This window comes from Streptomyces sp. 4N509B (assembly GCF_052245655.1).
Lineage (GTDB): Bacteria > Actinomycetota > Actinomycetes > Streptomycetales > Streptomycetaceae > Streptomyces.
In genome coordinates this window covers 109,211-165,131 of the sequence record NZ_JBQQBZ010000003.1, presented here as the reverse complement: position 1 = coordinate 165,131, position 55,921 = coordinate 109,211, and the positions used below count along the sequence as shown (strand labels likewise).

Here is a 55,921-nt window from a genome sequence, read left to right as displayed (position 1 = left end):
ACTGCGCGCCGGAATCCCGTACGTGGACGTGGCGGCGGAGATCGAGGCCAACGTCGACACGTTCGCCCACTTCGCCGACCGCGCCCGCGCCGCCGGAGCGGTGATCGTCCCCGCGATGGCCTTCTACGGCGGCCTCGGCGACCTGCTGACCACCGCCGCCATGGGCGAGGACTGGACGACGGCCGACGAGGCGCACATCGCCTACGGGTTGACCAGCTGGCACCCCACGCCCGGGACGCGGGCGGCGGGCGCCGTCTCCCGGGAGCGGCGGGACGGCCGACGCGTCCGGTTCGCGAACGGGACGCTGGAGTACCGCGACGACGCCCCGCCGACCCTGCGGTGGCCCTTCCCCGAACCGATGGGCGCCCGGGAGGTCATCGGGGAGTTCTCGATGGCGGACGTCGTGACCGTGCCCAGCCACCTGCACATCCCCGAGGTGCGCACGTACATGACGACCGAGGCGGCCAGGGACCTCTCCGCCCCGGACACCCCGGCGCCGGCCGCCGTCGACGAACACGGACGGTCCGCGCAGACCTTCCTCGTCGACGTCCTCGTGCGCTCCGGCGGCGACGAACGCCGCGCCGTGGCCAGCGGCCGGGACATCTACGCCGTCACCGCGCCGCTCGCCGTGGAGGCGGTCGACCGGATCCTCACGGGACGGACCAGGGCGGTCGGCGTCGCCTCGGCCGGCGAGATCTTCGACGCCCCCGACTTCCTCCGCGCGCTGTCCCCCCACCTCTCCGTCTCCCTCCCCTCCGGCTCCACCTCCCCGGAGCCGCGCCCGTAACGGATGACGGCACCACCCCCCCACGGTCGGGTGGCCCGCCCCCGCGTCGACACGGGGGCGGGCCGGTTGTCCCTCACCGCTGTGCGGCACCCCAGCGAAGGGGCGGACCGGGGCGGGAGCGTCCGCTGAACCGCTCGGGGCTTGTCCGGTCGGGGGACTTGCCCGGCCACCTCGGGGGTGGCCGGGATTCTGTGGGGACTCCTGCCGTGACGGGGCCGGGCCGGCTACGGCCCCTCCCTCCCCTCAGCGCTGTCACCCACGGTGTGGTGACCGCGCCCGCCGGCCGCCGCGGCTCCGAGGAGAACGAGCACCACGAGGAGCAGAGCCGACAGGAGCAACGGGCCCAGCCGGCGCCCCGCGTGCGTCAGCCCGCCGCCCTCGTGCCCGCGCCCACGCCCACGCCCGCGCCCGTGCCCGTGCCGCCGGGCGTGGGTTCTCCAACAGCGCGGCGCGTCGCCGGCCAGAGTGGCCGGGACCGCCGGGCCACCGGTCCGGCCGGCCGGCGGCCAGGGCGCCGCGCCCACCTGCGCGTGAACGGGGTACACCCGCCAGTACCGGTGGGCGGTGACACGGAACTGGCCGTGTTCCGGGCCGGCTTCCTCGGCGTGGCCGAGGGCCCAGAGCTGGGCCGGCCTCGGATCGTCCCGCACGAGTTCGGACTCGGCGGAACACGTCAGGCACGCCACCCGACACAGCGGGTCGGGCGCCTCCGCCGCGCGCTCCGCACACAGCTTCAACGCGGTACCCCGCAGGACCACGTAGGCGCTCACCGCACCCCCCGCCGCAGCCTGCCGCCCTTGCTGACCCGGTTCCTCCGGCTGACCTCGTTGGCCTCCCGCGCCAACGCGCGGAGCCTGCGCAGCGTGGTGCTGTCCTGGCCTCCCGCCTGCTGGCCCTGGCCCGACGCCGCGTCGGTGGGGGAGGGGGCCCCTCCGCGCGCACCGGCCGCCCGGTAGCTTTGAACACGTCGTCAACCCCTCACTGGTTGAAGGCCACGCCCCCGGGCCGTCCCTAGCGGCCGCGGGGGTCCTTGGCCTTCGGCGTCAGGGGCTCTGATCAACCATCAGCCTGCCCGCGCGAAACGGCTCCGGCCTTGCCTGGTTGGCATTGCCAGAGCCGTGGAATCGCTTGACGCACAGCGATCGACGTGTTACACACCGCTCCACCGGGCGAACCGCCTCAGCGGACCGGGGGCCTTCGCCCGCGCCCGTAGCAGCGTGCCGACCGTCTCGTGCACCCCCGGGTGGTAGCGCGTGAGCTGCGGCGCAACCCTTCTCGCCTGTTGGAGGGATTCCAACGCGTCGTCATGCCGGGCGGTCCACATCTCGGACCTTGCCTTCTCGATCCAGAACCCCGCCGCCCTGGTCGGCGGGTAACCGGCGGGAAGACGCACGGCGGCGGCGCTCTCCAGGGCCTTGGCGTGGTTGTTCTGGTTCGACGCCACAGCCATGTTGTTGAGCGCCACGTTCAGCGGCCCGAAGGCCATCGCGTAGTCGTTGGTCTCCCCGGTGAGGCGGGCGAGTTCTCCCGCCTGTCCGATCCAGTCCTCCGCGCCACTGGCGTCGTTCTGCATGGCGGCCATGATCGCGGCTCGCAACTGAAGAGTGCCGCGCACAGCCCGCGTGGCACGTGCCCTGTCGTCGTCCAGATCCCGCAGGGCGAGGCGCATCAACGCCACGGCGCGGTCGGGGCGTGAACTCTCGAAGTGCGTGATGTGCGCCCGCTCGTACCGTTCCACAGCGACATGGCGCGGGTCCCCCGACAGAGGCGCCGCCACCCGCATGTGAGAGAGCGCGAGCCGTGCGATATCGACGAATCCCAGTCGGTAGGCGATCACCGCCGCTGTGCGCGCCACCTCGGCCTGGACTGCGTATGCTCGCTCGCGATTCCGGCCAGAACGGTCGTACGTCTGTGCCAGGAGAGCGGACTCGACGATGAGACCCGGCAGTTCTTCGGCTACCGCCACGAATTCGGTCCTGACGCGGAGACTGACGACGCGCTCCACCTCGGCCTCCAGCACGTCCAGCGCGCGGGGCGGTGGTTCGCCGTCCGGCAGCAGATCCCAACTGTCCAGGGCGCTGCTGATGGGGGAGAGCATCGCGTCGAGCTTGTCCTTCTGGAGCATCTGGATGTAGGGCTGGCCGCGCAGCACCGACACGCCCACGCCCAGCGCCCGCGCGATCGACGCGACAACTCCTGGCGTCGCGTAGCGCTGGCCGCGCTCTATCCGGGACAGGTGTGGGGCGGAGACGTTGGCGCGACGCCCCAGTTCTGCCAGGGAGAAGCCGCGAATACTCCGCAACTCCTGAATTCTGGTCCCGATCGTTCGTGTGGAGACTTCGCCGTCGGGCATACCTACTCCTTAGGATCTTGCTCGTCCGGAACAGGGGTTCTGGGCCCCAGGGATGCCGGGCGTGGCTGATACTGGCTTGTTGGCTTGTGGCTCGACGGGAATGGCCACCCGGCTTCCCAGGGATCTCCGGCCGCTGATTGAGATCCGCGAATCGTCGCTGTCTAAGGACCTGCTGGCGGAGTGACCGTCGGGCGCCTGACCCCTCGCAGCGATGAGGAGGGGCTGAGTGCCCAAGTTCAAGCAGCCTGGGCTGCCGAAGTCGGGGCCTGTGTGGGTCGGAATCGACGCGGGCAAGGCGGCGCATCACATGGCCGCCGTGGACTCCGCGGGCGATGCGGTGTGGTCCCTGCGTGTCGAGAACGACCAGGCGGCGATCGAGGCCGCGATCGACACCGTGACGTCCTCCGGCGCGGAAGCGTCCTGGGCGGTCGACCTCACGTCCAGCGCGGCCAAGCTGCTGCTGGCTCTGCTCCTGGCCGCCGAGCAAGAGGTCGTCTACATCCCCGGCCGAACGGTGAACCGGATGGCCGGCGCCTTCCCCGGCGAGGCGAAGACCGACGCCAAGGACGCGGTGACCATCGCGCAAACCGCCCGGATGCGCCGCGACTTCCTGCCGGCTAGACCGCCGCGGGACCTGGTCTCCAAGCTCGCGATGCTCACCGCCCACCGGGCCGACCTCAACGCCGACTGGGTGCGCGGCATCAGCCGCCTCCGCGACTTGCTGACCGGCATTTTCCCGGCCTTGGAGCGGGAGTTCGACTATTCCAACCGCGCGCCACTCCTGCTCGTCGAGCGATACCAGACCCCGGGGGCGATCCGCCGCGCCGGCAGGACCAGGATCGCTGCCCACCTGGGAAAACAGGGGCGAGTCCGTGAGCCCCTCGACATTGCGGAGCGTGCTGTCGCCGCGGCGCGAGCTCAGACCGTGCAGCTGCCCGGCGAGGAGACGGCAGCCCGTCTCATCTCCGAGATAGCGCGCACCCTGCTGTCGCTGCACACCCGACTCAGGGAAGCGGACAGGGCGATCGCCGAAGCCTTCGACCAGCACCCGCAGTCCAAGGTGATCACGAGCATTCCCGGCTTCGGACCCCAGCTCGGCGCGGAGTTCATCATCGCCACCGGCGACCTGTCGACGTTCCGCGACTCCGGCCACCTCGCGTCCTACGCGGGCCTCGCACCCGTGCCTCGGGACTCCGGTCGGGTCACCGGGAACCTGCACAAGCCCAAGCGCTATCACCGCCGGCTGCGACGGGTGTTCTACCTCGCAGCGCTGTCGAGCCTGAGCGCCAACGGCCCCAGCAGGACCTACTACCAGAGGAAACGAACCGAAGGCCGCAAGCATCAGCAAGCCCTCCTGTCACTCTCTCGGCGCCTGGTCGACGTGCTCTGGGCACTCCTGCGCGACAACCGGCTGTTCACCGCGGACCCGCCTGCGCCGGCGCAGGTAGCCTGAGGACGGCCTACGCATTGACAAGGCCATTGAGATTCCCGTCGTTCTGATCGTGATGGTCAGAACGGTACTCCCGGCTTCGGTCGAGGGAACATCGAACAAATACACCGACCACCCCTCTGTCTGTGGGTTCCCGCCCCCGGCGACGACGGCGGTGCCCCCACGGGCCGGGACGGCTCGCAGGGGCACCGTTACACGCTTACGCGCTGGGGCGAACGCCGGAACGTCCGGCCGTCGTCCCGTTCCTAGTTGGCGGCCGTGAGGCAGGCACGGAGCGCCGTGGGGACCGGCACACCCGCGTCCTCGGTGAGGATGTGGAGGCACGAGTCGATGTTGCCGTCGGCGCCTTGTGCGCACGCCTCGTTGACGGCGTCGCCGCTGTAGTCCTGGGCGTTGAGGTAGTTGACGCAGCCCTCGGCGTCGGCGTGGGCCGGCGCCGCGGTGATCACGGGGAGGGTGGTCGCGGCGGCGAAGACGAGGGCCGTTGCGGCGAGGCGGATTCTGCGGGACATCGCGTCTCCTGTCGTCAGTGGACCTCAGAGGGATCGGTCCGCTGAGCTCCAGCCTGTGCGGCCGGTCCGGCACCCGTTCAGTTGGTACTCACCGGCGCCAGCAGCACGCGGCGCCGCCCGCCACGCTCCCCGCGCTCACGCCTTCCGGGTCGCACCGTTTCCGGCTTCCCCGGCGGTCCTGGTGCGCCGGCACGGGCCCGCTCGCCGGCCCGCCACCCTCCGGCTGCCCGGACACTTCCGTGAAGGCCGGGGGAGAGGCGCCGAGATGCCGAGGTGCCGAGGTGCCGTGGCGTGTGTCGCGGCCCCGGCGGGGAACGTCGGACGCGCCCCCGCGAGCCGTCCGGCGGGTGCCGGGCTCGAGGGGGCGCAGGGGGGCACCGCCGAGGAGACGAACTCTCCCGACGCGCGTCAGCGCGGGCGGTGGAGACTCACTGGGCGACGTCGTTCGTGCCGGGGCCGCCGGAGATGAAGTCGTCCCCGTCGCCGCCGCGAATGTAGTCGTCGCCGCTGTTGCCGTAGAGGGTGTCGGCGTCCGGACCACCCGAGATCCAGTCGTTGCCTATGCCGCCGTACACCTCGTCCTCGCCGCTGTTGCCGTAGATCACGTCGTCGCCGGGGCCGGCCTCGACGTAGTCGTGTCCCAGCCCGCCGACGATGTGCTGGACCCCGGTGTAGTCGGGGTTGGCGAGGATGGTGTCGTTGCCGGCCTCGCCGTGGGCCTCACGGGACGGGCGCAGCGTGTCGTCATCGTCGCCGCCCCACGCCACGCCGCCCCCGTTGAGGGAGTCCTCGCCCTCGTCTCCGTACAGGGTCGTGACGGTGCCGCCGGCCAGGGAGTCGTTCCCGGCTCCGCCGTGGATCTCGCTCACGTCACCCACGAGGAACAGCGCGCCCGAGTCGTCCCCGCCGCCGAGGTGCATGACCACGCTGGTCGTCTCGTCGGCGGACGCGGTGAACGTGCAGGTCACGCGCGTCGTGTCGGCCGGGTCCGGGTGGGTGCAGCCCTCGCCGGCCACGATGGGCACGACGTCGTCGATGTGGGCGGTCACGTCGTCGCTGCCGGGGGTGATCGTGACGTCGTTGCCCGTGCCGCCACCCACGTAACGGAGGGTCTGTGCCGCCTGGTCGATGGCGGCCGACGCCCCGGTGTCGGCCGCGGCCGACGGGGCCCCCAGGCCCACACCCGCCAGGGCGACGAGCCCCAGCCCCGCGGCGACGGCCGGCCAGCGGCCCGCGGTTCTCCGTGCGGCTCCGAGTGTCACTGCGCGCATGCTTCCCCTCCACAGTTCCTTCTCGTGCCCCCCCTTGGAGCACGTCGGTTTGTGTGACTCATGAAAGAGAGCGTCAGGTTGCCCAGCGGGACAGGCGTGTCGCAAAGACGACGCTGGGACAGGTGCAGCCCGCCGATGCTCACGGCGGCTGATGGTGGGAGCCGGCCGGCCTGTGTGCGGGCGGCGTGGACGCCGAGGACCCGCGGAATCCCGCCGCGGTGCCCTCCGGGTGGGCGCCGCGACGGCGCGGGCGATGCCCCTGACTGTCACACCCCGCCACTACCGTCGGTCCCATGACGATCCGACGTGTCACACCCGACATCCGCTGTGAGGACTTCGAGGCCAGCCGGGCGTTCTACGAGAGGCTCGGCTTCCGGGAGAGCTTCGGCATGGACTGGGTCATGGGGCTGAGCTCGCCGTCGAACCCCACGGCCCAGATCCTGCTCATGAGTCAGGACGCGTCAGCGCCCGTGGAGCCCGACATCAGCGTCGAGGTGGAGGACGTGGACGCGGTGCACGAGGCGGTCCTGGCGAGCGGCGCCGAGATCGTTCACCCCCTGACGGACGAGCCCTGGGGCGTCCGCCGCTTCTTCGTCCGCGACCCCGACGGCACGGTGGTCAACGTCCTGAGCCACCGATGAACGCACCGCGTCCCGCCGGCCGAAGCCCGAGGGTGCTCGGGTCAGCGCCGGGCGTGGACGCGGTTCACCGCGTCGACCAGCAGCCTCGCCGCCACCGTCGTTCCGTCGGCGCGGATGGTGTCGGCCACGGCGGTCGCCCGCTCCCGGGTCCCGGGGGACAGCGCCGTGCCCAGCGCGGCGGACAGGGACGCGACCGTCGGCGTCGGGCCGTCGTGCGCCACGCCGACGCCCAGCTCGGCGACCCGGCCGGCCCAGTACGGCTGGTCCGCGAGCTGCGGCACGACGACCTGCGGCGCGCCGGCCCGCGTCGCCGTCGTCGTGGTGCCCTGCCCGCCGTGGTGCACGACGGCGGCCACCCGGCCGAAGAGCGCCTGCTGGTTGACCTCGCCGACGACGAGGCAGTCCTCCCGCCCGTCGAGCACCGTCAGGTCGGCCCAGCCGCTGGCCACGACGGCGCGGCGGCCCCGCGCCCGGACCGCCTCGACGACCACCTCGGCGGCGTCGGGCGCCGCGTGCAGCGGCATGCTGCCGAAGCCCACGTAGACGGGCGGTTCGCCGGCCGCCAGGAAGGTCTCCAGCTCGTCGGGGAGCGGGCGCACGTCCGGCAGGATCCACGAGCCGGTCTGGACGACGTCGAGGCCCGGCGTCGCCCGCCACGGGTCGAGGACCGGGTCCGTCGCCAGCCAGGGACGCTTCCCGAGCACGTAGCCGCGGACGTCGTCCACCGGGGGCAGGCCGACCGACGCCCGGTTGACGTTCAGTGCCTCACCGAACAGCTCGTTCACGTTCTGGGCGTCCAGCTCCCACAGCACCCGGTTGTCGGTCACCTCCTGCGGCAGCGGCCGGCCCGCGTAGGCCAGCGGCGGCCGGTGAGGCGAGGGAAGCGTCAGCTGCTGGAACGTCACCGACACGGCGGGGACGCCCAGCTTCTCGGCCACCGACAGCCCGCCCGCCGCGGCCGGCAGCATGCCGGTCGCCACCAGCACCTCGCACCCCTCGGCCGCCGGGAGCACCACGTCCAACAGGGCGGCGACCACCTCGGCCGCACGCTGCGGCAGGGACGACGGCGGCGGTGCCGCCCTCGTCAGCGCGCGCGCCGACGGTCCGAAGGGCACCAGCGGCACGCCGACCTCGTCCAGCCGCCCCGCGAAGTCCTCGTCCGGGGGCGCGCACACCCGGGCCTCCATGCCCAGCTCCCGCAGCCGTACCGCGAGAGCCACCAGCGGCTCGACATCCCCGCGCGACCCGTACGTCGACAACAGCACACGCACGTCGCGACCCCCGTTTCTCGTCGTTCTGACTCAGGCCGGCGATTCTGCGGCATCACCCGGGGCTTGCCGCAAGCCCCCCGGCGCGCTATAGGGTGGGCACAGGCAGGGAGCCAACGGCTCCTTGCCCTTGTTTTTCCCGTCCGCCGCTTCGCGGTTTCCGTTGGTCATTCTTTCGGATCGTCGTTCCTTCATTTCCTTCATTCCTCATTCCGTCAGGATTTCTGACTTTCGCGCTTCGTCTCGCGGCCTTCTCGTGCCCGTTGGTACCGTCGGCGAGGCCGGCGGGAGAAACGACCGGCGAGGAAGGCGGCGGTCATGGAATGGACGACCCACGGCGAGCGGCGGGTCTACAGCAACCACTGGCTCAACCTGGACGTCGTCGACGTCCAGGTGCCCGACGGGCAGCGCTGGGAGCACCACGTGGTGCGGCTGCGCCACCTCGCCGTGGGCGCGGTGGTCAACGACCGGCGGGAGGTGCTGATGCTGTGGCGGCACCGCTTCATCACCGACGTGTGGGCCTGGGAGCTGCCCATGGGCCTGATCGAGGACGGCGAGACCCCCGAGGCCGCGGCGGCCCGTGAGGTCGAGGAGGAGACGGGCTGGCGGCCCGGCCCCATGAAGCCCCTCATCTACGCCGAGCCCGCCAACGGCATCACCGACTCCCAGCACCACGTCTTCCGCGCCGACACCGCCACCCACATCGGCCCGCCCACCGAGCAGAACGAGTCCGACCGCGTCGAGTGGGTGCCGCTCGCGAGCGTGCGGGGCATGATCGACCGCCGTGAGATCGTCAGCGGCGCGTCCCTCGTCGGCCTCCTCTACCTGCTGATGGACGAGCGGAACCGCTGAGGACCCGGGAAGGCTCCCGTCCCCGCCGGGCCCTCACCCCAGTCCCTCCCTCCAGTCCTCACCCCAGTCCCTCCACCCTGTCCCTCCGCCCGTAGCGGCTCCGTCGGGGCACGGTCTTGCACGAACGCGAACGGTTGCGACGGTCGGGCACCCGCCCGGAGCGGGGACTGTGAACGGCGTGAGAATCCCGTGGAGACGGCCGCGCGGAGGGCTGTGTTGTCCGTGGACCGACAGGTAGGCTCCCCGACGCATGGGAGCGCTCCCAATCCTGGAATGAGCCGGAAACGACCCGGAAACCCCCCACCTTTTCCGGAAGACGGAGGCAGCACAGTATGGACGCACACGCCACCACCCGCCGTTGGACGCTGCGGGTGATCGCACCGGTGCTGGCCGGCGTGGTCGGACTCCTCACCCTGTTCATGAGTCCGTGGACCGACTCCGCTGAGGCGCACGGCTCGATCGTCAACCCCGCCTCTCGCAGCTACAGCTGCTGGGAGCGCTGGGGCGACGACCACATGAACCCGGCCATGGAGCAGGAAGACCCCATGTGCTGGCAGGCGTTCCAGGCGAACCCGAACACCATGTGGAACTGGATGAGCCTGTTCCGCGAGAACCTCAACGGCCAGTTCCAGCAGAACATCCCGAGCGGGAAGCTGTGCAGCGCCGGTGACGCGCAGGGCGGCCTGGCCTCCTCGCTCGACAACCCGGGCGCGTGGACCACGACCAACGTCGGCAGCAACTTCACCGTCGAGCTGTACGACACGGCCAGCCACGGTGCCGACTACTTCCAGGTCTACGTGACCAAGCAGGGCTACAACGCGCAGACCGAGGCTCTGGGTTGGGACGACCTGGAGCTCGTCGAGGAGACCGGCAGCTACGCCCCGGCGCAGAACATCTCGTTCGACGTCAGCGCCCCGGGCCGCTCGGGTCACCACGTCGTGTACACGATCTGGCAGGCCTCGCACCTCGACCAGACGTACTTCATCTGCAGCGACGTCAACTTCGGCTGAGCCACCGCGTCGTCAGCCACGGCGCTGAGCCAGCACGCCGAGCCACCCACCGGGCCGACCGTCGGGTCGTCAGGGCGAACCGACCGGTCGGCGATCCCCCCACAGCCCACCGGGTCCCTCGCGGGACCCGGTGGGTTCGGCGTTTCCGGGGGCCCCACGCCCGGCCGGAGCCCGGCCGCCGCGCGGCCGCCGCCCGGCCGGCCCTGTTGGTCCGCAGAGCCGGGCCCGGGTGTGGGGCCGGCGGTTCGGGCGGCTGTCCTCCTGGTGTGACCTCGATCGATGACGCCCGAAGCGTGAGGGGCGCGGCCCACCCGCCGCGCCCCTCACGTGTGCGCGCCTCCCCGCCGCCGTCGCCGGTCCGATGGGCGGTCGTCGGCCCCGCGTCTCCTTCCCGGCAGAACGCGGAGCCTGGTCGGGTGAAGGGGGTGTGGCGCGTCGCGCCCCGGCGCCGGGCCCCGTTGATGATGCGAGGACACAGGCCCTGGCGACCGGCGACCGGCGACCGGCGGGCCGCCGCCACGGCCGCCCCCGCGTCACCGCGCCGCGCCGCACCACGCGGCACACCGCCCCCGACCCCGCCCCTCTCCCACCTCCACCCGGGGCATCAGCCCGGATCGAACGAGACGTCGCCCACCGAGCCCCATCGCCCGAAGGAGCACCGGACATGCTCGCCCGATCGACGACCGCCGCCGCACCGCGCCCAAGACCGAGACCGAGACCGGCACGCTCCCTGCGTCTGGCCGGAGGCGGCCTCGGGCTGCTGAGCGGGTTCGCGCTGCTGTCCACGGGGCTGGTCGCGCCCCTGCCCGCCGCCGCCCAGCCCCCGCCCGGCCCGACCGTCTACGTGGACGAGGACTTCACCGATGCCACCGCCCCCGACTTCCTCGGCTACGGCTCCGCCTGCCTGACGGGGGCGCCGGTCGCCGCCGACGATCCGGGGGACGGCGCCCACCCCCTGGGCGGCTGCCCCGCGCCGACGGAGGCCAGCGGGCCGGTGCCGCCACCCGGCGGCGAGGGCTACGGCTACCTCCAGCTCACCGACGCGAGGACCGACCAGGCCGGCGCCGCCCTGTACGACACGCCCATCCCCGCCGAGGAAGGGCTGGTGGTCAGCTTCGAGCAGTGGCAGTACGGCCCCACCGCCGTCTTCAACGGCGAGAGGCGCCCCGCCGACGGGATCTCGTTCTTCCTCGTCGACGGCGACGCCGAACTGGACGCCCCCGGCGCCTTCGGCGGCAGCCTGGGGTACGCGCAGAAGAACGACCCCGCCGAGGCGGTCGTGCCCGGCGTCGACCAGGGCTACGTCGGGATCGGCCTGGACGTGTTGGGCAACTTCTTCAACGACGGGGAGGGACGCGGCAGCGGCTGCCCCGCCGACCAGCGGTCGCCGGCCGGCACCGCCTTCCCGACGATCTCCAGCACGGGCCCCAACATGGTCACCGTCCGAGGCCCCGGCGACGGCCTGGAGGGCTACTGCTTCCTCGACGCCACCTACACGGGCGAGCACTCGGACGCCACCGGGTGGGAGTCCAGCCTGCCCGGCGAGCTCCACGGGCCGACCACCGAGGTCTCCGACGACCCCGCCCAGGCCGAGCAGGACCTGGAGGTGTCCAAGCGGACGGTGACGGTGCGGATCACTCCCGTTCCCGACCCGGTGCTGACCGTCTGGATCGACTTCAACGACGGCCAGGGCGCCCAGCAGGTCCTCACCACCCCGGCACCGGAGCCCGTACCGGAGACCTACGCGTTCGGCTTCGCCGGCTCCACCGGGGTCTGGTCCAACGTCCACCTCATCCGCAACGTCGTCGTCAGCGCCCTCACCCCGGCGCTCAGCATCGACAAGTCCGTGCCCGACGACATCAGCCTCCCCCTCCAGGCGGGCGACGCCGTCCCCTACACCTACACGGTGACCAACACCGGCAACACGGACCTCACCGACGTGTCCGTCACCGACGACCGGCTGGGCCCGATCACGTGCCCGGGGACCACGCTGGCCCCGGAAGAGAGCATGACGTGCGCGGCGACCGTCATCGTCACCGAGGACGACGTGGCACGCGGGGACCTCACCAACATCGCCACCGCCACCGCCGTCCACGACGGCCAACAGGTCGGACCGGAACAGGACCAGGTGTCCCTGCCGGTGGGCACGCCGGGCGGGGACATCACCGTCGACAAGGTGGACGCCGAGGAGGGCGAGCCGCTCGGCGGCGCCGTCATCGAACTGTGGCGGGAGACCAACGGCCGCCCCGGTCTCCAGCACTCGGGCGACGACGCCGACACCCTGGTCGACGAGTGCACGACCGGCACCGACGGTCGGTGCGTCTTCGAGGAACAGCCGCAGGGCACCTACTACCTCCGTGAATCCCGGGCCCCCGAGGGGTACGTCCCGTCCGAGACCGTCCACGGCCCCTTCGAACTCACCGCATCGGGATACACCGCCACCCTCACCAACCGCCCCGACAAGGAGCACCCGGGCAAGGACCCCGACCCGTGCCACTGCAAGGACAAGGACAAAGGGAAGGGCAAAGGCAAGGGCAAGGGGAACGGCGCGGGCAGGGAGGGAACGAGGGAGCACCACGAGTGGTGGCTCAGCCTCCCGGCCGCCGGGAACACCGAGGCGGACCACCAGGTCCCGCCGCGACCGTGACACCAGCCGTCGGGCGCGCCCGTGAAAAGCAGGGGACGCGAACGGGCCCGCCTGACAGGATCCGGCCATGGAGATCATCGAAGGCGCCGGGACGTGGTCGCCGCCCGCCGGAGGAGCCACCGACTGGGTGGAGCAGCTGCGGACGCCCGACCTGTCGGTGGGGACGTACTGCGTTCCGGCCGGCGGGCGCGACGACCAGAGCCCACACACCGAGGACGAGATCTACGTGGTGACGGCCGGACGCGCGAAGATCGCGACCCCGGACCGCACGGCCGAGGTGGGCCCCGGCGCGGTGATCTTCGTGCCGGCGGGCGAGGAACACCGCTTCGTCGACGTCACCGAGGACCTGACCCTGCTGGTGGTCTTCGGTCCGGCGTACGGCTCCCGTGCGTCGGAGGCGTAGGGACGCGCGCCACGGTCCTACGACGGGACGTCGACGGGCGGCCCCGCGCTGCGCGCGGCGTGCCCCCGCGGTGAGCGTGCTGGGGGTGCGCGACTCCCGTCAGACCTTGCCCCCGTGCTCCACGGTGCGGTGTCCCAGCTGCTGGCTGAACGTGGCGCAGAAGGCGTCGGAGAGCGGTGGCCAGTCCCAGAAGTCGAAGGCGAGGGCGCCCACGGCGAAGCTGCCGTCCCACCGCCACTGGGTGACCGGGACGGAGGCGCCGCAGGCGGGGCAGGGGGCGTTCCCCTCGCCCGTCTCCATCCAGGCGGCGATGCCGTCCCTGAACGGCTGCCAGACCTCGTCCTCCGCCTCGAACTGCTCCGGGTAGTTGATGATCACCGTCGTGCTCTGACACCGCGGGCAGACGGCGAGTTCCGGCGTGTCGACTCCCTGACCGCCGACGTGGTAGTCACGACCGACGACGACGGCCACCGGGCCGGGCAGCCAGTCCGGGTTCGAGGCGTCGGCGACGGCTCGCGCCCAGTTGGGGCCTCGCACGTAGCCCTCGGTCACGGGGTGGCTGAACACCCTGTCGCTGGACAGCTCACGCGTGATCAGGCCCTCGGAGACCATCCAGTCGACCATCCGCTCCGCGAGTGGCCCGGCCTCCTCGCCGGTCACCTCCACATCGACGATCCGCTCGAAGTAGTCACCCATCGTCTCCACCACCTGTCCGGTCACGTTCGGTCGGACAGTGTGCCATCCCCCTCTGACGCCGGGCGGGTTTCCCGTTGCCTCGGGTCGTTTCAGGTGCCGTGTGTCCTGACCGCGCCGCCCGGCGCCCTCCTCCCCCGATCGTTCCTCCAGGGGATAATGCTCGCGTGTCCGGACCTGGGGAATCCGAAGTGCGCCGCGTGGGCGGGTACGTGCTGGAGCGGCGGCTCGGGGCCGGCGCTATGGGCGTGGTGTACCTGGGGCGCAGCGCGACCGGGCGCCAGGTGGCGGTGAAGGTGGTCCGGCCCGAGTACGCGGAGGACCCGCTGTTCCTGGCGCGGTTCCGGCGGGAGGTGGCGGCGGCCCGCAAGGTCAGCGGGGCGTTCACCGTGCCGGTCGTCGACGCGGACCCGGAGGGCTCCCCGCCGTGGCTGGCCACCCAGTACGTGCCAGGGCAGACGCTGGCCGAACGGGTGCGCGACGGCGGCCCGCTCCCCGTGCCGGAGGCGGCGCGGGTGGCCGGGCAGTTGGCGGAGGCCCTGCGGGACATCCATCGGCAGGGCATCGTGCACCGCGACCTCAAGCCGGCCAACGTGCTGCTGGCCCGGGACGGCGCGCGGGTCATCGACTTCGGCATCTCCTGGTCGGCCACCGCGACCCGGGCGCTGACGCACACCGGCGTGATGGTCGGCACGCCGGCGTACATGGCGCCGGAGCAGTTGGAGGGCCCCCGGCGGGTGGGGCCCGCGACGGACGTGTTCGCGCTGGGGTCGGTGGTGGCGTTCGCCGTGACCGGCCACAGCCCGTTCGAGGACCCGGAGTCGGCCGGGCTCGAACCCTTCGCCACCGCCTACGCCATCGTCCACCGGGAGCCCTTGCTCGACGCGGTCCCCGGGGGGTTACGCGAGCTGGTGGCCCGCTGCCTGGTGAAGGACCCGGACGGCCGGCCCTCGGTGCCGGAGGTCCTGGAACTGGCGGCGGACGCCGACAGCCGCGCCGGCGCTCGGCCGCGGCAGCCAGGCCCGCAGGACCCGTCGGTCTCGCCGGTCCCGCAGGACCCGTCGGTCCCGTCGGTCCCGTCGGTTTCGCCGGTCCTGCCGGCTCCGCCGGCCACCCCGAAACACCGCCCCACGCGGCGGCGCGCGCTCCTGGCCGTGGGGCTGGCGGCGGGGGCCACGACGGCGGTGGCGGCCGGGGCGTGGGCGCTCCTCGGCACCCGGGACGGCGACGACGGCGGCGGCGACGCCACCGACGACCGGTCGGACGTCGCGCCCTCGGGCTCCAGCGCGCCGCGCACGCTCACGCCGGTGTGGGAACGCGATCCGGACGTGGGCGGCGAGCTGTCGTGCAACGCGGCCGGCCCGGCGGCCGGGCCGCTGTTCTGCGCCGGGATGGACGACGGCATGATCCTGACACTGGACCCCGCCAGCGGTGACGTCCTGTGGGACCACTCGGCGGTCGGGGCGGACGGCAGCCTCCAGTGGTCGGGCGCCGAGGGGCACGGGGACGTGGCCCTGTTGGCGGCGGGCGGGGTGATCCGGGCGTTCGCCATGGCGGACGGCGCGGAGCTGGCCCAGGCACCGGAACCGGAGTACGGGTGGTTGCTGACGCCCTCGGTGCTGGTGGTGGAACGGGGTGCCGGCCTGGTGTTCCAGGATCCGGCGACGCTCGGTGACGTCGGCAGCCTGTCGGTCCCGGCCGGGTACCTCGTCCGGGGCGTCTACGACCTGACGGCTGGCGTCCTCGTCGAACGCATTCGGTCGGAAGGCCACTCGGCCGTCTCCTACCTCCTGGTGGACGCGCGGGGTGAACCGCGGTGGCCCGCCTGGTCGGCCGAGCCCCCGGACGGGGGTGAACAACTGGACCTCTACGTGGGCGAGGACGACGGCGTGGCGCACTTCCTCGCCGGACCCGCGCCCGAGGACCCGTCCGCGCCCGTGGAGTTCGCCACCGCCGTCCACCGCCTCGCCCTCGATCAGCCGACGTGGACCCGCGTCGCGCTGCCCGGCAGCGGTCCCCACTACACGGAGCACGGCCAGGTGACGTTTTCCGGCGGCGTCGGCTACGCCTACGACGGTGCGGGCACGTTCACCGCGTTCGACGCGGCAGACGGAACGGTGGGGTGGCGCGCGGAGCTCGACATGTCCGGATACCTCTCCGGGCTCACGGTGGCCGGCGAGGTGCTGCTGTTCACCGACCCGGACGGCCGGTTGACCGCGCTGGATCTGGGCAACGGCAGCCTCCGTTGGACCGCCGAGCCGAGCGTGCGGGTGCCCGGCAGCCCGTGGGGAGGGTGGTCCGCTCCCGTCGTCCTCGACGACCGCGTCTTCGCGGTGACCTCGTCCGGCCTCGTGTACGCGGTCGACCTTCCTGACTGAGCAGCTTGGTCGGCCGCTGCCCGGTGCTTCGCAGCTTCGCAGTCGGCCGTTTCGTTCCGTGGGCGATGAGTTTGCACCATCCGGGAGGTCTGTCTCATCGACAGACCTGTCACAGCCTCGTCCGGAGAACGCATGACCACTCACCCGACTGACACCGCTACCGTCGGTTCCCTCAGGGTGCCCGGCGCACGCCTGCACTACGAAGTGCGCGGCGAGGGCCCCCTCGTCGTGCTGGCCGGTGCCCCGATGGACGCTGCGGCCTTCGCCCCGCTGGCCGAACTGCTCGCTACCGACCACACGGTGCTCACCACCGACCCACGCGGGATCAACCGCAGCACGCTCGACGACCCCGAGCAGGACTCGACACCCGAACTGCGCGCCGACGACCTGTCCCGGCTGATCGCCCACGTCGACGCGGGACCAGCCATCGCGGTGGGCTCCAGCGGCGGCGCCGTCAGCGTGCTGGCCCTCGCCCAGACCCATCCCGACCAGGTGCACACCGTCGTCGCCCACGAGCCACCGCTGATCGAGCTCCTGAAGGACCGGGAGCAACTGCGCACCGGGACCGAGGACCTCATCGCCACCTACCTTGCCGGCGACGTGACGGGGGCATGGAGGAAGTTCTTCGCCCAGGCCGACATCACGATGCCCGAGCCCCTGATAGAGCAGTTGTTCGGCGGGGAGCGCGAGCCGCAGCACGTGGCGGACGAGCGCCGCTGGTTCGCGCACGAGATGCGCGCTTCCACCTACTGGCGGCCCGATCCGGCAGTCCTGCGCGCGGCGGCCACCCGCATCCTGGTGGGCGTCGGCGACGACTCCGCCGGACAGCTCTGCGACCGAACCTCCCGCGCGCTCGCTCAGTCGCTGGGCACCGAGCCGACGACGTTCCCCGGCGGCCACACCGGGTTCGTCGAGGCCCCCGACGTCTTCGCCGCCCGCCTGCGCATGGTCATACGCGAGGGCTGAGCCCGGGGGCGAAGAGAACAAGAGACACAGTGGGCCAGGTGCCGACGGCGAGGACGCGCGCCCGCCGTCGGCGCCCAGCCGCGCAGCGGCGGGAGAACGGCGCGGCCGAAGGCCGCTCCCCCGTCCGCCCTGCGGACCGCCTGTGGGCGCCTGCGGGCCGCCTGCGGGCCGTCAAACGACGGCCCACGACGACCAACGACGACCACGACCAGCCGCCCCGTCCGTGTCGGACACGGGTCGATCCTGGCCCGGCAAACGAAGGGTCACATGTTGATCATGTGGCCGGCCAGGCCGTGGATGGCCTCCTTGACGGCCTCGCCCAGGGTCGGGTGGGCGTGGACGTTGCGCCCCACCTCGTGGACGGTGAGGTCCCACTGCTGGGCCAGGGTCAGCTCCGGCAGCAGTTCCGTCACCTCGGGGCCGATGAGGTGGGCGCCGAGCAGTTCGCCGTAGCGCTGGTCGCTGATGACCTTCACGAAGCCCGTGGCCTGGCCCAGGCCGTGGGCCTTGCCGTTGGCGGTGAAGGGGAACTTGACGGTCTTGACGTCGAAGCCGGCGTCCTTCGCCTGCTGCTCGGTGTACCCGAAGCTGGCGATCTGCGGCTGGCAGTAGGTGGCGCGCGGGATCATCACGAAGTCCAGCTCCATGGTCTCCGCGCCCGCGATGGTCTCGGCCGCGATGACGCCCATGGCCTCGGCGGCGTGCGCCAGCATCAGCTTCGCCGTCACGTCGCCGATGGCGAAGATGTGCGGCACGTTGGTGCGGCCCCGGCCGTCCACGGCGATGGCGCGGCGCTCGGTGAGGGCGACGCCGGTGTTCTCCAGGCCGTAGCCGTCGACGCGCGGGGCGAAGCCGATGGCCTGGAGGACCTTGTCGGCCTCCAGGACCTGCTGCTCGCCCTTGCCGTTGGTCACGGTGACGCGGACGGGCGCGGAGGCGTCGGAGTCGTCGATGGCGTCGACGCGGGTGGAGGTGAGGACCTCGATGCCGAGCTTGCGGTACTGGCGGGCGAGTTCCTTGGAGACCTCGGCGTCCTCCAGCGGCACCATGCGGTCGAGGAACTCGACGATGGTGACCTTCACGCCGTAGTTGTGCAGGACGTACGCGAACTCGACGCCGATGGCGCCCGCGCCGGCGATGATGATGCTGCCGGGCAGCTGGTCGGTGAGGATCTGCTCCTCGTACGTCACGACGCGGTCGCTGAGGGAGGTACCGGGCAGCAGGCGGGTGGTGGCGCCGGCGGCGATGATGCAGTTGTCGAACGTGATCGTCTCGGTGCCGCCGTTGCTCAGGGCCACCGAGAGGGTCCGCTGGTCGGTGAAGGTGCCGAGACCGTCGTACTCGGTGATCTTGTTCTTCTTCATCAGGTAGTGCACGCCCGCGACCCGGCCGTCGGCGACCTTGCGGCTGCGCTTGAAGGCCTCGCCGTAGTCGAAGCTGACGCGGGCGCCCTCACCCTCGACGCGGATGCCGAACGTCTGGGCCTCGTGGGTGAAGAGGTGGGCGAGCTCGGCGTTGCGCAGCAGCGCCTTGGAGGGGATGCACCCGACGTTCAGGCACACGCCGCCCCAGTACTTCTCCTCCACGACCGCGGTCCGCAGGCCCAGCTGGCTGGCGCGGACGGCCGCGGTGTAGCCCCCGGGTCCTGCGCCCAGGACGACGACGTCGTAGTGCGTGCTCATCGGTCTCAGTCTCTCCTCGCTGGCGTGGTTCCTGCTCGTCCATGACACCACGCGGGGCGGTGGCGGTGTCCGGGGGGCGGTGGCGGAGCCGTGCCGGGGCGTTGGAGGGTGACAGGTGGTTGTAGGAGACACCGGGCGCTTCACCCAAATGTCCCACATCTGGCATTCGGGTGGCTCGTTGAACGAGTCATGACGGCGCAACCCTATGAGGCGGCCGGGGAGGAAACGATGTTGCTCTCTCCGCAGGAGTCTCGGGAGTTCGAGAGCGAACTGGCGAGGCTGTTGCAGCAGGCGGCCGAGCGCGAGGTCGAACACCGCGGTGAGTACGGGGAGTACGGCGACGCGCGCGACTACGGCGGAGCCGGGGGCTTCGGTGGTGCGAGGACCGTGGGGGGCTACGGCGAGGCTCCCGGCGTCCGTGAGGTCCGTGACGCCCGTGACATCCGTGAGGGTCGGGAAGCTCGCGAGGTCCGTGACTATACGGAGTCGGGCGAGTACGCTACGTACGGCGAGTATGTCGAGTACGGCGAGTACGGGGACTACGGGGAGTACGTCGACCAGGGCGAGACCCGCGAGCACCGCGAACGGCACGAGCAGCGCGAACGGCACGAGCCGCGCGAGCGTCTCGAAGGCCGCGCGCCGCGCGATCCGCGCGACGCGCGTGACCCCCGCGATCCCCGCGATCCCCGCGATCCCCGCGGTGCCGGGGGCACACGGGCGGTGGCCAGCCGGCACCGCCGGCAGCGGCGGCAGCCGCAGCGCCCCCGGCACCGCGTGCGGCTCCGCCTGCGCCTGCCCGGCGCCGACCTCGCGTCCTGGCTGCGGCTGATCAACCTCGTGCTCGCCGCCGTGGCGGCCGTGATCGTCGCCATGCTCAGCGTCCTCGGCGGCGTCATCTCCTACGAGCCCCTGCGCGGCGTGGCCGCGCCCGGCGTGTCGCAGGCGCTGACCGCCTGGTGGCCGCTGCTGGTCTACGGGCCGTGGCTCGTCGCCTCGCTCTCCATCCTCCGCGCGGCCCTCCACCACCAGCACCGCGTGACGCACTCCTGGGTGGTGCTGGTGATCTTCTCCACCATCGCGGTGGGGCTGTGCGCGGCGGAGGCGCCGGACAGCCTGACGGACATGGCGGTGGCCGCGCTGCCGCCGGTCTCGGCGCTGGTCGCGTTCCACCAGGTGGTGCGCCTGATCGGCCTCGTGCCCGCGCCGCGCCACGCCCTTCCCCGCACCAGGGCGCGCGGCTGAGGGCCGTCCCGCGGGCCCCGGCGGATCAGGCCGCGGGCCGACCGCCGGCCGGCCGGTGGGGCCGGGCGGCGGCGGTCGCCGGGTGGGGGGAGCGGCGGGAGATGCCCTTGACGGTGCGGGTCAGCGGCGCGGTCTCCATGCGGTCGATCGCCGGGAGCGCCGCGACACGCGTCGTCAGGTACCTGTACAACGCGGCGCTGTCCGGGCAGACCACGACCGCGCACAGGTTGCTCGGCCCGGTGGTGGCGGCGCAGAACGCCACCTCGGGATGGGTGGCCAGCGCCTCGCCCGTGGCCGCGAGCCGCGCCGGCGCCACCGACAGCCACAGCATCGCCCGGCTGGCGAGCCCGAAGACGCGCCAGTCGTACTCGGTGTCGAAGTAGAGCCCGCCGGTCGCGCGCAGCCGCTCCAGGCGCCGCCGCACGTTCGTGGCCGGCTCGCCGGTGGCCGCCGCCAACTCGCGGACCGGCGTCCGCCCGTCGGGCGTCAGCGCGGCCACCAGCCGACGGTCCGCCTCGGACAGCGGCGGCACCGGCGCGTCGGGGTCGTCGGGGCCCGGCGCCGCGCCGTGCAGCCTCGCGGCCTGCTCGGCGGTGAGCAGCCCTTGCTTGGTCACGAGGCTCATCGACCCGCCGAAGAAGGTGTGCAGGTGGCAGTGGGCGGTCATCCGCACCACCCGCCGGTGGCGCGGCAGCCGCTCCAGCAGCGGCGAACCGCCCTCGCCCTCGCCGCCCCGCACGGCGAGGGTGAGCTCCGCGCCGCCGGAGACCAGGCACACCCACAGCGTGTCGTCGCGGCGCGCCAGCGCCTGGGCCAGGTCCTCGGCCGCCTCCAGTTGGCAGTCCAGCCGCACCGTCCACCACGTCTGCCCCAGCGCCCGGGGGTTCGGCAGGCCGGCGACCCGCAGCCCGCCGTGGGCGCGCAGGCGCGCGTAGCGGCGCGCGACGGTCTGGTCCGAGACGCCCAGCACCTCCGCGATCCGGGAGAACGGGGCGCGGGCGTCGAGCTGGAGGGCGTGGATGACGCGTCGGTCGAGGACGTCGAACGCGCCACGGATGTCGGAGACCATCGCGTCAGAGCGTAGGCGATGTCGGATCGCGCCGATCCGGGGCGTCCGGCTGGGAGCGAGCCGCCGCCGGGCGCAGTCTGGTCGGCATGCGCGACGGAAACGGTAAGTGGTGGCCGCTGGTGGCGGTCTGTCTGGGCAACTTCATGCTGCTGATCGACGTGACGATCGTGATCACGGCCGTGCCGGACATCACGCGGGACCTCGGCGCCGGCCTCTCCGCCCAGCAGTGGATCCTCGACTCCTACGCCCTGGCGCTGGCCGCGCTGCTGATGGCGTTCGGCGCGCTCGGCGACCTCCACGGCCGCCGCCGCGTCTACCTCCTGGGCCTGGCCGGCTTCGCGGCGGCGTCCCTCGCGTGCGGTCTGGCGCCCAGCACGGGGGTGCTGCTCGCGGCACGGGCGGTGCAGGGCGTGGCGGGCGCGGCGATGTTCGCGAGCAACGCGCCGCTGCTGGCCTCCGCCTACCAGGGCCGCGACCGGGCCGTCGCGTTCGGCCTGTGGGGCGCGGTGAGCGGCGCCGGCAGCGCGGTCGGCGTCCTGCTGGGCGGCGTGCTGACCCAGTACCTCCAGTGGCGCGCCATCTTCCTGGTGAACCTGCCGATCTCGGCGGTGGCGATCTGGCTGGCCTGGCGCACGCTGTCGGAGTCGCGCGACCCGGCCGGCGGACGCGTCGAGTGGCCCGCCACGATCGCCTTCACCTGCTGCGCGGGGGCGCTGGTCCACGGCCTGATCCGGGGTGGCGAGGTGGGCTGGGGCGACGGCCTGGCGCTGGCCTCGTTCGCGGGCGCGGCGGCGGCGCTGCTCGTCTTCGTCCTGTTCCAGCGGGGCGCCGAGCGCGCGGGGCGGGGCGGGCTGTTGGACCTGCGGCTGCTGCGCCGGCCGTCGTTCGCCGCGCTCATGGCGGGGGCGGCGGTGCTCAACGCGGCGGCGTTCTCCCACTCGATCTACACCATGCTGTGGCTCCAGGCCGGGCTCGGCCTCAGCCCGGTGCGGGCGGGCCTCGCGGTGCTGCCGCTGGCGGCGACGGCGTTCGTCGTCGCGGCCCTCGGCGGGCGGCTGCGGCTGCTGGACCGTCTCCCACCCCGGGTCCCGGTCGCCGCCGGCGTGCTGCTGATCGGCGTGGGCGTCCTGACCCAGACCGCTGTGGCGGCGGGCTCGACGTGGACGGTGCTGCTGCCGGGCATGACGGTGACGGGCGTGGGCGTGGGGCTCGCGATGCCGGTGCTCGTCTCGGCCGCGCTGGCGGCGGCGCCGCCGGAGCGGGCCGGCATGGCCAGCGGCGCGGTCAACACCTTCCGGCAGCTGGGCTTCGCGCTGGGCGTCGCGGTCCTCGGCACGGTCTTCACGGCGGCCGGCGGGGCGGACAGCCGCGCCGGCTTCGCGGAGGGGCTGGACGCGGTCTACGCGGTGGCCGGCGTGGCGGCGCTGGCGGCGTCGGTCCTGGTCGCGGCCCTGGTCCGCGAGCGGCCTCCCGCCGAGACCACGCGGCCCGGCGCCCCACCGGCGCGGCCGGCGGCCACCGAGCCCCCGCGCCAGGCGGCACCCGCGGAGCCCGGATCCTGACCACCCACGCCGGGTGTGTCCGCGACGGGCCGCCCGGCTCACGGAAGCGGGCACACGCGGCGGGGGAGTCACCCGGCTCGTCGCCTGGCGGCGGCTACCCCCAGACCGCCTCCGCCACGGCCGTGCCGGCGAGGGTGGTGGCGAGGCAGACGAGGACGCTGGCCGCCACGTTGGCGGCGGCCAGCAGGCGGGCGCCCTGCTCGGCGAGGCGCAGGGTCTCGTAGGAGAACGTCGAGTACGTGGTCAACGCCCCGCACAGGCCCGTGCCGACGAGGAGCCTGACCCCGTCGGAGGCGAGGCCGACGTCCGCCGTCGCGGCGCCCGTCAGCAGACCGAGCACCGCGCAGCCCAGGACGTTGGCGCAGAGGGTGCCCCACGGGAGGACGGTGCCGTACCGCAGCTGCACCGCGCGGTCGGTGAGGTACCGCAGGGGCGCGCCGACCATGCCGCCCGCGACCACCAGCAGCCAGCTCACCGGGCCGCGTCCTCGCCGCCGCTGCCGCTGCCGCTGCCGCCGCCGTCGCCGTCGCGGTCGCCGTCGCTGTCGCGGTCGTCCCGCCGGGGGTAGCGAAGCACCTCGACCTCGTCGAGGGTGACCAGCCCGCCGTCCATCAGCGGTTCGAGCTGGGGCAGGAAGCCACGGACCCGGTCGGCCTCGTCGACGATCACGACGGCGACGGGCAGGTCCTCACTGAGCGACAGCAGCCGCGCGGTGTGGACGAGCGCGGAGGCGCCGAAGCCCTCGACGCCACGGAAGACGCTCGCGCCCGCCAGGCCGGCGGCCCGCGCCCTGCGGACGATCTCGGCGTGGACCGGCCGGTGGTGCCAGGTGTCGCCCTCGCCGAGGAACGCCGTCAGCCGCAGGGCCGTGCCGCCGCGCGGCGGCGCCGTCGCTCCCGTCATGCCCGCCCGCCTCCGTCGGTTCCGTCGCCGCCGTCGCCGCCGTCGCGTCCGTTGTCCGCGCCGCCGTGTCGCCGCCCTCGCCGTGCCACCGCCCGCGTCGCCGCCGCCGCGAGCCACACCGCCGACAGGGCCGCCGCGACCGTCGCCGTCAGATACGCGAGCGCGACGCCCGTCCGGCCGTCGACGAGCAGGCCGTGCGTCTCCTGGCTGTAGGTGGAGAAGGTGGTGAAGCCGCCCAGCACGCCCGTGCCGAGGAACGGGCGGACCAGCCGGTGCGCGGCCCACACCTCCGTGATCAGGACCATCAGCACGCCGATGAGCGCGCAGCCGGCGGCGTTGACGCCGAAGGTGGCCCAGGGCCAGCCGCCCTCGGCGGTGGGCCACAGCCGCCCGGCGCCGTACCGGGCGGCCGAGCCGAGGCCGCCACCCGCCGCGACGACGGCCAGCACCGGCGCCTGCCCGCGCCACGGCGACGCTGGTCGCGGCGCGGGCTGGTCCATGCCGGGGATGCTATGTCAGCCGCGTCAGGCGCCCCCGGCCCCGGGCGCCGCGGCGCTCAGACCCGCGTCCACTCGGTTTCGGGTCGGGGGGTCGCGTCCGCCTCCGCCCGGGTGCCCGACGCGGGGGCGACGCCGTGGGCCTGGGCGGCTCCGGGCGCCCGACCCTCGTCGAGCCCTCGCAGCCCGTCGGACCCCGCCCCGGGCACGACGTCCGCCCCGGACCTGGCCTCCGCCCCGGACACGGCCTCGGCCCCGGGCACGACGTCCGTTCCGGACACGGCCGTCGCCCCGGACACGGCGTCCACCCCGGCGCCGGCCTCGGGTTCGAACCCGGACCCGGACCCGGACCCGGCGACGTGCTCCTCGTCCGTCGCGGCCCCGACGCCGCTTCCCGCCTCGGCCTCCGCGGCTCGCCGCGCCCGCGCCAGGGCCCTGCGGCCCCGCCGCCCCCCGCCGCCGCCCCGGGAGCCGCCCTCCACCAGCGCCCCGAGTCCGCGCACGGCGCAGAGCGCGGGATCCTCGGCGACGGACACCGGCATGCCCGTGTTCTCGCGGATCGTGGCGTCGAGCCCCGGCAGCATGGCGGCGCCGCCCGTCAGCATGACGCCGCGGTCGGCGAGGTCGGCGACGAGGTCGGGCGGGCAGCGGTGCAGCACCGCGCGGATCGAGTCCAGCAGCGCGATCAGCGGAGGCAGGATGGCCTTGCGGAGGGTCGCCGGGTCGACCCGCACCGTGCGGGCCAGCCCGGTCGCGACGTCGCGGCCGTGGACCTCGGCCGGCCGGGAGAGGGGCCCGGCCAGCGCCGCGTGGAGAGGGCGGACGGCCTGACTCGGCATGAGCAGCTCGTGGTGGTTGCGCAGGTGCTGTACGAGGGCGCGGTCGATGGTCTCGCCGCCCATCGGCACCTTCTCCGCCGCCACGATCGCGCCGAGTGAGAGCACCGCGACCTGCGTCGTCGCGGCGCCGCACTGCACGATCATCGTCGCCTCCGGCTGCTCCACGGGCAGGCCGCAGCCGATCGCGGCCGTGACGAGGCTGTCGACCAGCTCCACCTTCCGCGCGCCGAGCCCCATCAGTGTCTCCAGCGCGGCGCGGCGGGCCAGCGGGTCGGCGTCGTGGGGGACGCAGGCGGCGGCGCGCAGGAGGGGGCGGCGGCGCCAGGCGCGGCGCAGCTTGGTGCCGACCATCGCGCGCAGCATCCGCTGGGCCATGTCGATGTCGACGACGGTGCCGCCGTTGATGGGGCGGACCACCCGGATGTTGGCGGGGGTCCGCCCCGCCATGCGTTCCGCGGGGGCGCCGACGGCGATCAGCGCGCCGTTGCGGGTGTTGACGGCCACGACTGACGGCTCGTCAACGACGAGGCCGGTGTTGCGGAGGTAGACGCGGGTGCGGGCCGCGCCGAGGTCGGCGGCGAGTGTGCAGCGGCGAAGATGATCAAAACTGAGGGTCATACCCGTCATGCTCGGCGCCCGCCACCCGGAGCGCGCGGTGGAGACCGCCGCCCGGGTGACGGTTCGTAGTCAGCCGGCTACGGGGGCGGGTTCCGGGTGCTCGGGGTGCTCCGGATCGCCGTCGACGCCGCCCTTCACCAGCCGGGCGACGACGTCGCCGCGCCCCTCGCCGGCACCGTTCCCGTCCACACGGCCCCCGTCGCCCCGGCCAGCCGCGTCGTCGTCGAACTGCGTGCGGTACAGCTCCGCGTACCGGCCGCCCGCCGCGAGCAACTCCTCGTGCCCACCCCGCTCCACGATCCGCCCGCCCTCGACGACGAGGATCTGGCTCGCCGCCCGGATCGTCGACAGGCGGTGGGCGATGACGACGGCGGTGCGCCCCGCCAGCGCCTCGGCGAGCGCCTCCTGCACGGCCGCCTCGGAGCTCGCGTCGAGGTGCGCCGTCGCCTCGTCGAGGATCACCACCCGGGGCTGCGCCAGCAGCAGCCGGGCGATCGTCAGCCGCTGCCGCTCGCCACCCGAGAGGCGGTAGCCGCGCTCCCCGACGACCGTGTCCAGGCCGTCGGGCAGCGCGCCCACCAGCTCCGCCAGCCGCGCCCGCGTCAGCGCGTCCCACAGCTCCTCGTCCGCCGCGCCGGGGCGCGCCAGCCGGAGGTTGGCGCGGATGGTGTCGTGGAAGAGGTGACCGTCCTGGGTGACCATGCCGACGGTCCTCCGCAACGAGGCGGCCGTCAGGTCCCGCACGTCCACCCCGCCGACCCGCACCGCGCCCGCGTCCGCGTCGTAGAGGCGGGGCACCAGCTGGGCGATCGTCGACTTCCCGGCGCCCGAGGAGCCGACCAGCGCCACCAGCTCGCCGGGCGCGGCGTGGAACGTCACGCCGTGCAGCACCTGCTCACCGCCGCGCGTGTCGAGGGTGGCGACCTCCTCGAGGGAGGCGAGCGACACCCGGTCCGCCGACGGGTAGGCGAAGTCCACGCCGTCGAACTCGACCGCCACGGGCCCCTCGGGCACGGCGCGCGCGGTCGGCCGCTCCTGGATGAGCGGCGTGAGGTCGAGGATCTCGAAGACCCGCTGGAAGCTGACGAGCGCCGTCATCACCTCCACGCGGGCGCTCGCCAACGCGGTGAGCGGCGCGTACAGGCGGGTCAGCAGCATCGCGAGGGAGACGACCGCGCCGGAGTCGAGGGTGCCGCGCAGCGCGTGGTAGCCACCCAGGCCGTAGACGAGGGCGAGCGCGAGGGCGGAGACCAGGGTGAGGGCGGTGACGAAGACCATCTGGGTCATCGCCGTGCGGATGCCGATGTCCCGCACCCGGGCGGCGCGCTCCGCGAACTCCGCCGACTCCTCCTCCGGGCGCCCGTAGAGCTTCACGAGGGTGGCGCCGGGGGCGGAGAACCGCTCCGTCATCTGCGTGGACATCACCGAGTTGTGGTTCGCGGCCTCGCGGGAGAGGCGGGCCAGGCGGCGGCCCATCCGCCGGGCGGGCACCACGAAGACCGGCAGCAGGAGCAGCGCCAGCGCCGTGACCTGCCAGCTGATGCTGACCATGACGCCGAGCGTGAGCACGAGCATCACGGCGTTGCCCAGCACCCCGGAGAGGGTGTCGCTGAACGCCCGCTGCGCGCCGATCACGTCCGAGTTCAGACGGCTGACGAGCGCGCCCGTGCGGGTGCGCGTGAAGAACGCGACGGGCATGCGCTGCACGTGGTCGAAGACGGCGGTGCGCAGGTCCAGGATCAGGCCCTCGCCGATGCGGGCGGAGAGCCAGCGCGCCAACAGGCCGATCGCCGCCTCCGCGACGGCGATGCCGGCGATGAGGACGGCGAGCGTGACGACGGTCCGCTGGGAGTCGCCGTCCACGATCGCGTTCACCACCCGCCCCGCCAGCACGGGGGTGGCGACGGCCAGCAGCGCGGTGACGACGCTCAGCACGAGGAAGAGGACCAACGCGGGCCGGTGCGGCAGCGCGAACCGCCCGATGCGGCGGAGGGTCTCACGGGAGAACGGCCGCTCGTCGTCCCGGGCGTGGTGGGCGTTGTAGATCTGGTTCCAGGCCGTCATCTCCATGCTCATGACGGGCGAGCGTAGGACCTCAAGCTGACTTGAGGTCAAGGCGGGGTGCCAACGAAGGCCCGCATCCCTCGCGCCGCCCGACCGACAACCCGGCCGTTGACGCACGAGGCGACTGCGCGGCGCCGGTGCTGCGCGTGCCGCGCTGTCCGCGTCGTAGGCGCCCAGCATGCCGGCCAGGCTGCGCGCGCAATCACCGCGCCGGCCGTGCCCGCCGCGCCGGGCGTGCTGCCCGTGAGCCGTGCTGCCCGAGCCGGCCGTGCCACGCATTTCGGCCGCGCCGGGCATGTCCACCACGCCGGGCGCGCCTCGCCTGCCGGTCGCACTGGCCGTGCCGCGCGTGTCGGCGTGTCGCCCGCGGAAACACCGCGCAGCGGTGCCCGCCACACCGGGCGCTCTTCGCACCGGCCGTGCTCACCCCGCTGACCGTGCCGCGCGCGCAAACCGGCGCCGCACCCGCCGTGCCCACCGGGCCCCAGGCGCGCCTACCGTGCCTACGGCGCCGCGCGCCCACCCCGCCGCCCGGGCACAGGCGCCCACCGTGTCCCCCGTGTCGGTTGCCCTGCGCGCGAACACGGTGCCGCGCGGGCCGGTCGCACCGGCCGTGCTCACCTGACCCCGGGCGCGCCTACCGTGCTGGCCGGTCGAACTGGCCAATGTTCACCGTGCCGGCCTTGCCTGCCCGCCGCCCGTGCACAGGCACGCCCTGCCGGCCGCGCTGCGCGCGCGAACACCGTGCCAGCCGTGTCCACCACACCAGGTGTGGCCACCGTGCCAGCCGTGCCGGTCGTACCGGCCATACGGCCTGTGTTGGCCGCGCCTACCACGCCCTACCGCGCCGGCCTCACGGCGCGTACCGGCCGTGCCCCGGTCCGGTCGACCCGCGCCGCGCGCGGAAGCACCGCGTCAGCGGTGCCGGCCGCACCGGGCGTGCCGCCCGCGTCTCCCGCGCCGCGCACGCAAACGCTGCGCCGCCCGTGCCGCACACGCAATCACCGCGCCGCGCGCTGAAGCACCGCGTCAGCGGTGCCCGCCGCACCGGCCGTGCCGCTCGCACCGCCCGCGCCGCGCGCGGAAACACCGCGCCGCCCGCGCCGCGCGTACACGGCGCGGCCGCGCCCGCCGCACCGGCCGTGCCGCCCGCGCCTACCGTGCCTGGAGCACCACCCACACGGGCCCGGTGTCGAAGCGCAGCGGCTCGCCGTCCGGCGTGGTGAACTCCGTGCCGTCGTCCTGGGAGGGCCGCGACCACTCCGCGTCGTACGCCCTGCCGTCCCGCAGCACCGTCGCCGACCCCGAGCCCACCGTCTCCGCGTACGGCGACGCGCTGCCCAGCACGTCGTGGAGGGAGGAGTCGCGGACCGGCACCTGCTGGACGATCACGGTGGCCGGCTCGGCCTCGGCGGGATCGCCGTCGAGGGAGACGTTCCAGTGCTCGTCGTCGCCGTTCCAGGTGAAGCCGAAGTGCGCCGCCGGGTAGGACACCTCGAACTGCCGCGTCCGCTCGCCGCCGCTGTCGGGCGCCTCGCCGAAGCGGAAGCCGATGTCGGACGCGTCGCTCGCGTCCGGCGCCGCCTCGACGAGGGTCGCCGGGTCGGCGTAGAGGTTGTACGGCGCGTCGCGCTCGTCGTTGCGCTCGTAGCCCTCGGGGACGGTGGCCGGCGGCACGAGGTGGAGTTCGCCGCCCCGGGCGGCCTCCTCGTAGACCGGCGTCAGCCTGCTGTTGATGCCCGAGTAGGCGAAGGCCGGGTCGTCGAACTGCTCCAGCAGCTCCAGGTCGGACTCCCGGCCGCTGCGGACCGGGCCGATCTCGTCGGGGTCGTCGGGCAGTTCGCTGGAGTAGACGGCGAGGAAGCGGCTCATGCCGCCCTCGACCGGCTCCACGTACACGATGTCGGCCTCGTCGAGGCCGGTCTGCGGGCGGGCGGCCGGCGCGTTGTCGATCTTGACGGCGAGGACGGGCTCGTCCCCGGGGTCGGTCTCCTCGCCGGTGAACGGCGACAGCTCGCCGCCCCGCGCGTCGCTGCCGTCGCCGCCGTCCGTTCCGCCGTCGTATCCTCCGCCGTCGTCGTCCGTGCAGCCGGCGAGCCCGGCCAGGCCCGTCACCCCCACCATCGCCACCACCCCCAGCGCCGCCCTCGTCCGGGAGCGCTTCCCCGTCACCGACCGCGTCGCGGCCGGCGCCCCCGCCTGCGCGTACGTCGCTCTGTCACGTCGTATATGCGTCATGTCCCCATCACCCCTCGTACTCCCAGTGCACCACGCCGGGGCCTCGGGTGCGAGAGCGAGAAAGAACCTCGAAGAAGGGGGCTCGGCGATGTCGAGAACGCCGTTGCGGCTCCGACGTTCCCCGTGAAAGGCCCCACGGTGGGAACACGGTGGGAACACGGTGGGAACACGGACACCGGCGTCGAGAAGCCTCGACGGTGCCCGCCACGGGTGCCCGACACGGAGACAGAACAGACACAGGACACAGGGAGAGTGGAGCGATGAAGTACATCCTCATGCTGACCGGCACCCAGGCCGACTACGACGCCATGAACGGCAAGGGCTCCCCGAGCGCCCCGGCCTACAGCGAGAGCGACCTGAAGGCCATGTTCGACCACATGAGCGCCCTCAACGACGACCTCTCCGAGCGCGGCGAGCTCGTCGACGGCCAGGGCCTCGCCGAGCCGAAGCAGGCCAGGTACGTGACGGCGTCGGCCGACGGCACGCCCGTCGTGTCGGACGGACCGTTCGGCGAGACCAGGGAGGTGCTGGCCGGCTACTGGATCGTGGACGTCGAGACCCCCGAGCGGGCCTACGAGATCGCCGCCCGCGCCTACCAGTGCCCGGTGCCCGAGGGCACCCCCACCGTCCCGCCCGTCATCGTGCGGCGCGTCGACGAGGCCGAGCAGGCCGGTGAGCTCTGAGCCCACGGGCGCCACGGAACGCGTCGAGGACCTGCTGCGCCACCACACACCGCAGGTCCTCGGCGCGCTCGTGCGGCGCCACGGCCACTTCGACCTCGCCGAGGAGGCCGTCCAGGAGGCGCTGCTCGCCGCCGCCCAGCAGTGGCCGGCCAGCGGCACACCCGCCAACCCGCGCGGCTGGCTGATCCGGGTCGCGTCCCGGCGGCTGACCGACGCGCTCCGCTCGGACGAGGCACGCCGTGGCCGCGAGGCGAGAGCCGTGGCGCTCCAGCCGCCGGGCCCGGCGCGGGCCCCGTCCCGGGACGACACCCTCACCCTGCTCTTCCTGTGCTGCCACCCCCGGCTGACCCCGGCCTCCCGGATCGCGCTGACGCTGCGCGCCGTCGGCGGCCTCACCACGGCGGAGATCGCGCGGGCCATGCTGGTGCCGGAGGCGACGATGGCGCTGGGGGTGCCCCCTCCGGGGGAGCGTCAGCCGCGCGAAGCGCGCCATCCTCGCGGCGGGCGGGCGCTTCACGCAGCCCACGGCGCCGCCAGAGCGCCGGGAGCGGCTCGCCGACGTCCTCCAGGTGCTGTACCTGATCTTCACCGAGGGCCACACCGCCTCGGGCGGCACCGCGCTGCAACGCTCGGAGCTCGCCACCGAGGCGATCCGGCTCGCCCGCGTGGTCAGGGAGCTGCTGCCGAACGACGGCGAGGTCGCGGGGCTGCTGGCGCTGATGCTGCTCACCCACGCCCGCCGCGCCGCCCGCACCGACGCGGCGGGGAACCTCGTGCCGCTCGCCGAGCAGGACCGCACGCTGTGGGACGGGGAGCAGATCGCCGAGGGCGTGGCCCTGGTGGAGTGGGCCCTGACGCGGGCGACGCCCGACACCGTCGGCCCGTACCAGCTCCAGGCGGCGATCGCCGCCGTCCACGACGAGGCGGAGCGGGCCGAGGACACCGACTGGCCGCAGATCCTGGCCCTCTACGACGTGCTGCGTGAGGTCCAGCCGGGCAGCCCCGTGGTCGCGTTGAACCGGGCGGTGGCCGTCGCCATGGTCGACGGGCCGCGCGCGGGGCTCGCGCTGCTGCGGGAGCTCGACGCCGACCCGCGCCTGGCCGAGCACCACCGGCTGCACGCCGTGCGCGCGCACCTGCTGGAGCGGGCGGACGAGCCGCTGGCCGCCAGGGAGGCGTATCACCTGGCGGCCGGTCTCACGTCGAGCGTCCCCGAGCGGCGCCACCTCCAGCTGCGCGCGGCGCGGCTGCGCGAACGCGCCCCGGGGGAACGGGACCAGCGGACCGAACGGGACCAGCGGACTGAACGGTCCTAGCGGTCCTAGCGGACGACGTTGGCCTGGACCTCCGTCACCGGGACGCTCGTCTCCTCCCACGCGCTCTCGAAGGAGTCGGGCAGCCCCTGGGGCTCGACGACCTGTCCGTTCCTCTCGAAGTGGACGTCGTAGACCAGACGGGCACGGGCCGGGTACCCGTCGCGGGAGGCCCGCTCGTAGGTGTGGGTGCACTCGTCCGACTCACTGACGACGAACGCGCAGGTCATCGTCCCGCTGCCGTCGCCGGGTTCGACCTCCAGGCTGTCGGGCTCGGCGACCGCGATCACGCCGCCGGCCGAGGAGCCCGTGATCGAGCCACCGGGCGCGCCGTCGGCCCACCACCACGTGTCGACGTGGATCACGGACTCGCCCGGCGGGCTGAAGGCCAGGTCGAAGGCGGGGGCGTTGAGCTCGCCGTAGGCGATCCAGGCGAGTTCCTCCAGGGAGGGCTGCTGCGGGGTGTACCAGGTCCAGTCGGAGTAGACCGTGTTGCCCTCGCGGTCGTAGCAGACCTTGAAGATGTAGACCGCGTCCGGGTTGGGGGGCTCCCCCGGCCAGGTGTCGGGGGTCGGGTAGACGGCCGAGGGGATGTTCGCCCAGCAGGCGTTCTCGCCCTCGCACCAGGAGTTCGTGGCGCTGCCGACCGTGCTCATGTCGCAGGACGGCTCGCCCGAGCCGTCGCCGCCCTCGCCGTCGCCGGGGTTCTCGTCGGAGTCGCTGTCACCGCAGATGTAGATCAGGCCGCCGCCGCCCGGCTTCTCGACGTAGCAGCTGGGGTCGGAGGGGTCGGCGTGCGCCTGCCCGGCGCCGGCCACCGCTATCAGGCCGATCGTCAGGGCGGCCACCGCCGCCAGGCGCCCGGCGACGCGGAGAAGGCGCGTCGCGAGGGGCGTGCGGGGCGCGAGGGTCACGAGCATGAGATCGTCGCCTCCTCCCGGGGACGCGTCCCGTTGATCAGCCAGCCCTCGTCGGACCGTTCGACGGTGACGATGTGGGCGTGGGGCACGAGCAGGTCCTCGGGCACGACGTCGGGGACGACCTCGCCCTGGTGGACGACGTTCCAGCCGTCCTCGTTCTTGCAGGCCTCGATCGTCGCGGTGTCGCCGTCGACGGCGACCGTGACGGTGTCGATGGTCGGCTCGCCCTCGCGGCGCAGCCCGTTGTCCTTGAAGGTCTGGACGCGGATGACCTCCTCCTCCGCGACGGCGACCGTCGTGATGCCGTCGAAGAGGGTGGCGTCGAGCTCCTCGCCGTTCTCCAGGGCGACCATGGCGTCCCAGTAGTCGGTGTAGAGCTGTTCCAGCGCGGCGGTGTCGGCCGTCGTCTCGCCGTCGCCCTCGGCGTCCGTGGTCGCGTCGGGCTCGGCGGACTCGGTCTGGGCGCCGTCGATGCCGCCGCTCCCGCCCCCGTCCCCGCCCTCGTCGTCGGAGGAGCAGCCCGCGACGGTCCCCGTCAGTGCCAACAGCGCCAGACCGGCCACGGCTCCTGCCCTGATCCGTCGCATTCCAGTCAACGCGATGCTCTTCACGCGCGACACAGTAGCGCGCGCGGAGGAAGCCGGGGGAGGGCGTGAGAGGCGTCCGTGCCAGGGTCGTGACATAGCCCGGCGCGCCGGCGGCTACGGCGTCACAGGACGAACTCGGCGCCGTCCGACGGCACGGCGGCGCCGGACACCTCCACCTCGGCGGCCTGTTTCGAACCCGGGTCGATGGCCGGATTGGTGTTGTTGAGGTGCGTGTACAGCCAGCGGGTCCTGCCGTCGCCGCCCGCGTCGGCGTCGGCGTCGCCGGCCCGACGGACGCGCTCCAGCGTGCCGTCGGGGCCGGTCATCGGGAGGTGGGCCTGGCCGGCGGCGCCCGGCAGCTCCGCGGCGGAGTGGAAGGTGCCGTCCAGCAGCACGAGGTCCGCGCCCGCGACGAACGCGTCGAAGCCGTCGGGCCAGTCGGCCAGGGAGGGCGCGTAGACCAGCACCCCACCGGTCACCGGATCCTCGATCCGGTACGCGACCGTCCACACGCCCGCCGCCACGTCCTCCAGCACGTCCGTCGCGTACCGGGGGCGCCTGGCGCCGACGGGCAGGGCCGTGACACGCAGCCCGCCGACGGCGAAGGGGTGGGCCAGCGGGATCGGCGTCCAGCGCCAGCCGGCGCCGTAGTGGGAGGTGATCCGCCGGACGGGGAACGCCTCGCACAGCGCGGCCAGCACCGAGCGCGGCGCCCACACGGGCATGCCCTCGCCCTCGCGCAGCATCAACAGGCCCATGCTGTGGTCGAGTTCGGCGTCGGTGAGGAAGGCGCCGCGCAGCGGGGTGGCGCGGGTGCCGGCGGGGGGCGCCAGCTCGGGGGTCGCGAGGATCTGGGCGCGGATGTCGGGCGAGGCGTTCAGCAGGTACCAGCCCGGATCGCCGTCGCCGTCGCCGTCCGCGCCTCTGGCGTCCTCGCCGTCGGCGGCGCGCCCGGGGCTGACGGCGACGCAGTCCTGCGTGCGGGGCGGCAGCCCCGGCGCGTCGCACAGGCGGCAGCCGCAGTTCCACTGGGGGAATCCGCCCCCGGCGGCCGTCCCGAGCAGACGGACCCTCATCGCGCCCTCACCTCGCCTGTTCCCGTGTCCGGAGCGTCGCCGTGCCCGTTGACACCGTGCCCGTCGCGGCGTGTTCGCCGCCTCGGCGAGGGATGGTGTCCACCAGCGCGGTGGGGCGACAGGGAGCATACGGGGTCGGTCGCCGCCGCGTCACCGGCGAGCCGGGACGCCTGGCGGCGACCGCCGAGGTCGGTGGCGCGCCGCCCGCGGCCCCGCCTCCGGCGTGCTCACCCGTACCGCGCGAGGAACGCGTGGATCGCGGTCCGGCTGGCCTGTGTCGGGATCCCGCCCCAGTTCCGGTCGAAGTCGTGGTCGGCGTAGGGGAAGTACCGCGCCTGGTGCGGCACGCCGTTGGCGTCGAGGACTCCGGCGAGGGCGCGGGCCTGCTCGGGCGGGACCAGGTGGTCGCTCTCCCCGGCCAGCATCAGCGTCGGCGGCGCCTCGGGCGTGACGTGGCTGACGGGGGAGGCCGCGGCGTAGCGCTCGGGGTGCGAGGCGGGGGTGCCGCCGGTCAGCGCGGCCAGGGTGTCGCGCGCGGTGGCGTGGTCCCCGCCGTCGAACTGGGTCAGGTCCGCCCGCCCGAAGAGCTCCACGACGGAGCGCACCCGCGGCAGCGGCAGCGGGCAGCTGGGACGGAAGCGGGGGTCGGGCTCGGCCGCGGTGCTGGTGTAGCCGACCATCATCGCGAGGTGGGCGCCGGCCGAGCGGCCCATGACGGTGATCCGCTCGGGATCCACGCCGAAGCGGTCGGCGTGGGCCGCGACCCACGCGACGGCGCACGCGGCGTCGCGCACGGTGCTCCGCCACGCGGTGCCCTCGGGCACCTGGCCGACGAGCCGGTAGTCGGCGTCGAAGACGTGGTACCCCTGCTCGGTGAGCCAGCGGTTCCAGTCGGGCGTGGAGCCGCGGTGGCCCGAGCGCCACGCGCCGCCGTGCAGCAGCACCACCGCCGGGCGGCGGTCGGGGCCGTCGGCGGTGGCCCGCGCCTGCCAGACGTCGAGCCGGAGCGCGTGTCCGTCGACCTCGGCGTAGGTGACGCCGCGGTTCGGCCGCGGCTCACCGGAGTTGGGCGTCACGGAGTGGAGCAGGTACTCGCCGAACGAGACGGGCGCGTCCATCTCGCTGGCCGCACGCAGCTGCGCGGCGGTGGGCACCAGCGCCGTCACCCCCGCGAGCAGCCCCGCGAGCGAGGCGGTGACGGCCACGACGGCGCGCCCGCCGTCCGTCTGCGACCGCAGCGCGAGGACCAGCACGACGCTGGCGGCGAGACTGAGGAGGAGCAGGTGGAGCGGGAAGGCCCGCAGCGTTCTGGCGGGCCCTCCGGGCGCGTCCTCCAGGAACATCAGGTACGCCGCGAGCACCCCGGTGGCCAACAGGGCGACCGCGAGCGCGACGAGCACGACCGTTCTCATGTATCGAGCATGCACCTCCGGGTAAGCGCTCTCGGACGGCGTGCCGTCGCCGGGAGGAGGGTCACCCGTGTCCCGGAGGCCCGTCGGCGGGTGCCGGTGCCGGCGTCCGTGCACGTGAGCGCCGGCAGTGAGCCGAGAACTACGGAAAAACTCATGTCGCGTGGCGGGAACCTGTCGGCCGCGACAACCGTCGAAAGGGGGTGATTCACCTCGTGAGAGGGAGCCGACCGCCAGTGACGGCGGGGCAACGTTACGTCGTGCACGTGCATCGGCCCGTGCATATGCACTTGAACGAGGCTATGATCGGCCTTGGTTGAGTCCCATGACCATGCATGGGACCGGTGTTGCACCACTCGCACGACCGGGAGACCCAAGTGCCCGACGCGTACAACGGCATGGCCGCACACGAAATCCGGGGCGTGAAGTGGTTGAAGAGCAGCCACAGCAACTCACAGGGAACCTGCGCCGAGTTCGCCAAGCTGCCCACGGGCGAGGTGGCGATACGTAACTCACGCTTTCCCAACGGGCCCGCCCTGATCTACACCCCCGCCGAGGTGGAAGCGCTGCTGCGGGGCGTGAAGGACGGGGAGTTCGACCACCTCATCGCCTGAATCAACCCCCACGACTCGCTACCCCCACCAGCTCATCGCCTCACCGCTCACCGCACGGAGCCCCCACCCCCACCCCGCCTCACGGCGGGTTCGCACGGAACGGAGCGTCTCATCCGGCGCTCCGCGCGTGGCTCGCGGGGCTGTTCGTCGGTCCGTCCGCACGCCGGGTCCGTTCGGCGATCCCGCGTGCGGTCGGCCCACGGCGGGAACGTGCCGGCCTCGCGCGGGGTGACCACCGTCCGGAGGTCGTTTTGTCGACGGTCGGTCGCGTCGGCATGGCCGGGCGCTTGGCAGCGATCGGCCGTGGTGGGCGGTGATCGGCGTGTTCCGCAGTGGTACGAAAGTGGTTCGTAGCGGTTCGCCGTGGTGTGGGTGGTTGACCGGTCAGCTGATCTTGAAGACCGCCCAGACGACCTTGCCGCGCCCCTCGCCGGCCAGCGGGCGCCAGCCCCAGCCGTCGCTGAAGCACTCCACCAGGTGCAGCCCGCGCCCCGACTCCGCCGCCGGGTCCGCCACCTCGCTCACCGTGCCGATTCTCGGCGCGGCGTCGCTCTCGTCCCGCACGGCACATATCAACCGCCGTGCGTAACGCATCAACTCCAACTCCACCGGTGTCGGCGCCCCGCCGTCCATCGCCCCCGGGTCGTGCTCCTGGCGCCGCCGTCGCATGCCGTGGCGCAGAGCGTTGGTGACCAGTTCCGAGACGACGAGACCGACCGAGTCGAACTGCTCGGAGAGTCTCCAGCCGAGCAGCGTGGTGCGCGCGAAGTCGCGCGCGCGGCGCACCGAGTCCGGCTGCCCTGGCAGCCCGAGGCTCGCGGTGGAGGAGGGAGTTCGCGTGTCCACGGGCGGGAACAGATGCCCTAACTCATCGAGCATGGGCGTTCCTTTGATCCCCATGTCGCGGCACTCCTGGCGTTCGCGGCGGTACTGAAGGTCGTGGAGTTGTCCCGGGGGAACGCGACCGTGATCAACGAGGAGCCCCCGTACCCCGGCGCCACCGGGGGTGACCGGCGGCAGAGTCGTACTGACGCACCGGTTCCGGCGCGCAGGGCTCATGGTTCCCAACGCTTCGCGCAAATGCAAGAGCAGCTGCACGTGCACGAAAAAATTTGATCCATTGTAATCAGGCGGGCACCCATCGGAGCTTGGACATGGCAGACTTCGCACCGTCAGGAGTGGAGGCCTGTGAGCGTATGAGCACTCATCGGACAGCGGAGCAGATGGCAGGCACGGTCAGACCGGGAGACATCACGAGCCTGGAGAGCGGCGCGGGTGCGAACAGCGGCTCGATGGTTCGGCGCATCCTGTTGGGTTCGCAGTTGCGCCGACTGCGCGAGGCGTGCGGCGTCTCGCGCGAGGACGCCGGGTACGCGATCCGTGCCTCCGAGTCGAAGATCAGCCGGATGGAGTTGGGCCGTGTCAGCGTCAAGCAGCGGGACGTCGCCGACCTGCTGACGCTCTACGGCGTGACCGGCGAGGCGGAGCGGGCCCCGTTGCTGGGCCTGGCCAAGTCCTCGATGCAGGCCGGCTGGTGGCACAGCTACAACGACGTCCTGCCGGGCTGGTTCCAGACCTACGTGGGTCTGGAGGCGGCGACGGAGCGCATCAGCACGTACGAGGTGCAGTTCGTCCACGGGCTGCTCCAGACCGAGGCCTACGCGCACGCGGTCATCGTGAGCGGGCACCGCGGCCGCCCGCCGCGTGCCGAGATCGACCGGCGCATCGCGCTGCGGCTCGAACGCCAGAAGCTGCTCTTCTCGGAGTACGCGCCGCGGCTGCACTGCATCCTCGACGAGGGCGCGCTGCGCCGCCCGTACGGCGGCCGTGCCGTGATGGCGGAGCAACTCAAGGCGCTGGCGGAGTTCTCGGAGTTCTCGCGCATCACCCTTCAGATCGCGCCGTTCGCGCACGGCGGGCACGTGGCGGAGTCCGGAGCGTTCACGCTGCTGCGCTTCGCCGAGGACGAGCTCTCCGACCTGGTGTACCTGGAGCAGCTGACCGGCGCTCTCTATCTCGACAAGCGCGACGACGTCTCGGCGTACCAGGGCGTCATGGACGGCCTGGCGGGCGCCGCCCTCAGCCCGGAAGCCACCCGCGACCTGCTGCAGGAGATCCGCACCTCGCTCTAGCGGTTCCGACCCGCACCAGCCCAGCGTTCACCCCCAGGGGCCGGGGGCGCCGGGCTCCGTTCGTCCTGCCGCTCGGCCGCCGCCTCAGGGTCGAGGAGGCGCGCTAGCGGAAGGGGTTGTCCATCCCCTCCGGCAGGACGTCCACCGATCGCTGGCCCTCGCCGGCCATCACGTAGGCCCCGTCCTCCAGCCGCTCGATCAGGCCCCGTGTCCACGCCGCGCTGCTCTCCGCGTGGTGGATCCACAGCCGCATGATCTCGCCGATGTGACCCCAGTCCGCGGGCGTCGTCTGCGGCATCCAGTGCTGGTGCACCTCCTCGCTCCACCCCTCCAGCGCCGCGACCCGCTCGCGCAGCAGCGCGACCGCCTCCTCGCGCGGGAGGTCGACGATGAAGCCGACGCCGGCGGTGAGCACGTCGATCCGCTGGTCGTGGGCGCGCAACGCCTCCCGCAGCAGCTCCAGATAGCTCGCCTCGCCGGCCTCGGTCAGCTCGTACTCCGTGCGCGGCGGTCCGCCGGCGGGGCTCGGGGCGGTCTCATGGGCGTGCAGCAGGCCCTGCTTGGCCATCTGCTTGAGGGCGTGGTAGATCGAGCCCGGCTTGGCGCCCGCCCACTCGTTCGCGCCCCAGAACTCCAGGTCGTTGCGGACCTGGTAGCCGTGGGCCCGGCCGTGCTGGCGCACCGCGCCGAGCACGAGCAGCCGCATCACCGACATCCTCGCCAACCCTTCGTCCCGTGGTGCCTCGGGGACAGCCTCTCACCAACCGGCCGGCCGCTCTTGCTAATCAAGTTTGACTAATGCCCTCCGTCGGCGCTACCCTCCCCGGTACTCATCAAATTTGACTAGTGCGCCCGGCAGGGTGCCCGAAGGGCGGTGACGGGGGATGGCCGACGCGATCCTGGCCGAGTCCCTGAGCAAGACCTACGGCCGCGAGCGAGGCGGCCGGCCCTCAGAGCGGGCCAGGCCGGCGCTCGACGGCCTCGACCTCGTCGTGCCGCGCGGCAGCGTCCACGGGCTGCTCGGCCCCAACGGCGCCGGCAAGACCACCGCCGTCCGCATCCTCACCACCCTGCTCCGCCCAAGCTCGGGCCGGGCCGAGGTCGCGGGGCTCGACGTGGTGCGCCGGGCCGACCAGGTGCGGTACCGCATCGGCCTCCTCGGCAGCACGCAGCGCTCGACGAGCGGCTCAGCGGGCGGGAGAACCTCGACCTGTTCGGCCGGCTCTACCACCTCGGCGCCGCCGGCGCCGCCCGCCGCGCGGCCGAACTGCTGGAGACGTTCGGCCTCACCGACGCCGCCGAGCGACCCGTCACGACCTACAGCGGCGGCATGCGGCGCCGCCTCGACCTCGCCTCCAGCCTCGTCACCCGCCCCGAGGTCCTCTTCCTCGACGAGCCCACCACGGGCCTGGACCCGCGCGCCCGCACCGAGGTGTGGGACGCGGTCCGCGCGCTCACCGGCGCGGGCACGAGCGTGCTGCTCACCACCCAGTACCTGGAGGAGGCCGACCAGCTCGCCGACCGCATCAGCGTCGTCGACGCGGGCCGGGTCGTCGCCGAGGGCACCCCCGGGGAGCTGAAGAGCCTCGTCGGAGCCGACCGCGTCGACGTCGTCGTCCACGACCCGGCGCGGCTGCCGGAGGCCGCCGCCGTCCTGGCCCGCGCCACCGGCGCCCAGGTGGCGCCCACGAGCACCGAGGGCGTCGCCGCCCTCGTCACCGACCCCGACCGCCGGCTGGTCAGCGCCCCCGTCACCGACCGGATGGCCGCGCTCGCCGCCACCGTCCAGGGGCTCGCCGCGGCCGGCATCGACGCCGAGGACGTCGCGCTGCGCCGCCCCACCCTCGACGAGGTCTTCCTCCACCTCACGAAGGAGCCCACGCCATGACCGCCCCGTCCACGGCCCTGCCCGCCCACCCCCCACGCGCCCGGCGGGCGGTGACCGACGCCCTCACCATGACCCGCCGCGGCCTGCTCCACACCCGGCGCGCGCCGGGCGTGCTCGCGGTGGGCCTCGTCTTCCCCGTGATGATGCTCGTGGTCTTCGTCTACTTCCTCGGCGGCGGCATGGCCGTCGACGGCGGCGGCGACTACCGCGACTTCCTCGTGCCCGGCCTGCTCACCCTCACGATGGTCTTCGGCCTGGAGGCCACGATGGTGGAGATCACCAGCGACCTCAACAAGGGCATCCTCGACCGCTTCCGCGCCATGCCCATCGCCCCCTCCGCCGTCCTCGTCGGCCGCAGCCTGCTCGACATGGCGCACTCCGCCGTCTCGCTGTGCGTCATGGTGGGCGCGGGCCTGGCCATCGGCTGGCGCTGGCACGGCACCCCCGTCGAGGCGTTGGCGGCCGTCGGCCTGCTGCTCTGGCTGCGGCTGGCGATGCTCTGGGCCGGCATCTGGCTCGGCCTGGTGGCCGGGCGGGCGGAGATGGTCCAGGCCGTGCAGATCCTCGTCTGGCCCGTCGCGTTCCTCTCCAACGCCTTCACCTCGCCCGACACCATGCCGGGCTGGCTCGGCGCGGTCGCCGAGTGGAACCCGATCTCCGCCACCGCCGCCGCCGTCCGCGAGCTGTTCGGCAACCCGGGCTGGTCCGCGGGCGGCTCCCCGGCCGCCGACCACCCCGTGGTCCTCGCGCTCGCCTGGCCGGTGGCGCTCCTCGCGCTCTGCGTCCCCCTCGCCCTGCGCCGTTACGCGGCCCTCCGCCGGTGACCGGCGCGGCCGGGAGGGGACGGTGGGGCGACGGGAGGGGTGCCGGGGCGACGGATGCCCGCGACGACGAGGGGACACGGGGTGAGTACGCTCGTTGACATGGCCGACGCACCGTACAAGCTGATCCTCCTCCGCCACGGCGAGAGCGAGTGGAACGCGAAGAACCTGTTCACCGGCTGGGTGGACGTCAACCTCACCGAGAAGGGCGAGAAGGAGGCCGTCCGGGGCGGCGAACTGCTGAGGGACGCCGGGCTGCTCCCCGACGTGCTCCACACCTCCCTCCTCAAGCGCGCCATCCGCACCGCCAACCTCGCGCTCGACGCCGCCGACCGGTCCTGGATCCCCGTGCGCCGCTCCTGGCGGCTGAACGAGCGGCACTACGGCGCGCTCCAGGGCAAGGACAAGGCCGCCACCCTCGCCGAGTTCGGCGAGGAGCAGTTCATGCTGTGGCGCCGCTCCTACGACACCCCGCCGCCGGAGCTCGCCGACGGCGCCGAGTGGTCCCAGAGCGACGACCCGCGCTACGCCCACATCCCGAGCGAGCTGCGCCCCCGCACCGAGTGCCTGAAGGACGTGCTGGAGCGCTTCCTGTCGTACTGGTACGACGGCGTCGTCCCCGACCTCGCCGCCGGCCGCACGGTCCTGGTCACCGCCCACGGCAACAGCCTGCGCGCCCTGGTCAAGCACCTCGACGGCGTGTCCGACGCCGACATCGTCGGCCTGAACATCCCCACCGGCATCCCGCTCCTCTACGAGCTCGACGCCGACTACCGCCCCCTGACCCCCGGCGGCACCTACCTCGACCCCGAGGCCGCCAGCGCCGCCATCGAGGCGGTCAGGAACCAGGGCAAGAAGTAACGGCGCGTGACGCCTCCCCGGCAGCCCGTACACTCCAGGTCATGACGGGCGTCGGAGGCTGGGAGGACCGCTGGCTGCTGCCCGGGGAACTGCTCGGCCCCGGGCGGCGGCCCGTGGCGCGCAGCGGCCGCGACTGGGCGGTCGACGTCCTCCTCTTCGCCTGGGCCGTCGGCGTCTGGGTCGTGATGGTCGCCACCGCGGGCCAGCGGGACTACTACGTCCCGGACTGGATGGCCGTGATCGACGCCCCGTTCGGGGCGCTCGCCTGCGTGGCGCTGTGGTGGCGCCGCCGGTTCCCGCTGCTCCTCGCGTGGGCCATCGTGCCGGTGGCCGGCTTCTCGTACACGATCTTCGGCGCGCTGACCGTCATCCTCCTCAACCTCGGCCTGCGCGTCCCCATCCGCCGGGCCCTGCCCGTCCTCTGCCTGAACATCGTGGTCGCCCTGCCCTACATGGTGATCTACACCGTCCCCAACGAGGGCGGCTGGATCACGGCGGGCTTCGTCTTCGCGTACTACCTGTTCTTCTTCGCCTGGGGCACCGGCATGCGCGTGCGCCGCCAGCTCGTGGCGCGGCTGCGCGAGGACGCCGAGCGCGAGCGCGCCGAGCACGCCAGGCGGCTGGCCGACGCCCGCCGCGCCGAGCGGGAGGCCATCGCCCGCGAGATGCACGACGTGCTCGCCCACCGGATCTCGCTGCTGTCGGTCCACGCGGGCGCCCTCGCCTACCGCACGGCCCCCGTCGCCGAGCGCCGCGGCAAGGCCCTCACGGGCAGCGAGGTCAGCGACAGCGCGCAGCTCATCCGCGACACCGCGCACCAGGCGCTGGAGGAGCTGCGGCAGGTGCTGACCGTGCTGCGCGGCGCCGAGGACGCCCAGGGCGCGGCGCTGCCGCGGATCGCGGACGTGAGAGGGCTGGTCGCGGAGGCGGAGGAGGCCGGGCAGCGCGTCGTCCTCACCGAGGCGTACGACGTCGAGGCGGCCGGCTCCCTGCGCGGCCAGGTGCAGCGCACGGCGTACCGCGTCGTGCAGGAGGGCCTGACCAACGCGCGCAAGCACGCGCCGGAGGCAGAGGTGGCGATCACGCTGGAGGGCGGCCCCGAGACGGGGCTGGTCGTCCGGGTGCGCAACGCGCTGCCCGCGGGCGCCGCAGCGGCGGACATCCCCGGCGCGGGCGCCGGGCTCGCGGGCCTGGAGGAGCGCGCCGTCCTCGACGGCGGCACCCTCCGCCACGGCGCATCCGGGGGCACGTTCGAGCTCCTCGCCCGCCTCCCCTGGGGCGGCTAGGCCCTGTCGGCAGTCGCGGGCGCTCCGACACGGGCGCCTCCGTCACAGGCGCGCCACCGCCGGGGGCCGACGGACGACGGGACCCCTCCCGCGCGGTCGGGGGCGCGGAAGAGGTCCCGTGCTGTCACGCGGCCGTGCGCTCAGACCGACGGCGGACCGTGCCGCCGCCGGGCCCGCTGGCCGCAGTCGTAGTCGCAGTCGCGGCCGCTAGCCGCAGCCGCCGCCGCACTGGCAGGAGCCGCCGGACTGGCAGCCGCAGCTGCAACCTGAGCCGCAGCCGCAGGCCGCCACGAGCGGCAGCGGGCGCCGCCCGCCGGCCGGCGGCGCGACGGTCGCGGGGGTCGGGGTGGGGGTGTCGTGTGGGGTGGGTGAGGCAGCCACGAGAACCTCCTGAGTCCAGGCGAGCGGTTCTCCGCCCGCCACCCCCATTTCACGCCCTCTCCGCCACGGACTGTCAACGGAGCACGACCGGCGCGCGCGAGGCTCGGGGAGCACGGCCGTGTCGCGCTCCGCAGAGCCTCACGCCGAGCCTCACGCCGTCTCCTCCGGCTCCGGCACGAACTCGTCGGCGTGCTCCCCGGTGACCAGGAAGACCACCCGGCGCGCGATCGACACCGCGTGGTCGGCGAACCGCTCGTAGTAACGGCCCAGCAGCGTCACGTCGACGGCCGTCTCCACGCCGTGGTTCCAGCGGTCGTCCAGCAGGTGGTTGAAGAGCGCGCGGTGGAGCGAGTCCATCGCGTCGTCGTCCTCCTCCAGCTGCATCGCCAGCTCCACGTCCTTGGTGATCAGCACCTCCGTGGCCTTGGCCATCAGCCGCTGCGCCAGCTGGCCCATCTCCAGGATCGTCGCCGACAGGTCGCGCGGCACCGCCGAGTCGGGGAAGCGCAGCCGCGCCACCTTCGCCACGTGCTGTGCCAGGTCGCCGCAGCGCTCCAGGTCCGCGCTCATGCGCAGGCTGGTCACGACGATGCGCAGGTCCGTCGCGACCGGCTGCTGCCGCGCGAGCAGGGCTATCGCGTTGTTCTCCAGCTCCCGCTGCATCTCGTCGACCTTCTCGTCGCCTTCTATGACGTTCTCGGCGAGCTTCAGGTCGGCGTCCAACATCGCCGTCGTCGCCCGGCCGATCGCCGAGCCGACGAACCGCGCCATCTCGACCAGGCTGTCCCCGATCGCGTCGAGCTCTTCGTGGTACGCGTCACGCATGCCCCTCGTCCTTCCTCCACCCGGGCCACCCGGGCCACCCGTCCTGTCCCGACCCCGCCATTCCATCAGGTCTCGCGTTCGCGTGTTCGAGACCGGCGAGCCGTCTCCCAGGCTCCATCCGGCCAAGTGAACCGTCGTTGTCGGCAAGGTGAACTCTCGCGGGCGGCCGGACGAGCATCTTCAGTCACACCTGTGGCCAACGAGCACGCCCCGCATAACCTGAGGATATGGACGTGAACGCGGCGGTCGCCGCGGTGGCCGCGATCGCCGGGGTGTGCACCGGCGTCATCGCCATGCTTGCATTCCGCGTCAGCGAGCGCGAACGCACGCGTCCCCTCCGCACTCCGCTCACCATGGACGCCGACTCGTCGCTGCCCCCGGGCGTCGACACCGTGCTGTCGGTGCTGCGCTCCTCCGCGGTCGTCCTCGACGAGTCCGACGCCGTGGTCAAGGCCAGCTCGGCCGCGTACGCCCTCGGCATCGTCCGCGGCGGCCGGCTGGCCGTCGAGCCGATGCTGACCATGGCGCGCGACACCCGCAGGGACGGCGAGATCCGCCAGGCCGAGCTCGACCTGCCCCGCCGGGGCCGCGCCCCGGGCCGCGCCGGCGCGGGCGACGTGCTCGCCGTCTCCGCCCGCTCCGCGCCCCTCGGCTCCCGGCTGGTGCTGCTGCTGGTGGAGGACCTGACCGAGGCCCGCCGCATCGAGGCGATCCGGCGCGACTTCGTCGCGAACGTCAGCCACGAGCTGAAGACCCCGGCCGGCGCGCTCTCGCTGCTGTCGGAGGCCGTCCTCGACGCGGCCGACGACCCCGAGGCCGTCACCCGTTTCGCCGGCCGGATGCAGAACGAGGCCACCCGGCTGACCAACCTCATCCAGGAGCTCATCGACCTCTCCCGGGTGCAGGACAACGCCGGCATGCTCAGCCACGCCGAGCTCGTGCCGGTGGACGAGCTCGTCAGCGAGGCCATCGACCGCTGCCGGCAGCAGGCCAGCAGCAAGCAGATCCCCATGGCCTCCGGCGGCACCGAGGGCCTCGCCGTCTGGGGCAACCGCAGCCAGCTGGCCGCCGCCCTCGGCAACCTCGTCGAGAACGCCGTCACCTACAGCCCGCCCCACACCCGGGTGGCGATCGCCGCCGCCCGGGTCACCTCCCGGGGCGGCGACATGATCGAGATATCGGTGACCGACCAGGGCATCGGCATCCCCGAGACCGACCGGGAGCGCATCTTCGAGCGCTTCTACCGCGTCGACCCGGCACGCTCCCGCACCACGGGCGGCACCGGGCTCGGCCTGGCCATCGTCAAGCACGTCGCCGCCTCACACGGCGGCGAGGTGCAGGTGTGGAGCGCCGAAGGCCAGGGCTCCACCTTCACGCTGCGGCTGCCGGAACCCGGCAGCGCGCAGGAGCGGCAGCGCGCGGCCCGTCGCAGGCGCGACGGGCTCGGCGGTGCCCTCCACGAACCGGCCGACTTCCCCGACGACACCAGCGACGACGCCAGCGCCGATGCCGACGCCGACGAGGATCCCGGCACGTCCCCGACCCGCGCGACCTCTACCCCTGTCCCCTCCACCACCCGCACCCACGATCCTGCCCGGGAGGTCCTCCCGTGACCCGAGTGCTCGTCGTCGAAGACGAGGAGTCGTTCAGCGACGCACTGTCCTACATGCTCCGCAAGGAGGGTTTCGAGGTCGCCGTGGCGGCCACGGGGCCCGAGGGGCTGGACGAGTTCGAACGGAACGGCGCCGACATGGTGCTGCTCGACCTGATGCTGCCCGGCCTGCCCGGCACCGAGGTCTGCCGCCAGCTGCGCAACCGATCCAACGTCCCGGTCATCATGGTGACCGCCAAGGACAGCGAGATCGACAAGGTCGTCGGCCTGGAGATAGGCGCCGACGACTACGTGACCAAACCCTTCTCCTCGCGGGAGCTGGTGGCGCGCATCCGCGCGGTGCTGCGCCGCCGCGGCGAGACGGACGAGGAGGCCCCCGCCGCCCTGGAGGCCGGCCCCGTGCGGATGGACGTGGACCGACACGTGGTCACCGTCTCGGGACGCAAGGTGGACCTGCCGTTGAAGGAGTTCGACCTGCTCGCGATGCTGCTGCGCAACGCCGGGCGCGTGCTGACCCGGATGCAGCTGATCGACCGGGTCTGGGGCGCGGACTACGTGGGCGACACCAAGACGCTCGACGTCCACGTCAAGCGCCTGCGCGCCAAGATAGAGCCGGACCCCGGCGCCCCCCGGTACCTGGTGACCGTCCGGGGCCTGGGATACAAGTTCGAACCCTGACGGACCGCTCCCGAGGAGGTACTCCGACGGAGCAGACCCGACGAACGGCCGCGCCGCCCGTCCCCCCGGAGGTTCGGAGGGGCGGGCGGCGCGGGTGTCCAGGGGTGTCGGACGCGGACGTGGGTGGGCGTCAGGGCTGGGTCGTGTCCCCGGTGCCGCCCTCGACGCCGCCGTCGGCCGCCTCGTCGGGCGAGGTCTCCGTGCCGTCGGCGTCAGCGTCGGCGTCGGGGTCCGTGGCGTCCGGGTCGGCCCCCGTGCCCTCGGTGCTCTCGGTGCCTTCCGTACCTTCGGTGCCTTCCGCGCCCTCGGTGCCTTCCGTGCCCTCGGCCGCGCCCTCGTCGGTGCCCTCGCCCGGCGTCTCGTTCTCCGTCTCCTCGGGCAGCGTGGGCTCGGGCTCCGGCTGCGCCGGCACCCAGTCGGCGAAGTGCTCGAACTCACCCGTGGTGCCGACCACACGGGCCCGGAGCCCGATGCCGCCCGTCTCGCTGAGGTCGAAGACGAGGCGCTGCGCGTTGCCCAGCCGGATGTCGCCTGCCGCGGGGTCGGCGATGACGGCCGAGGCGTTGCCCTCGCCGCCGATCGCGAGCTCGCCGCCGGCCGGGACCACGAGGGTGCCGCCGCCGTCGGAGGAGGTGAGCTCCACGCGCTGGCCGGTGCCCGGGAGGTTGATCGCCTCCAGGGTCTGGTCGCGCGCCCCGTCGTTGAAGAGCCGTGCGTTGATGCCGGCCAGGCCCTGGCCTTCCTCCGTCACGACGACCGTGACGTTCTGCACCTTGATGTCCTCGACCTGGGCCCAGGCCTGGTCGGGCTCGACCTCGTTCGTCTCGGCGTCGGCCCCGGCGCCACAGGCCACCAGGGCGGCGAGGGAGAGGGCGACGGTGGCGGCGCTGATGCCGCGTCGAAGGCTGCTGCTCACGGCGCCACAGCCTACCCACCGTCCCCGGCGCGGCGACGGCAGGGGGCACGCGCGCCTGGCGGCGCCCCAAGTATTAGGACAAAACGGTCATTCGTGACGTTGGTCCGAACGTCTCGCCCTGCTTTCCCGCGTAGATCCACTGAGATTCCAGCTCCGGCCGGGTTCGCCTCAAGTGCGCTCCCACCTGCGAATTCCCGTCGTCCACGTGTTCGCGAAGCATGGTTCGGGCGCGGTTGTCAACCCCCAAGATGTGGTCTGACCTGCGAAAACGCCATTCAAAGGGGTGGCCTGTCGTGTTACCCTGGAAAGCCACGGAAGGGGTACCTGTCACATGACGTTCAAGGTTGGCGACACCGTGGTCTATCCCCATCATGGGGCCGCGCTGATCGAGGCGATCGAAACGCGATGCATCAAGGGCGTGGACAAGACCTACTTGGTACTGAAGGTCGCTCAGGGCGATCTCGAAGTGCGTGTTCCCGCGGAGAACGCCGAACTCGTCGGCGTGCGCGATGTGGTCGGTCAGGACGGTCTGGACCGGGTCTTCGAGGTGCTGCGCGCCCCGTACGCCGAGGAGCCCACCAACTGGTCCCGCCGGTACAAGGCAAATCTGGAGAAGCTCGCCTCCGGCGACGTCATCAAGGTCGCTGAAGTGGTGCGTGACCTGTGGCGCAGGGAGCGCGAGCGTGGTCTGTCCGCGGGCGAGAAGCGCATGCTCGCCAAGGCGCGGCAGATCCTCGTCAGCGAGCTGGCGCTGGCGGAGAGCACCAACGAGGACAAGGCCGAGTCCCTCCTGGACGAGGTGCTCGCCTCCTGAGCCCCAGCGGACTCAGGCATCAGCCACCACACACCACCTCCACTCACACCGTCGAGACTCCGACGTACCGTGCGCCACACTGACGTGCGACAACGTGCCGCAGCGCCCGAAGGCATCACCCGTGCCGTCTGGGCGCTGCGGCATGTGCGGATCGTGCCGCGAATCGTTCCTGAGCTCCCCCTTGAAGGGGTGCCGGGACCGTGCCGCCCATGAGGGCGGGCCCGCGATCGGCTGTCACGGAAGGGGCCGATCGGAAGTGGTGCCCGGCACGCTCTGGCCATACCCAATACCGCCCACGAAACAAACCTGTACGCCCCACCGATGTCAGACACCCCACAGCCAGCGGCGGCCCCGACGGGGCCGACACGCCCGGGACACTCCGGCGAGAACCAGCGAGAACCGGGAGCGCCGTCGTCGGCGGGCCCGGATGAGCACGGAAGGATCGGGGAGATCGGCGACAACGGCGAGAACGGTCAGCGGGACGACGGGCGGCCCTGCCGCACCGCCGTGGTCATCCCGGCGGCGGGCCGCGGCGTCCGCCTCGGGCCCGGCGCGCCGAAGGCACTCCGCCAGTTGGGTGGCATGCCGATCCTGGTTCACGCCGTGCGCGCCATGGCGAGGGCGAGGACCGTCTCCCTGGTCGTGGTCGTGGCCCCGCCCGAGGACGCGGACGCGGTGCGGGTGATGCTGCTCGACGAGCACCCCCCGCCGCCGACCGCGCAGCCCGTCGACCTGATGGTCGTGCCCGGCGGCCGGACCCGGCAGGAGTCCGTCAGCCGCGGCCTCGACGCCCTGCCCGACGACGTCGGGGTGGTGTTGGTGCACGACGCGGCGCGCCCGCTCGTCCCCGTGGAGACGGTGGACGCCGTCGCGTCCGCCGTGCTGGCCGGCGCGCCGGCGGTCGTGCCGGCGGTGCCGCTGGCCGACACCGTGAAGCGGATCGCGGCGCCCGCCGCGCGCCAGGGCGACCCCGAGTCCGTCGTGAGCACGCCCGACCGCTCGCTGCTGCGCGCGGTGCAGACCCCGCAGGGCTTCGACCGCGCGACCCTCTGCTCCGCCCACCGCGAGCTCGCCTCCGGCGGCCCGGCCGAGGGCGCCACCGACGACGCCGGGATGGTGGAGCGGCTCGGCGTCCCCGTGGTGCTGGTCCCCGGGCACGAGGAGGCGTTCAAGGTGACCCGACCGCTCGACCTCGTGCTCGCCGAGGCCGTGCTCGCCCGCCGCAGGATGACCGATGGCTTCTGACGCCGCTGCTTCTGGCCCCGCCGTTTCCGATCCCGGCGCCTCCGGCCCCGCCGCTTCCGCCGGCCGCCGGGACGGGGCCGCCCCGTTCCCGTCCGCGCCCCTGCCCCTGCCCCGCGTCGGGATCGGCACCGACGTCCACGCCTTCGAGCGCGGACGTCCGCTGTGGTGCGCCGGCCTGCTCTGGCCGGAGGCCGAGTACGGCCTGGCGGGACACTCGGACGGCGACGTGGCCGCCCACGCCGCCTGCGACGCGCTGTTCTCCGCCGCCGGCCTGGGGGACCTCGGCGCGCACTTCGGAACGGACCGGGTCGAGTGGTCCGGCGCCTCCGGCACCGCGCTGCTGGCCGAGGCCGCCCGCATCGTCCGCGCCGGGGGCTTCGCGATCGGCAACGTCTCCGTCCAGGTCATCGGCGTCCGCCCCAGGATCGGCTCCCGCCGGGAGGAGGCGCAGCGCGCCCTGTCCGAGGCGGCCGGCGCCCCCGTCACCGTCTCGGGCACCACCACCGACGGCCTCGGGCTCACCGGACGCGGCGAGGGGCTGGCGGCGATCTCCACGGCGCTGGTGCTGCCGAGGTAGCGTGAACGCCGGGCCCGCGCTGGGGCCCCAGGGGCCTGACGTTCACGGGACGACCGGTGCCGGCCGGTGGACCACCGACCGGTGCGGCCGTCTTCCGAACGACCCCGCCGAACGACCCCGCCGAGCGACCCATCGCAACGACAGCCGAAAGGTGCACCGTGGCAGCGGTACTCTCCGACAGCCTCAAGACCCTGCTGGACGAGAAGGTGTTCGTCACCCTCTCCACCATCCAGCCCGACGGCAGCCCGCAGTCCTCCCCTGTCTGGGTGAAGCGCGAGGGCGACGAGCTGCTCATCTCCACCACCCAGGACCGGCGCAAGTACCACAACCTGGAGCGCGACCCCCGTGTGACGGTCGTGGTCGTCGACCCGTCGAACCCCTACGGCTACGCCGAGATCCGAGGCGACGTGGCCATGACCACCGACGGCGGCCCCGAGCTGATCGACGAGCTGGCCCGGAAGTACGTCGGGGTGTCCTACGCCGAGTTCAACCCGCAGGCCGCCCAGGACGCGCCGCGCGTCGTCCTCCGCGTCAGGCCCCGCAAGGTCGTCGGCCGGATCTGACCCCCGCGCGCCCCGTCCCGCGAGGGCCCGGCCCCCGCGTCTCCGCGGCCGAAACGCGGGGCGCGGGAGCCTGGCCCGGCCGACTACCCTGGTGGCGTGACCCTACGTCTGTACGACACCAGCGCCCGGCAGATCCGTGACTTCACCCCGCTCACCGCGGGGCGCGTCTCGATCTACCTCTGTGGTGCCACCGTGCAGTCCGCTCCCCACATCGGTCACATCCGCTCAGGACTGAACTTCGACATCCTGCGCCGCTGGCTGACCCACCGCGGCCTGGACGTCACCCTGGTGCGGAACGTCACGGACATCGACGACAAGATCATCGCCAAGAGCGCCGAGCAGGGCCGCCCCTGGTGGGCCATCGGGCACGAGAACGAGCGGGCGTTCAACGCCGCGTACGACGCCCTCGGCTGCCTGCCCCCGACGCACGAGCCCCGCGCGACGGGCCACGTGCCGGAGATGGTCGAGATGATGCGCACCCTCATCGCCCGCGGCCACGCCTACCCGGCCGAGGGCAACGTCTACTTCGACGTGCGCAGCTTCCCCGCGTACCTCTCCCTGTCCAACCAGGACCTCGACCACCTCCTCCAGCCCTCGGGCGAGGGCGAGACCGGCAAGCGGGACCCGCGCGACTTCGCGATGTGGAAGGCCGCGCGTCCCGGCGAGCCGAGCTGGGAGACCCCGTGGGGTCCCGGCCGCCCCGGCTGGCACCTGGAGTGCTCGGCCATGGCCCACCGGTACCTCGGCCCGGCCTTCGACATCCACGGCGGCGGCATCGACCTCGTCTTCCCGCACCACGAGAACGAGATCGCCCAGTCCCGCGCCTTCGGCGACGACTTCGCCGCGTTCTGGATGCACAACGCCTGGGTCACCATGGCCGGCGAGAAGATGAGCAAGTCCCTGGGGAACTCGGTGCTCGCCTCCGAGATGGTCAGGCGCTGGCGCCCCCTGGTCCTGCGGTACTACCTGGGCACCCCCCACTACCGCTCGACCATCGAGTACAGCGAGGAGGCCGTGGCCGAGGCGGAGGCCGCCTTCCACCGGGTCGAGGGCTTCCTGCGGCGCGCCGTCGAGCGGGTCGGCCCCGTCGAGCCCGCGCCCGAGGTGCCCGAGGAGTTCGCCGCCGCCATGGACGACGACCTCGGCGTCCCGCAGGCGATGGCCACCGTGCACGCCACCGTCCGACAGGGCAACGCCTCGCTGGCCGAGGGGGACAAGGAGTCCACCCTCGCGCAGGCCGCCCAGGTGCGGGCCATGCTCGGCGTGCTGGGCATGGACCCGCTGGACCCGTCGTGGGCGGAGGCCGGGGCCGACGGTCCCGGCGGCGGCCGGGCCGCCGCGCTCGGCGAGGCCGTCGACACCCTGGTCGGCCTGGTCCTCACCCAGCGCGAGGCCGCCAGGCAGCGCAAGGACTACGCCACCGCCGACGCCATCCGCGACGAGCTCACCGCCGCCGGCCTCGTCATCGAGGACACCCCCACAGGACCCCGTTGGGAGCTGGCCTGACGCCCCGAGGGCTCACGCCCTGAGCGCGCTCCCGTCCCGCACTCCACGAACCAGAAGGACCACCACGCCATGCCAGGCAACAGCCCGCGCCCCGGACGGCGCACCTCGCAGAAGAAGGGCGCCACGAAGGGCAGCGGCGGCAAGGGCCGTCGCTCCCTGGAGGGCAAGGGCCCCACGCCGCCCGCCGAGCGGCGGCCCGGCCACGCCAAGCAGCGCGCGGCCCAGGCCAAGGCCAGGCGGCAGACCGGCGCGCGGCAGCGGGGCGGCCCGCAGCGCGGCACCTCCGAGCTCGTCGTCGGCCGCAACCCGGTCCTTGAGGCGCTGCGCGGTGGCGTCCCCGCCACCACGCTCTACGTGCAGCAGTTCCTGGAGAGCGACGACCGCGTCACCGAGGCCGTGAAGCTCGCCATGGAGCGCGGCGCCGGGGGCGGTAAGGGCGTCAACCTGCTGGAGGCGCCCCGCGCCGAGCTCGACCGCATCACGGGCGGCCTGAACCACCAGGGCCTCGTCCTCCAGGTCCCGCCCTACGAGTACGCGCACCCCGACGACCTGCTCGCCGACGCCTTCGACGCGGGGCAGCCCCCGCTGGTCGTCGCCCTCGACGGCGTCACCGACCCCCGTAACCTGGGCGCCGTCGTCCGCTCCGCCACCGCCCTCGGCGGCCACGGCGTGGTGGTCCCCGAGCGCCGCGCGGCCGGCATGACCGCCGGAGCGTGGAAGACGTCCGCCGGCACGGCGGCGCGCACGCCCGTCGCCCGCGCCACCAACCTCACCCGCGCGCTCCAGGCGTACCAGAAGGCCGGGCTGATGGTGGTGGGCCTGGCGGCCGACGGGGAGCGCGAGATCGGGGACCCCGAGGTGGCGGAGCTGCTGGCCGGCCCGGTCGTCGTCGTGGTCGGCAGCGAGGGGCGCGGCCTGTCGCGGCTGGTCGGCGAGACCTGTGACGTGTTGGCCCGCATCCCCATGCCGGGCGGCGCGGAGTCGCTCAACGCGGGTGTCGCCGCTGGCATCGTGCTCCACGAGACGGTCCGCGCCCGGCGGCGCGGCGGCCGGGCCTGACGCGCGCGGCGGGGCCCCACCGGGCGGGTGACGAGGGCCCGATCCGCCGGTGGGGCCCTCGTCGCGTCAAGGCAGTGTCTTAAACCTCTGTCACTCGGTTAGTTGAGTGTGGAGACCAGAACGCCCCGCGGAGCGTCCCGCGGCATGCCGATGGCCGAGCCCGAGCTGAACACGGTCAGGGTGCCGTGCGACCCCGCCCAGGTTGTCGTGAATCACGTCAGCTTTCGGGTGGAGCTGCCCACCGAGCCCGTGACCACGCCGCTGCCCCAGTTCGCCGCCCCGGCCCCGGCCCGGCGGCGTCCGCTGGTGTGGAGCGGGCGCAGCGCGCCGGGCGACCCGGGCGCCAGCGCGCTGCTCCAGGCGGTGCGCGGTGCCGGTGCCGGGGTGGGGGCGGCGGCGGGCCGGGCCCCGGCGAACCCCGACGCGGTCGCCACGCAGCTGCTGCCGCGCGTCCCCGCGGCCTCCTCCGCCACCGCCACGGTGCCCGCGCCCTCGCCCGCGGCCGAGCGCGGCGTCACGGTGGTCGGCCCCCGCCCCCCGCGCGCGGTGGAGGAGACGCGCCGCATCCCCGTCGTCCCGGCCGCGGGCGGCGGCACCGGGCGCGGCCGGGACGACGGCGAGCACCCGGGCCACGGGGACCGGGACCGCCGGGACCACCGCCGTTCGGCCGCGGACGACGGGCGGTCGCCCCACAGCCGGGCGCGCGAGCGGGAGCGCCGCGGCCGCTCGCGGCAGCCGTATCATCCGGACCGTCGGATGAGCCTGGGCCTCGTGCTGCTGCCCCTGCGCCTGCTGCTCGGCTTCATCGCCCTGTCCGCCGGCATGGGCAAGCTCACCGACCCGGTGTACTTCGACGGCGGCGAGCGCGGCTCCCTCTCCTCCTGGCTGAACGGCCTCACCCCCTGGTCGGTCGCGGGGCCGCTCCACGACTGGGCGCTGGCCCACCCCGTCGGCGCCGGCCTCGCCGTGGCGTTCACCCAGATCATCGTCGGCGTCCTCACCATCGCCGGCCTCTGGCAGCGGCTGGCCTCCGGCGTGGGCATCGTGCTCTCCCTGGCGCTGCTGGCCACCGTCAGCTGGCAGCAGGTCCCGGCGTACGACACCCCCGACGTCATCCTGCTCGCCGCGTGGAGCCCGCTGCTGATCGCCGGCGCCCCCGTGTACTCGCTCGACGCGCGCCTCGCCGGCGAGGCGTGGCGCACCCTCGGCCCGCGCGCCACCCTCGGCGAGCTGCGCCACCGGGTGCTGCGGCGCGGCGCCGCCCTGGCCACGCTGCTGTTGGGCCTCGCCCTGCTCATCGGGTCGATGCTGGGCAGCGCGGTGCGTTCCTCCCACATCCCCCACGTGCCCGAGCCGGGCGAGCCGCCCACCAACCACCTGCCCGGCGAGCCGCTGCCCGAGGACGCCGCCCGGGAGCGGGAGCGCGGGAAGGACGGCGACGAGGACGACGCGGCGGCCGACGACGAGGAGCAGCGCAAGCAGGCCACCCCGGGGCAGGACGCCTCGACGCCCGAGGAGGAGCCCGTCGAGGACCCGGCCGCCGTCGAGCCGGACGTCTCCGGCGAGGAGGCCGTGGTCGAGGGCCCCGCCCCCGAGGAGGCCGCGCCCCCGCCGAGTCCGGAGCAGTCGCAGCCGGCGCCCGCGGAGGTCGCGCCCGAGGAGTCCTCGGGCACGGCCGACACCGGCGGCACGGGCGAGGCGTCGCCCGAGGAGAGCGTTCCCTCCGACCAGGGGGGTGAGGAGAGCAGCCCCGGCCCCCTCGGCGGGCTGCTCGGTTAGGTGGCCTCCTCGACGAGGGCTGACCGAACCTCAGGACACGTGCTGCTTGACTTGTGACAGGCGTCACGGGAACCCCTCCCGTGCGCCGGACAAGGCAGAGCGTGGACCCCGATTCGATACACGCCCGCCTGCGGGCGGGCGACCCCGAGGCGTTCCGGCACCTCTTCACCAGCTACTCGCGGCTGGTCTACGGCTACGCCGCCCGCGCCACGGGCGACGTCTCCGTTGCGGAGGACGTTCTGTCGCTGACGTTCCTGGAGGCGTGGCGGCTGCGCGCGAAGCTGCGGGACGAGGGCGAGACGCCCCGGCCCTGGCTGATGGGCATCGCGGTCAACGTGCTGCGCAACGTCACGCGCGCCCGACGCCGCCACGCCCGCGCGATGGCCCGCCTGCCCGCCGCCCCCGTGATGCCCGACCCGGCCGACGAGGTG

General features: G+C 73.7%; 49 protein-coding genes and 3 pseudogenes (2 of these 52 cut by a window edge). 29 read left to right on the top strand and 23 right to left on the bottom strand.

The features are described from left to right. Positions 1–787, top strand: partial view of a saccharopine dehydrogenase family protein gene (locus tag ACTWP5_RS05085; RefSeq protein WP_443219502.1) — the 3' portion only. The gene continues 290 nt to the left of window position 1, outside the view; 787 of the gene's 1,077 nt are visible here — the last part of the coding sequence; its start codon lies beyond the left edge, outside the window; its stop codon occupies positions 785–787. A 224-nt stretch (positions 788–1,011) separates the two neighbouring features. On the opposite strand, the gene ACTWP5_RS05080 is transcribed toward ACTWP5_RS05085, so the two are convergent. Both ACTWP5_RS05080 and ACTWP5_RS05075 read right to left on the bottom strand, forming a co-directional pair. Next, positions 1,012–1,557 carry a DUF7848 domain-containing protein gene (locus ACTWP5_RS05080; RefSeq protein ID WP_443219501.1) on the bottom strand — a complete coding sequence of 182 codons (546 nt, stop codon included), beginning with the start codon at positions 1,555–1,557 and terminating at the stop codon, positions 1,012–1,014. A 380-nt stretch (positions 1,558–1,937) separates the two neighbouring features. Continuing rightward, positions 1,938–3,140 carry a helix-turn-helix domain-containing protein gene (locus ACTWP5_RS05075; protein WP_443219500.1) on the bottom strand — a complete coding sequence of 401 codons (1,203 nt, stop codon included), beginning with the start codon at positions 3,138–3,140 and terminating at the stop codon, positions 1,938–1,940. A gap of 250 nt (positions 3,141–3,390) precedes the next feature. On the opposite strand from ACTWP5_RS05075, the gene ACTWP5_RS05070 reads away from it, so the two are divergent. Further along, the gene (locus ACTWP5_RS05070) at positions 3,391–4,593 is read left to right on the top strand and encodes an IS110 family transposase (protein ID WP_443219681.1); all 1,203 of its coding nucleotides are present in this window, start codon (positions 3,391–3,393) and stop codon (positions 4,591–4,593) included. 242 nt (positions 4,594–4,835) lie between these two features. Here ACTWP5_RS05070 and ACTWP5_RS05065 read toward each other — a convergent pair whose 3' ends face one another. Together ACTWP5_RS05065 and ACTWP5_RS05060 are read right to left on the bottom strand one after the other, a co-directional pair. After that, positions 4,836–5,102 carry a hypothetical protein gene (locus ACTWP5_RS05065; protein ID WP_443219499.1) on the bottom strand — a complete coding sequence of 89 codons (267 nt, stop codon included), beginning with the start codon at positions 5,100–5,102 and terminating at the stop codon, positions 4,836–4,838. 428 nt (positions 5,103–5,530) lie between these two features. Further along, the gene (locus ACTWP5_RS05060; RefSeq protein WP_443219498.1) at positions 5,531–6,373 is read right to left on the bottom strand and encodes a calcium-binding protein; all 843 of its coding nucleotides are present in this window, start codon (positions 6,371–6,373) and stop codon (positions 5,531–5,533) included. A 293-nt stretch (positions 6,374–6,666) separates the two neighbouring features. On the opposite strand from ACTWP5_RS05060, the gene ACTWP5_RS05055 reads away from it, so the two are divergent. After that, positions 6,667–7,014 carry a VOC family protein gene (locus tag ACTWP5_RS05055; protein ID WP_443219497.1) on the top strand — a complete coding sequence of 116 codons (348 nt, stop codon included), beginning with the start codon at positions 6,667–6,669 and terminating at the stop codon, positions 7,012–7,014. Between the two features lie 41 nt (positions 7,015–7,055). Here ACTWP5_RS05055 and ACTWP5_RS05050 read toward each other — a convergent pair whose 3' ends face one another. Beyond that, positions 7,056–8,279 carry a glycosyltransferase gene (locus ACTWP5_RS05050; RefSeq protein WP_443219680.1) on the bottom strand — a complete coding sequence of 408 codons (1,224 nt, stop codon included), beginning with the start codon at positions 8,277–8,279 and terminating at the stop codon, positions 7,056–7,058. 321 nt (positions 8,280–8,600) lie between these two features. Here ACTWP5_RS05050 and ACTWP5_RS05045 point away from each other — a divergent pair, with 321 nt between their 5' ends. The 4 genes from ACTWP5_RS05045 (at position 8,601) to ACTWP5_RS05030 (ending at position 13,194) form a co-directional block, all read left to right on the top strand. Beyond that, the gene (locus ACTWP5_RS05045; RefSeq protein WP_443219496.1) at positions 8,601–9,134 is read left to right on the top strand and encodes an NUDIX domain-containing protein; all 534 of its coding nucleotides are present in this window, start codon (positions 8,601–8,603) and stop codon (positions 9,132–9,134) included. A gap of 332 nt (positions 9,135–9,466) precedes the next feature. Next, positions 9,467–10,144 carry a lytic polysaccharide monooxygenase auxiliary activity family 9 protein gene (locus ACTWP5_RS05040; RefSeq protein WP_443219495.1) on the top strand — a complete coding sequence of 226 codons (678 nt, stop codon included), beginning with the start codon at positions 9,467–9,469 and terminating at the stop codon, positions 10,142–10,144. Positions 10,145–10,808: 664 nt separating this feature from the next. Continuing rightward, positions 10,809–12,791 carry a DUF7507 domain-containing protein gene (locus ACTWP5_RS05035; protein ID WP_443219494.1) on the top strand — a complete coding sequence of 661 codons (1,983 nt, stop codon included), beginning with the start codon at positions 10,809–10,811 and terminating at the stop codon, positions 12,789–12,791. 67 nt (positions 12,792–12,858) lie between these two features. Beyond that, complete coding sequence (locus ACTWP5_RS05030) at positions 12,859–13,194, top strand: cupin domain-containing protein (protein ID WP_443219493.1); 336 nt, start codon at positions 12,859–12,861, stop codon at positions 13,192–13,194. A 99-nt stretch (positions 13,195–13,293) separates the two neighbouring features. On the opposite strand, the gene ACTWP5_RS05025 is transcribed toward ACTWP5_RS05030, so the two are convergent. Beyond that, entirely contained in the window at positions 13,294–13,914 is a 621-nt protein-coding gene (locus ACTWP5_RS05025) for a hypothetical protein (RefSeq protein WP_443219492.1), read from the bottom strand. 140 nt (positions 13,915–14,054) lie between these two features. Between ACTWP5_RS05025 and ACTWP5_RS05020 the strand changes: the two genes are divergently transcribed. Both ACTWP5_RS05020 and ACTWP5_RS05015 read left to right on the top strand, forming a co-directional pair. Further along, complete coding sequence (locus ACTWP5_RS05020) at positions 14,055–16,265, top strand: protein kinase domain-containing protein (RefSeq protein ID WP_443219491.1); 2,211 nt, start codon at positions 14,055–14,057, stop codon at positions 16,263–16,265. Between the two features lie 177 nt (positions 16,266–16,442). Continuing rightward, complete coding sequence (locus ACTWP5_RS05015) at positions 16,443–17,231, top strand: alpha/beta fold hydrolase (protein WP_443219490.1); 789 nt, start codon at positions 16,443–16,445, stop codon at positions 17,229–17,231. A gap of 263 nt (positions 17,232–17,494) precedes the next feature. On the opposite strand, the gene lpdA is transcribed toward ACTWP5_RS05015, so the two are convergent. Beyond that, positions 17,495–18,913 carry a dihydrolipoyl dehydrogenase gene (gene lpdA / locus ACTWP5_RS05010; RefSeq protein WP_443219489.1) on the bottom strand — a complete coding sequence of 473 codons (1,419 nt, stop codon included), beginning with the start codon at positions 18,911–18,913 and terminating at the stop codon, positions 17,495–17,497. A 228-nt stretch (positions 18,914–19,141) separates the two neighbouring features. Between lpdA and ACTWP5_RS05005 the strand changes: the two genes are divergently transcribed. Then, positions 19,142–20,155, top strand: coding sequence for a DUF2637 domain-containing protein (locus ACTWP5_RS05005; protein WP_443219488.1), 1,014 nt, complete (start codon positions 19,142–19,144; stop codon positions 20,153–20,155). A gap of 25 nt (positions 20,156–20,180) precedes the next feature. On the opposite strand, the gene ACTWP5_RS05000 is transcribed toward ACTWP5_RS05005, so the two are convergent. Next, positions 20,181–21,224: an Lrp/AsnC family transcriptional regulator gene (locus tag ACTWP5_RS05000; RefSeq protein ID WP_443219487.1), complete on the bottom strand. Its 1,044-nt coding sequence runs from the start codon at positions 21,222–21,224 to the stop codon at positions 20,181–20,183. 86 nt (positions 21,225–21,310) lie between these two features. Between ACTWP5_RS05000 and ACTWP5_RS04995 the strand changes: the two genes are divergently transcribed. Further along, a complete protein-coding gene (locus tag ACTWP5_RS04995) occupies positions 21,311–22,786 on the top strand; it encodes an MFS transporter (protein WP_443219486.1) in 1,476 nt (491 codons plus the stop codon). A gap of 94 nt (positions 22,787–22,880) precedes the next feature. Here ACTWP5_RS04995 and crcB read toward each other — a convergent pair whose 3' ends face one another. The 6 genes and pseudogenes from crcB to ACTWP5_RS04965 form a co-directional block, all read right to left on the bottom strand. After that, entirely contained in the window at positions 22,881–23,261 is a 381-nt protein-coding gene (gene crcB / locus ACTWP5_RS04990) for a fluoride efflux transporter CrcB (protein WP_443219485.1), read from the bottom strand. After that, a complete protein-coding gene (locus ACTWP5_RS04985; RefSeq protein ID WP_443219484.1) occupies positions 23,258–23,689 on the bottom strand; it encodes a DUF190 domain-containing protein in 432 nt (143 codons plus the stop codon). The genes crcB and ACTWP5_RS04985 overlap by 4 nt, the downstream gene beginning before the upstream one ends. Further along, the gene (locus ACTWP5_RS04980; protein ID WP_443219483.1) at positions 23,686–24,189 is read right to left on the bottom strand and encodes a FluC/FEX family fluoride channel; all 504 of its coding nucleotides are present in this window, start codon (positions 24,187–24,189) and stop codon (positions 23,686–23,688) included. The genes ACTWP5_RS04985 and ACTWP5_RS04980 overlap by 4 nt, the downstream gene beginning before the upstream one ends. Positions 24,190–24,659: 470 nt before the next feature. Continuing rightward, a pseudogene (locus tag ACTWP5_RS04975) lies at positions 24,660–25,643 on the bottom strand (rod shape-determining protein); the annotation flags it as partial. Between the two features lie 69 nt (positions 25,644–25,712). After that, positions 25,713–27,719 carry an ABC transporter ATP-binding protein gene (locus ACTWP5_RS04970; protein ID WP_443219482.1) on the bottom strand — a complete coding sequence of 669 codons (2,007 nt, stop codon included), beginning with the start codon at positions 27,717–27,719 and terminating at the stop codon, positions 25,713–25,715. 1,143 nt (positions 27,720–28,862) lie between these two features. After that, positions 28,863–29,945: a DUF3048 domain-containing protein gene (locus ACTWP5_RS04965; protein ID WP_443219481.1), complete on the bottom strand. Its 1,083-nt coding sequence runs from the start codon at positions 29,943–29,945 to the stop codon at positions 28,863–28,865. A 260-nt stretch (positions 29,946–30,205) separates the two neighbouring features. On the opposite strand from ACTWP5_RS04965, the gene ACTWP5_RS04960 reads away from it, so the two are divergent. Further along, positions 30,206–30,628 carry a YciI family protein gene (locus ACTWP5_RS04960; RefSeq protein WP_443219480.1) on the top strand — a complete coding sequence of 141 codons (423 nt, stop codon included), beginning with the start codon at positions 30,206–30,208 and terminating at the stop codon, positions 30,626–30,628. Beyond that, positions 30,618–31,944 (top strand): annotated as a pseudogene (locus ACTWP5_RS04955) (RNA polymerase sigma factor). The gene ACTWP5_RS04960 and the pseudogene ACTWP5_RS04955 overlap by 11 nt, the downstream one beginning before the upstream one ends. 5 nt (positions 31,945–31,949) lie before the next feature. On the opposite strand, the gene ACTWP5_RS04950 reads toward ACTWP5_RS04955, so the two are convergent. The 4 genes from ACTWP5_RS04950 to ACTWP5_RS04935 all read right to left on the bottom strand — a co-directional run bounded on the left by ACTWP5_RS04950 (position 31,950) and on the right by ACTWP5_RS04935 (position 35,936). Then, positions 31,950–32,861 (bottom strand): hypothetical protein, encoded by a 912-nt coding sequence (locus ACTWP5_RS04950; RefSeq protein ID WP_443219479.1) that lies wholly within the window; start codon positions 32,859–32,861, stop codon positions 31,950–31,952. Beyond that, positions 32,852–33,472: a hypothetical protein gene (locus ACTWP5_RS04945; protein ID WP_443219478.1), complete on the bottom strand. Its 621-nt coding sequence runs from the start codon at positions 33,470–33,472 to the stop codon at positions 32,852–32,854. Before ACTWP5_RS04945 ends, ACTWP5_RS04950 begins: the two co-directional genes overlap by 10 nt. A gap of 98 nt (positions 33,473–33,570) precedes the next feature. Next, positions 33,571–34,524 carry a pyrroloquinoline quinone biosynthesis protein PqqB gene (gene pqqB, locus ACTWP5_RS04940; RefSeq protein WP_443219477.1) on the bottom strand — a complete coding sequence of 318 codons (954 nt, stop codon included), beginning with the start codon at positions 34,522–34,524 and terminating at the stop codon, positions 33,571–33,573. Positions 34,525–34,751: 227 nt separating this feature from the next. Further along, positions 34,752–35,936, bottom strand: a complete 1,185-nt coding sequence (locus ACTWP5_RS04935) for an alpha/beta hydrolase fold domain-containing protein (protein WP_443219476.1) — start codon at positions 35,934–35,936, stop codon at positions 34,752–34,754. Between the two features lie 332 nt (positions 35,937–36,268). On the opposite strand from ACTWP5_RS04935, the gene ACTWP5_RS04930 reads away from it, so the two are divergent. Beyond that, positions 36,269–36,547: a DUF397 domain-containing protein gene (locus ACTWP5_RS04930; protein ID WP_443219475.1), complete on the top strand. Its 279-nt coding sequence runs from the start codon at positions 36,269–36,271 to the stop codon at positions 36,545–36,547. A 384-nt stretch (positions 36,548–36,931) separates the two neighbouring features. On the opposite strand, the gene ACTWP5_RS04925 is transcribed toward ACTWP5_RS04930, so the two are convergent. Continuing rightward, positions 36,932–37,426: an ATP-binding protein gene (locus tag ACTWP5_RS04925; protein WP_443219474.1), complete on the bottom strand. Its 495-nt coding sequence runs from the start codon at positions 37,424–37,426 to the stop codon at positions 36,932–36,934. A 344-nt stretch (positions 37,427–37,770) separates the two neighbouring features. Here ACTWP5_RS04925 and ACTWP5_RS04920 point away from each other — a divergent pair, with 344 nt between their 5' ends. Beyond that, entirely contained in the window at positions 37,771–38,679 is a 909-nt protein-coding gene (locus ACTWP5_RS04920) for a helix-turn-helix domain-containing protein (protein WP_443219473.1), read from the top strand. 103 nt (positions 38,680–38,782) lie between these two features. Here the strand turns inward: ACTWP5_RS04920 and ACTWP5_RS04915 are convergent, their stop codons facing one another. Beyond that, the gene (locus ACTWP5_RS04915; RefSeq protein ID WP_443219472.1) at positions 38,783–39,394 is read right to left on the bottom strand and encodes a PadR family transcriptional regulator; all 612 of its coding nucleotides are present in this window, start codon (positions 39,392–39,394) and stop codon (positions 38,783–38,785) included. 169 nt (positions 39,395–39,563) lie between these two features. Here ACTWP5_RS04915 and ACTWP5_RS04910 point away from each other — a divergent pair. The 4 genes and pseudogenes from ACTWP5_RS04910 (at position 39,564) to ACTWP5_RS04895 (ending at position 43,535) form a co-directional block, all read left to right on the top strand. Further along, positions 39,564–40,567, top strand: a pseudogene (locus tag ACTWP5_RS04910) (ATP-binding cassette domain-containing protein). Next, positions 40,564–41,391 (top strand): ABC transporter permease, encoded by an 828-nt coding sequence (locus tag ACTWP5_RS04905; RefSeq protein WP_443219471.1) that lies wholly within the window; start codon positions 40,564–40,566, stop codon positions 41,389–41,391. Before ACTWP5_RS04910 ends, ACTWP5_RS04905 begins: the two are co-directional and overlap by 4 nt. A gap of 99 nt (positions 41,392–41,490) precedes the next feature. Then, positions 41,491–42,249: a phosphoglyceromutase gene (locus ACTWP5_RS04900; RefSeq protein ID WP_443219470.1), complete on the top strand. Its 759-nt coding sequence runs from the start codon at positions 41,491–41,493 to the stop codon at positions 42,247–42,249. A gap of 41 nt (positions 42,250–42,290) precedes the next feature. Further along, positions 42,291–43,535: a sensor histidine kinase gene (locus ACTWP5_RS04895; protein WP_443219469.1), complete on the top strand. Its 1,245-nt coding sequence runs from the start codon at positions 42,291–42,293 to the stop codon at positions 43,533–43,535. Positions 43,536–43,742: 207 nt separating this feature from the next. On the opposite strand, the gene ACTWP5_RS04890 is transcribed toward ACTWP5_RS04895, so the two are convergent. Together ACTWP5_RS04890 and phoU are read right to left on the bottom strand one after the other, a co-directional pair. Beyond that, positions 43,743–43,916, bottom strand: coding sequence for a hypothetical protein (locus tag ACTWP5_RS04890; protein WP_443219468.1), 174 nt, complete (start codon positions 43,914–43,916; stop codon positions 43,743–43,745). A 150-nt stretch (positions 43,917–44,066) separates the two neighbouring features. Further along, entirely contained in the window at positions 44,067–44,741 is a 675-nt protein-coding gene (phoU, locus tag ACTWP5_RS04885; RefSeq protein WP_443219467.1) for a phosphate signaling complex protein PhoU, read from the bottom strand. A 227-nt stretch (positions 44,742–44,968) separates the two neighbouring features. On the opposite strand from phoU, the gene ACTWP5_RS04880 reads away from it, so the two are divergent. After that, the gene (locus ACTWP5_RS04880; protein WP_443219466.1) at positions 44,969–46,354 is read left to right on the top strand and encodes a sensor histidine kinase; all 1,386 of its coding nucleotides are present in this window, start codon (positions 44,969–44,971) and stop codon (positions 46,352–46,354) included. Then, positions 46,351–47,031 (top strand): response regulator, encoded by a 681-nt coding sequence (locus ACTWP5_RS04875; RefSeq protein ID WP_443219465.1) that lies wholly within the window; start codon positions 46,351–46,353, stop codon positions 47,029–47,031. The genes ACTWP5_RS04880 and ACTWP5_RS04875 overlap by 4 nt, the downstream gene beginning before the upstream one ends. A gap of 130 nt (positions 47,032–47,161) precedes the next feature. On the opposite strand, the gene ACTWP5_RS04870 is transcribed toward ACTWP5_RS04875, so the two are convergent. Further along, the gene (locus tag ACTWP5_RS04870; RefSeq protein ID WP_443219464.1) at positions 47,162–47,947 is read right to left on the bottom strand and encodes a DUF461 domain-containing protein; all 786 of its coding nucleotides are present in this window, start codon (positions 47,945–47,947) and stop codon (positions 47,162–47,164) included. A gap of 331 nt (positions 47,948–48,278) precedes the next feature. On the opposite strand from ACTWP5_RS04870, the gene ACTWP5_RS04865 reads away from it, so the two are divergent. From ACTWP5_RS04865 to ACTWP5_RS04830, 8 genes are all read left to right on the top strand, one after another. Beyond that, positions 48,279–48,761: a CarD family transcriptional regulator gene (locus tag ACTWP5_RS04865; RefSeq protein ID WP_443219463.1), complete on the top strand. Its 483-nt coding sequence runs from the start codon at positions 48,279–48,281 to the stop codon at positions 48,759–48,761. 321 nt (positions 48,762–49,082) lie between these two features. Continuing rightward, positions 49,083–50,006 (top strand): 2-C-methyl-D-erythritol 4-phosphate cytidylyltransferase, encoded by a 924-nt coding sequence (ispD, locus tag ACTWP5_RS04860; protein ID WP_443219462.1) that lies wholly within the window; start codon positions 49,083–49,085, stop codon positions 50,004–50,006. Beyond that, positions 49,996–50,583 carry a 2-C-methyl-D-erythritol 2,4-cyclodiphosphate synthase gene (ispF, locus tag ACTWP5_RS04855; protein WP_443219461.1) on the top strand — a complete coding sequence of 196 codons (588 nt, stop codon included), beginning with the start codon at positions 49,996–49,998 and terminating at the stop codon, positions 50,581–50,583. Before ispD ends, ispF begins: the two co-directional genes overlap by 11 nt. Before the next feature lie 158 nt (positions 50,584–50,741). After that, positions 50,742–51,146, top strand: a complete 405-nt coding sequence (locus ACTWP5_RS04850) for a PPOX class F420-dependent oxidoreductase (protein WP_443219460.1) — start codon at positions 50,742–50,744, stop codon at positions 51,144–51,146. A 96-nt stretch (positions 51,147–51,242) separates the two neighbouring features. Then, positions 51,243–52,652, top strand: a complete 1,410-nt coding sequence (cysS, locus tag ACTWP5_RS04845; protein WP_443219459.1) for a cysteine--tRNA ligase — start codon at positions 51,243–51,245, stop codon at positions 52,650–52,652. A 69-nt stretch (positions 52,653–52,721) separates the two neighbouring features. Further along, positions 52,722–53,711 carry a 23S rRNA (guanosine(2251)-2'-O)-methyltransferase RlmB gene (gene rlmB / locus ACTWP5_RS04840; protein WP_443219458.1) on the top strand — a complete coding sequence of 330 codons (990 nt, stop codon included), beginning with the start codon at positions 52,722–52,724 and terminating at the stop codon, positions 53,709–53,711. Between the two features lie 144 nt (positions 53,712–53,855). Then, a complete protein-coding gene (locus ACTWP5_RS04835) occupies positions 53,856–55,490 on the top strand; it encodes a DoxX family membrane protein (RefSeq protein WP_443219457.1) in 1,635 nt (544 codons plus the stop codon). A gap of 101 nt (positions 55,491–55,591) precedes the next feature. Beyond that, positions 55,592–55,921, top strand: partial view of an RNA polymerase sigma factor gene (locus ACTWP5_RS04830; protein WP_443219456.1) — the start only. It continues 408 nt past the right edge of the window; 330 of the gene's 738 nt are visible here — the first part of the coding sequence; its start codon is at positions 55,592–55,594; its stop codon lies beyond the right edge, outside the window.

Excerpts from the sequence above, each read along its gene's own strand:
- ACTWP5_RS05075 (WP_443219500.1), bottom strand. The coding sequence starts at position 3,140 with ATGCCCGACGGCGAAGTCTCCACACGAACGATCGGGACCAGAATTCAG.
- ACTWP5_RS05065 (WP_443219499.1), bottom strand. The coding sequence starts at position 5,102 with ATGTCCCGCAGAATCCGCCTCGCCGCAACGGCCCTCGTCTTCGCCGCC.
- ACTWP5_RS05060 (WP_443219498.1), bottom strand. The coding sequence starts at position 6,373 with ATGCGCGCAGTGACACTCGGAGCCGCACGGAGAACCGCGGGCCGCTGG.
- ACTWP5_RS05055 (WP_443219497.1), top strand. The coding sequence starts at position 6,667 with ATGACGATCCGACGTGTCACACCCGACATCCGCTGTGAGGACTTCGAG.
- ACTWP5_RS05045 (WP_443219496.1), top strand. The coding sequence starts at position 8,601 with ATGGAATGGACGACCCACGGCGAGCGGCGGGTCTACAGCAACCACTGG.
- ACTWP5_RS05040 (WP_443219495.1), top strand. The coding sequence starts at position 9,467 with ATGGACGCACACGCCACCACCCGCCGTTGGACGCTGCGGGTGATCGCA.
- ACTWP5_RS05035 (WP_443219494.1), top strand. The coding sequence starts at position 10,809 with ATGCTCGCCCGATCGACGACCGCCGCCGCACCGCGCCCAAGACCGAGA.
- ACTWP5_RS05030 (WP_443219493.1), top strand. The coding sequence starts at position 12,859 with ATGGAGATCATCGAAGGCGCCGGGACGTGGTCGCCGCCCGCCGGAGGA.
- lpdA (WP_443219489.1), bottom strand. The coding sequence starts at position 18,913 with ATGAGCACGCACTACGACGTCGTCGTCCTGGGCGCAGGACCCGGGGGC.
- ACTWP5_RS05005 (WP_443219488.1), top strand. The coding sequence starts at position 19,142 with ATGTTGCTCTCTCCGCAGGAGTCTCGGGAGTTCGAGAGCGAACTGGCG.
- ACTWP5_RS05000 (WP_443219487.1), bottom strand. The coding sequence starts at position 21,224 with ATGGTCTCCGACATCCGTGGCGCGTTCGACGTCCTCGACCGACGCGTC.
- ACTWP5_RS04995 (WP_443219486.1), top strand. The coding sequence starts at position 21,311 with ATGCGCGACGGAAACGGTAAGTGGTGGCCGCTGGTGGCGGTCTGTCTG.
- ACTWP5_RS04985 (WP_443219484.1), bottom strand. The coding sequence starts at position 23,689 with ATGACGGGAGCGACGGCGCCGCCGCGCGGCGGCACGGCCCTGCGGCTG.
- ACTWP5_RS04980 (WP_443219483.1), bottom strand. The coding sequence starts at position 24,189 with ATGGACCAGCCCGCGCCGCGACCAGCGTCGCCGTGGCGCGGGCAGGCG.
- ACTWP5_RS04970 (WP_443219482.1), bottom strand. The coding sequence starts at position 27,719 with ATGAGCATGGAGATGACGGCCTGGAACCAGATCTACAACGCCCACCAC.
- ACTWP5_RS04965 (WP_443219481.1), bottom strand. The coding sequence starts at position 29,945 with ATGACGCATATACGACGTGACAGAGCGACGTACGCGCAGGCGGGGGCG.
- ACTWP5_RS04960 (WP_443219480.1), top strand. The coding sequence starts at position 30,206 with ATGAAGTACATCCTCATGCTGACCGGCACCCAGGCCGACTACGACGCC.
- ACTWP5_RS04950 (WP_443219479.1), bottom strand. The coding sequence starts at position 32,861 with ATGCTCGTGACCCTCGCGCCCCGCACGCCCCTCGCGACGCGCCTTCTC.
- pqqB (WP_443219477.1), bottom strand. The coding sequence starts at position 34,524 with ATGAGGGTCCGTCTGCTCGGGACGGCCGCCGGGGGCGGATTCCCCCAG.
- ACTWP5_RS04935 (WP_443219476.1), bottom strand. The coding sequence starts at position 35,936 with ATGAGAACGGTCGTGCTCGTCGCGCTCGCGGTCGCCCTGTTGGCCACC.
- ACTWP5_RS04930 (WP_443219475.1), top strand. The coding sequence starts at position 36,269 with ATGGGACCGGTGTTGCACCACTCGCACGACCGGGAGACCCAAGTGCCC.
- ACTWP5_RS04925 (WP_443219474.1), bottom strand. The coding sequence starts at position 37,426 with ATGCTCGATGAGTTAGGGCATCTGTTCCCGCCCGTGGACACGCGAACT.
- ACTWP5_RS04920 (WP_443219473.1), top strand. The coding sequence starts at position 37,771 with ATGGCAGGCACGGTCAGACCGGGAGACATCACGAGCCTGGAGAGCGGC.
- ACTWP5_RS04915 (WP_443219472.1), bottom strand. The coding sequence starts at position 39,394 with ATGTCGGTGATGCGGCTGCTCGTGCTCGGCGCGGTGCGCCAGCACGGC.
- ACTWP5_RS04905 (WP_443219471.1), top strand. The coding sequence starts at position 40,564 with ATGACCGCCCCGTCCACGGCCCTGCCCGCCCACCCCCCACGCGCCCGG.
- ACTWP5_RS04900 (WP_443219470.1), top strand. The coding sequence starts at position 41,491 with ATGGCCGACGCACCGTACAAGCTGATCCTCCTCCGCCACGGCGAGAGC.
- ACTWP5_RS04895 (WP_443219469.1), top strand. The coding sequence starts at position 42,291 with ATGACGGGCGTCGGAGGCTGGGAGGACCGCTGGCTGCTGCCCGGGGAA.
- phoU (WP_443219467.1), bottom strand. The coding sequence starts at position 44,741 with ATGCGTGACGCGTACCACGAAGAGCTCGACGCGATCGGGGACAGCCTG.
- ACTWP5_RS04880 (WP_443219466.1), top strand. The coding sequence starts at position 44,969 with ATGGACGTGAACGCGGCGGTCGCCGCGGTGGCCGCGATCGCCGGGGTG.
- ACTWP5_RS04865 (WP_443219463.1), top strand. The coding sequence starts at position 48,279 with ATGACGTTCAAGGTTGGCGACACCGTGGTCTATCCCCATCATGGGGCC.
- ispD (WP_443219462.1), top strand. The coding sequence starts at position 49,083 with ATGTCAGACACCCCACAGCCAGCGGCGGCCCCGACGGGGCCGACACGC.
- ispF (WP_443219461.1), top strand. The coding sequence starts at position 49,996 with ATGGCTTCTGACGCCGCTGCTTCTGGCCCCGCCGTTTCCGATCCCGGC.
- rlmB (WP_443219458.1), top strand. The coding sequence starts at position 52,722 with ATGCCAGGCAACAGCCCGCGCCCCGGACGGCGCACCTCGCAGAAGAAG.
- ACTWP5_RS04835 (WP_443219457.1), top strand. The coding sequence starts at position 53,856 with ATGCCGATGGCCGAGCCCGAGCTGAACACGGTCAGGGTGCCGTGCGAC.